At 58.1% G+C, this 57,135-nt stretch carries 54 protein-coding genes; 28 read left to right on the top strand and 26 right to left on the bottom strand.

Features of this window, described 5'->3' with window-relative positions:
- Positions 1–131 precede the first annotated feature (131 nt).
- Together ABJT94_RS19980 and ABJT94_RS19975 are read left to right on the top strand one after the other, a co-directional pair.
- A complete protein-coding gene (locus ABJT94_RS19980; protein WP_348474910.1) occupies positions 132–1,070 on the top strand; it encodes a DUF3179 domain-containing protein in 939 nt (312 codons plus the stop codon).
- A gap of 109 nt (positions 1,071–1,179) precedes the next feature.
- Positions 1,180–1,575 carry an MAPEG family protein gene (locus ABJT94_RS19975; RefSeq protein WP_348474911.1) on the top strand — a complete coding sequence of 132 codons (396 nt, stop codon included), beginning with the start codon at positions 1,180–1,182 and terminating at the stop codon, positions 1,573–1,575.
- A gap of 16 nt (positions 1,576–1,591) precedes the next feature.
- Here ABJT94_RS19975 and ABJT94_RS19970 read toward each other — a convergent pair whose 3' ends face one another.
- Positions 1,592–2,092 carry an N-acetyltransferase family protein gene (locus ABJT94_RS19970; RefSeq protein WP_348474912.1) on the bottom strand — a complete coding sequence of 167 codons (501 nt, stop codon included), beginning with the start codon at positions 2,090–2,092 and terminating at the stop codon, positions 1,592–1,594.
- A 103-nt stretch (positions 2,093–2,195) separates the two neighbouring features.
- Between ABJT94_RS19970 and ABJT94_RS19965 the strand changes: the two genes are divergently transcribed.
- Positions 2,196–2,774, top strand: a complete 579-nt coding sequence (locus ABJT94_RS19965) for a PhnA domain-containing protein (RefSeq protein ID WP_348474913.1) — start codon at positions 2,196–2,198, stop codon at positions 2,772–2,774.
- Between the two features lie 74 nt (positions 2,775–2,848).
- On the opposite strand, the gene ABJT94_RS19960 is transcribed toward ABJT94_RS19965, so the two are convergent.
- Positions 2,849–4,378, bottom strand: a complete 1,530-nt coding sequence (locus ABJT94_RS19960; RefSeq protein WP_348474914.1) for a Ppx/GppA phosphatase family protein — start codon at positions 4,376–4,378, stop codon at positions 2,849–2,851.
- A gap of 65 nt (positions 4,379–4,443) precedes the next feature.
- Here ABJT94_RS19960 and ABJT94_RS19955 point away from each other — a divergent pair, with 65 nt between their 5' ends.
- The 5 genes from ABJT94_RS19955 to ABJT94_RS19935 all read left to right on the top strand — a co-directional run bounded on the left by ABJT94_RS19955 (position 4,444) and on the right by ABJT94_RS19935 (position 8,463).
- Positions 4,444–4,995: a gamma carbonic anhydrase family protein gene (locus tag ABJT94_RS19955; RefSeq protein ID WP_348474915.1), complete on the top strand. Its 552-nt coding sequence runs from the start codon at positions 4,444–4,446 to the stop codon at positions 4,993–4,995.
- A 423-nt stretch (positions 4,996–5,418) separates the two neighbouring features.
- Entirely contained in the window at positions 5,419–5,679 is a 261-nt protein-coding gene (locus ABJT94_RS19950; RefSeq protein ID WP_348474916.1) for a hypothetical protein, read from the top strand.
- 168 nt (positions 5,680–5,847) lie between these two features.
- Positions 5,848–6,393, top strand: coding sequence for a YaeQ family protein (locus tag ABJT94_RS19945; RefSeq protein ID WP_348474917.1), 546 nt, complete (start codon positions 5,848–5,850; stop codon positions 6,391–6,393).
- A gap of 393 nt (positions 6,394–6,786) precedes the next feature.
- Entirely contained in the window at positions 6,787–8,178 is a 1,392-nt protein-coding gene (dbpA, locus tag ABJT94_RS19940; protein WP_348474918.1) for an ATP-dependent RNA helicase DbpA, read from the top strand.
- A 57-nt stretch (positions 8,179–8,235) separates the two neighbouring features.
- Complete coding sequence (locus ABJT94_RS19935; RefSeq protein ID WP_348474919.1) at positions 8,236–8,463, top strand: DUF2798 domain-containing protein; 228 nt, start codon at positions 8,236–8,238, stop codon at positions 8,461–8,463.
- Between the two features lie 28 nt (positions 8,464–8,491).
- On the opposite strand, the gene ABJT94_RS19930 is transcribed toward ABJT94_RS19935, so the two are convergent.
- From ABJT94_RS19930 to ABJT94_RS19910, 5 genes are all read right to left on the bottom strand, one after another.
- Positions 8,492–9,769, bottom strand: coding sequence for a hypothetical protein (locus ABJT94_RS19930; protein ID WP_348474920.1), 1,278 nt, complete (start codon positions 9,767–9,769; stop codon positions 8,492–8,494).
- 260 nt (positions 9,770–10,029) lie between these two features.
- Entirely contained in the window at positions 10,030–10,581 is a 552-nt protein-coding gene (locus ABJT94_RS19925) for a DUF3299 domain-containing protein (protein ID WP_348474921.1), read from the bottom strand.
- Between the two features lie 22 nt (positions 10,582–10,603).
- Complete coding sequence (locus tag ABJT94_RS19920; protein ID WP_348474922.1) at positions 10,604–11,863, bottom strand: ABC transporter permease; 1,260 nt, start codon at positions 11,861–11,863, stop codon at positions 10,604–10,606.
- Positions 11,860–12,567, bottom strand: coding sequence for an ABC transporter ATP-binding protein (locus ABJT94_RS19915; protein ID WP_348474923.1), 708 nt, complete (start codon positions 12,565–12,567; stop codon positions 11,860–11,862). The genes ABJT94_RS19920 and ABJT94_RS19915 overlap by 4 nt, the downstream gene beginning before the upstream one ends.
- Positions 12,568–12,641: 74 nt before the next feature.
- Positions 12,642–13,328, bottom strand: a complete 687-nt coding sequence (locus ABJT94_RS19910; protein ID WP_348474924.1) for a DUF2796 domain-containing protein — start codon at positions 13,326–13,328, stop codon at positions 12,642–12,644.
- A gap of 151 nt (positions 13,329–13,479) precedes the next feature.
- Here ABJT94_RS19910 and ABJT94_RS19905 point away from each other — a divergent pair, with 151 nt between their 5' ends.
- Positions 13,480–14,361, top strand: a complete 882-nt coding sequence (locus ABJT94_RS19905; RefSeq protein WP_348474925.1) for an AEC family transporter — start codon at positions 13,480–13,482, stop codon at positions 14,359–14,361.
- A gap of 204 nt (positions 14,362–14,565) precedes the next feature.
- On the opposite strand, the gene ABJT94_RS19900 is transcribed toward ABJT94_RS19905, so the two are convergent.
- A complete protein-coding gene (locus tag ABJT94_RS19900; RefSeq protein ID WP_348474926.1) occupies positions 14,566–15,564 on the bottom strand; it encodes a Gfo/Idh/MocA family oxidoreductase in 999 nt (332 codons plus the stop codon).
- 211 nt (positions 15,565–15,775) lie between these two features.
- Between ABJT94_RS19900 and ABJT94_RS19895 the strand changes: the two genes are divergently transcribed.
- Complete coding sequence (locus ABJT94_RS19895; RefSeq protein WP_348474927.1) at positions 15,776–16,084, top strand: hypothetical protein; 309 nt, start codon at positions 15,776–15,778, stop codon at positions 16,082–16,084.
- Here ABJT94_RS19895 and tatC read toward each other — a convergent pair whose 3' ends face one another.
- From tatC to ubiE, 7 genes are all read right to left on the bottom strand, one after another.
- A complete protein-coding gene (gene tatC / locus ABJT94_RS19890) occupies positions 16,085–16,843 on the bottom strand; it encodes a twin-arginine translocase subunit TatC (protein ID WP_348474928.1) in 759 nt (252 codons plus the stop codon).
- The gene (tatB, locus tag ABJT94_RS19885) at positions 16,824–17,312 is read right to left on the bottom strand and encodes a Sec-independent protein translocase protein TatB (protein WP_348474929.1); all 489 of its coding nucleotides are present in this window, start codon (positions 17,310–17,312) and stop codon (positions 16,824–16,826) included. The genes tatC and tatB overlap by 20 nt, the downstream gene beginning before the upstream one ends.
- Before the next feature lie 71 nt (positions 17,313–17,383).
- A complete protein-coding gene (gene tatA / locus ABJT94_RS19880; protein ID WP_127558922.1) occupies positions 17,384–17,656 on the bottom strand; it encodes a twin-arginine translocase TatA/TatE family subunit in 273 nt (90 codons plus the stop codon).
- Positions 17,657–17,803: 147 nt separating this feature from the next.
- On the bottom strand, positions 17,804–18,139 hold the full coding sequence (locus tag ABJT94_RS19875) for a phosphoribosyl-ATP diphosphatase (RefSeq protein ID WP_348474930.1): 336 nt from the start codon (positions 18,137–18,139) through the stop codon (positions 17,804–17,806).
- 183 nt (positions 18,140–18,322) lie between these two features.
- Complete coding sequence (ubiB, locus tag ABJT94_RS19870; RefSeq protein WP_348474947.1) at positions 18,323–19,951, bottom strand: ubiquinone biosynthesis regulatory protein kinase UbiB; 1,629 nt, start codon at positions 19,949–19,951, stop codon at positions 18,323–18,325.
- Complete coding sequence (locus ABJT94_RS19865) at positions 19,945–20,592, bottom strand: SCP2 sterol-binding domain-containing protein (RefSeq protein ID WP_348474931.1); 648 nt, start codon at positions 20,590–20,592, stop codon at positions 19,945–19,947. The genes ubiB and ABJT94_RS19865 overlap by 7 nt, the downstream gene beginning before the upstream one ends.
- Positions 20,589–21,371, bottom strand: coding sequence for a bifunctional demethylmenaquinone methyltransferase/2-methoxy-6-polyprenyl-1,4-benzoquinol methylase UbiE (gene ubiE, locus ABJT94_RS19860; RefSeq protein WP_348474932.1), 783 nt, complete (start codon positions 21,369–21,371; stop codon positions 20,589–20,591). Before ubiE ends, ABJT94_RS19865 begins: the two co-directional genes overlap by 4 nt.
- Before the next feature lie 381 nt (positions 21,372–21,752).
- On the opposite strand from ubiE, the gene hemB reads away from it, so the two are divergent.
- From hemB to ABJT94_RS19830, 6 genes are all read left to right on the top strand, one after another.
- Entirely contained in the window at positions 21,753–22,754 is a 1,002-nt protein-coding gene (hemB, locus tag ABJT94_RS19855; RefSeq protein WP_348474933.1) for a porphobilinogen synthase, read from the top strand.
- 201 nt (positions 22,755–22,955) lie between these two features.
- On the top strand, positions 22,956–23,282 hold the full coding sequence (trxA, locus tag ABJT94_RS19850; protein ID WP_127558934.1) for a thioredoxin TrxA: 327 nt from the start codon (positions 22,956–22,958) through the stop codon (positions 23,280–23,282).
- A gap of 177 nt (positions 23,283–23,459) precedes the next feature.
- Complete coding sequence (gene rho / locus ABJT94_RS19845; RefSeq protein WP_028670237.1) at positions 23,460–24,716, top strand: transcription termination factor Rho; 1,257 nt, start codon at positions 23,460–23,462, stop codon at positions 24,714–24,716.
- 551 nt (positions 24,717–25,267) lie between these two features.
- Positions 25,268–26,086, top strand: a complete 819-nt coding sequence (gene mutM / locus ABJT94_RS19840; protein WP_348474934.1) for a bifunctional DNA-formamidopyrimidine glycosylase/DNA-(apurinic or apyrimidinic site) lyase — start codon at positions 25,268–25,270, stop codon at positions 26,084–26,086.
- Between the two features lie 35 nt (positions 26,087–26,121).
- The gene (gene pdxH / locus ABJT94_RS19835; protein ID WP_348474935.1) at positions 26,122–26,760 is read left to right on the top strand and encodes a pyridoxamine 5'-phosphate oxidase; all 639 of its coding nucleotides are present in this window, start codon (positions 26,122–26,124) and stop codon (positions 26,758–26,760) included.
- 148 nt (positions 26,761–26,908) lie between these two features.
- Positions 26,909–27,700 carry a tryptophan 2,3-dioxygenase family protein gene (locus ABJT94_RS19830; protein WP_348474936.1) on the top strand — a complete coding sequence of 264 codons (792 nt, stop codon included), beginning with the start codon at positions 26,909–26,911 and terminating at the stop codon, positions 27,698–27,700.
- A 93-nt stretch (positions 27,701–27,793) separates the two neighbouring features.
- On the opposite strand, the gene ABJT94_RS19825 is transcribed toward ABJT94_RS19830, so the two are convergent.
- Positions 27,794–28,213, bottom strand: coding sequence for a DUF1294 domain-containing protein (locus ABJT94_RS19825; RefSeq protein WP_348474937.1), 420 nt, complete (start codon positions 28,211–28,213; stop codon positions 27,794–27,796).
- A gap of 239 nt (positions 28,214–28,452) precedes the next feature.
- Between ABJT94_RS19825 and ABJT94_RS19820 the strand changes: the two genes are divergently transcribed.
- Complete coding sequence (locus ABJT94_RS19820) at positions 28,453–29,643, top strand: GGDEF domain-containing protein (protein ID WP_348474938.1); 1,191 nt, start codon at positions 28,453–28,455, stop codon at positions 29,641–29,643.
- Here the strand turns inward: ABJT94_RS19820 and ABJT94_RS19815 are convergent.
- The 4 genes from ABJT94_RS19815 to ABJT94_RS19800 form a co-directional block, all read right to left on the bottom strand.
- Positions 29,640–29,993, bottom strand: a complete 354-nt coding sequence (locus ABJT94_RS19815) for a DUF1428 domain-containing protein (protein ID WP_348474939.1) — start codon at positions 29,991–29,993, stop codon at positions 29,640–29,642. The genes ABJT94_RS19820 and ABJT94_RS19815 overlap by 4 nt on opposite strands.
- An 11-nt stretch (positions 29,994–30,004) precedes the next feature.
- On the bottom strand, positions 30,005–30,364 hold the full coding sequence (locus ABJT94_RS19810) for a YciI family protein (protein WP_348474940.1): 360 nt from the start codon (positions 30,362–30,364) through the stop codon (positions 30,005–30,007).
- Positions 30,365–30,387: 23 nt separating this feature from the next.
- A complete protein-coding gene (locus ABJT94_RS19805; RefSeq protein ID WP_348474941.1) occupies positions 30,388–31,218 on the bottom strand; it encodes a YciI family protein in 831 nt (276 codons plus the stop codon).
- A gap of 181 nt (positions 31,219–31,399) precedes the next feature.
- On the bottom strand, positions 31,400–32,629 hold the full coding sequence (locus ABJT94_RS19800) for an RNA polymerase sigma factor (protein ID WP_348474942.1): 1,230 nt from the start codon (positions 32,627–32,629) through the stop codon (positions 31,400–31,402).
- Positions 32,630–32,802: 173 nt separating this feature from the next.
- On the opposite strand from ABJT94_RS19800, the gene ABJT94_RS19795 reads away from it, so the two are divergent.
- Together ABJT94_RS19795 and pbpC are read left to right on the top strand one after the other, a co-directional pair.
- Positions 32,803–37,674 carry an alpha-2-macroglobulin gene (locus tag ABJT94_RS19795; RefSeq protein ID WP_348474943.1) on the top strand — a complete coding sequence of 1,624 codons (4,872 nt, stop codon included), beginning with the start codon at positions 32,803–32,805 and terminating at the stop codon, positions 37,672–37,674.
- Positions 37,674–39,995: a penicillin-binding protein 1C gene (gene pbpC / locus ABJT94_RS19790; protein WP_348474944.1), complete on the top strand. Its 2,322-nt coding sequence runs from the start codon at positions 37,674–37,676 to the stop codon at positions 39,993–39,995. Before ABJT94_RS19795 ends, pbpC begins: the two co-directional genes overlap by 1 nt.
- Before the next feature lie 228 nt (positions 39,996–40,223).
- Here pbpC and selD read toward each other — a convergent pair whose 3' ends face one another.
- Both selD and mnmH read right to left on the bottom strand, forming a co-directional pair.
- A complete protein-coding gene (selD, locus tag ABJT94_RS19785) occupies positions 40,224–42,392 on the bottom strand; it encodes a selenide, water dikinase SelD (protein WP_348474945.1) in 2,169 nt (722 codons plus the stop codon).
- The gene (gene mnmH, locus ABJT94_RS19780; RefSeq protein WP_348474946.1) at positions 42,385–43,491 is read right to left on the bottom strand and encodes a tRNA 2-selenouridine(34) synthase MnmH; all 1,107 of its coding nucleotides are present in this window, start codon (positions 43,489–43,491) and stop codon (positions 42,385–42,387) included. The genes selD and mnmH overlap by 8 nt, the downstream gene beginning before the upstream one ends.
- Positions 43,492–44,173: 682 nt before the next feature.
- On the opposite strand from mnmH, the gene ABJT94_RS19775 reads away from it, so the two are divergent.
- The 3 genes from ABJT94_RS19775 (at position 44,174) to ABJT94_RS19765 (ending at position 48,523) form a co-directional block, all read left to right on the top strand.
- Positions 44,174–46,498 (top strand): Tex family protein, encoded by a 2,325-nt coding sequence (locus ABJT94_RS19775; protein ID WP_348475022.1) that lies wholly within the window; start codon positions 44,174–44,176, stop codon positions 46,496–46,498.
- Between the two features lie 111 nt (positions 46,499–46,609).
- Positions 46,610–48,160, top strand: coding sequence for a glutamate--cysteine ligase (gene gshA, locus ABJT94_RS19770; RefSeq protein WP_348475021.1), 1,551 nt, complete (start codon positions 46,610–46,612; stop codon positions 48,158–48,160).
- Positions 48,161–48,316: 156 nt separating this feature from the next.
- A complete protein-coding gene (locus ABJT94_RS19765) occupies positions 48,317–48,523 on the top strand; it encodes a ribosome modulation factor (protein WP_348475027.1) in 207 nt (68 codons plus the stop codon).
- A 71-nt stretch (positions 48,524–48,594) separates the two neighbouring features.
- Here ABJT94_RS19765 and ABJT94_RS19760 read toward each other — a convergent pair whose 3' ends face one another.
- Entirely contained in the window at positions 48,595–49,023 is a 429-nt protein-coding gene (locus tag ABJT94_RS19760) for a flagellar basal body-associated FliL family protein (RefSeq protein WP_348475020.1), read from the bottom strand.
- Between the two features lie 399 nt (positions 49,024–49,422).
- Between ABJT94_RS19760 and rsd the strand changes: the two genes are divergently transcribed.
- The 4 genes from rsd (at position 49,423) to ABJT94_RS19740 (ending at position 53,257) form a co-directional block, all read left to right on the top strand.
- Positions 49,423–49,899, top strand: coding sequence for a sigma D regulator (gene rsd, locus ABJT94_RS19755; protein WP_348475019.1), 477 nt, complete (start codon positions 49,423–49,425; stop codon positions 49,897–49,899).
- A 44-nt stretch (positions 49,900–49,943) separates the two neighbouring features.
- A complete protein-coding gene (locus ABJT94_RS19750) occupies positions 49,944–50,951 on the top strand; it encodes a hypothetical protein (protein WP_348475018.1) in 1,008 nt (335 codons plus the stop codon).
- A 168-nt stretch (positions 50,952–51,119) separates the two neighbouring features.
- Complete coding sequence (locus ABJT94_RS19745; protein ID WP_127558963.1) at positions 51,120–51,827, top strand: ParA family protein; 708 nt, start codon at positions 51,120–51,122, stop codon at positions 51,825–51,827.
- Between the two features lie 287 nt (positions 51,828–52,114).
- Positions 52,115–53,257, top strand: coding sequence for a hypothetical protein (locus ABJT94_RS19740; protein WP_348475017.1), 1,143 nt, complete (start codon positions 52,115–52,117; stop codon positions 53,255–53,257).
- Positions 53,258–53,329: 72 nt separating this feature from the next.
- Here the strand turns inward: ABJT94_RS19740 and ABJT94_RS19735 are convergent, their stop codons facing one another.
- Positions 53,330–53,806, bottom strand: coding sequence for a DUF2390 domain-containing protein (locus ABJT94_RS19735; protein WP_348475016.1), 477 nt, complete (start codon positions 53,804–53,806; stop codon positions 53,330–53,332).
- A 69-nt stretch (positions 53,807–53,875) separates the two neighbouring features.
- Between ABJT94_RS19735 and ABJT94_RS19730 the strand changes: the two genes are divergently transcribed.
- Both ABJT94_RS19730 and ABJT94_RS19725 read left to right on the top strand, forming a co-directional pair.
- Positions 53,876–55,777: an ATP-binding cassette domain-containing protein gene (locus ABJT94_RS19730; protein WP_348475015.1), complete on the top strand. Its 1,902-nt coding sequence runs from the start codon at positions 53,876–53,878 to the stop codon at positions 55,775–55,777.
- Between the two features lie 293 nt (positions 55,778–56,070).
- Positions 56,071–56,637, top strand: coding sequence for an ATP-dependent Clp protease proteolytic subunit (locus tag ABJT94_RS19725; RefSeq protein WP_348475014.1), 567 nt, complete (start codon positions 56,071–56,073; stop codon positions 56,635–56,637).
- A 70-nt stretch (positions 56,638–56,707) separates the two neighbouring features.
- Here the strand turns inward: ABJT94_RS19725 and rpmG are convergent, their stop codons facing one another.
- Positions 56,708–56,863: a 50S ribosomal protein L33 gene (gene rpmG, locus ABJT94_RS19720; RefSeq protein ID WP_127558971.1), complete on the bottom strand. Its 156-nt coding sequence runs from the start codon at positions 56,861–56,863 to the stop codon at positions 56,708–56,710.
- Positions 56,864–56,874: 11 nt separating this feature from the next.
- Complete coding sequence (gene rpmB, locus ABJT94_RS19715) at positions 56,875–57,111, bottom strand: 50S ribosomal protein L28 (protein WP_028670254.1); 237 nt, start codon at positions 57,109–57,111, stop codon at positions 56,875–56,877.
- Between the last annotated feature and the right edge of the window lie 24 nt (positions 57,112–57,135).

Raw genomic sequence — 57,135 nt, 5'->3', positions numbered from 1 at the left:
CAATAGCTGAAACTTCATTTGAGCGGATGCGTTCCTGGCCGCTTTGTTGGCCTGAGTAAGGATACGAATGTCGTAAGTTTTAGCCAGCCGAACCGACTATTACTCCAAACGCCCAACCCTGAGAGCCGGCTATGACCGTTAAAGCCTTAAGCAGTCTGCTTGTCTTCCTAATGTTTCTCACCCTGGTGCCAGCCCGGGCTGAAACCCTGAATGGGTTTGATGTCTCCGAGGCGTCGATTCCCGTAGCCAAAATTCGTCAGGGCGGCCCGCCGCGTGATGGAATACCCGCGATCGACAATCCAACGTTCGATGAGGCCGATGACGCCACCTGGCTGGAACCCACCAGCCGAGTGCTGGGATTTTCGCTTAACGGCGAGGCTAGGGCTTACCCAGTGGCCATTCTGAACTGGCACGAAATCGTCAACGATGTGGTGGCCGGGCAGCCGGTGGTGGTAACGTTTTGCCCGCTGTGCAACACCGGCATGGTGTTCGATGCCGAGATTAATGGGCAGACACGTTCCTTTGGGGTTTCCGGCTTGCTCTACGAGAGTGATGTGTTGCTGTACGACCGCGAAACCGAAAGCCTCTGGTCGCAAATACTCTCGACCGCCGTCTCCGGGCAAGAGATGGGGCAACAGCTAACGGCAATGCCGGTTAAACACACTACCTGGCAAGCCTGGCGGGAAGAACATCCCGGCACTCAAGTGCTCAGCCGGGATACCGGCTTCCGCCGCGACTATTTGCGCGACCCCTATGCAGGCTATGAGCAATCACCCACGACGCTGTTCCCAGTCTCCAACCAGGCGCCCGGGCCCTGGCATGCAAAAGAGTGGGTGATGGGTGTCAGTTTTAATGGCGAGCACAAGGCTTACCCTTACGAGGAATTGGCAAAAGCCGGGAACGACCATTTTGACGACGAAGTAGGGGGCCAGCCCTTTACCGTCATCTGGAACGCTACCCATCGCAGTGCCAGTATTGAGTGGGAAGGCAAGCCTTTACCCAGCCTGGTGGCGTTCTGGTTTGCCTGGTATACCTTTTACCCCGGTACGGAGGTGTTTAGCGTGCCCTGATGAGCCTGGCGGAATCGTGTACGGTGTTCATGAACTTGTTTGATGCCGCGACTCATCTTAAACACCGGACAAACCGTAACCCTGTCATCACTTCGTTCGGGAGTACGTTATGTCGTTGCCACTCTGGTGCCTGTTCATCGCAGCCTTGCTGGTCATTCTTTCAAAAGCACCGGCCATGCGAGCGATGGCTCGAATGCAGGGCGGCTACGATAATCAGCACCCACGGGCGCAGCAGGCATCATTGACCGGTGCCGGTGCCCGGGGGTTGGCGGCGCACCAGAACACCATTGAGGCGTTTCCGATGTTTGCGGCCGGGGTGATTGTGGCGGAGGTGTTTGCAGCCGGCTCAACGGTCGCCGGAGTGCTTGCGGTGCTGTTTATTGCCTCGCGCATCGCCTACATCGGCCTCTATGTAGCCAACATTGCCACGGTGCGCAGTCTGGTTTGGGCTGCCGGTTACCTTGCCAGCCTTGGTTTGATGCTAGCGCCACTCTATGGAAGCTAACCGCTCCGCAACTCATTTACAGCAATAACTGCCAGTAACCTACATCAATCCAGCGGTCGAATTTGAGACCGACCGCTTCGAAGTGCGCCACTTTCTTAAAACCAAATTTCTCATGCAGGGCAATGCTGGCCTCGTTGGGCAGCGCAATACCGCCCATGGCGCTGTGGATGCCTCGCTCTCTGAGCGCAGGCAGCAGGTCACTATAAAGCTGGGACCCGACCCCTTTACCCTGATACGCCAGGCTGACGTAAGCCGTTACTTCCACCGAAAACCGATACGCATGACGCGGCCGCCAGGCGGTTGCATAGGCGTAACCGGCCAGCTCACCCTGGTGCTCGGCCACTCGCCAGAATAACCCTGATTCGTCTACCGCCTGCATCCGTTGCAGAATGTCGTGGGCGGTAACCTCGGCTTCTTCAAAGGTGATGATGGTGTCTCGAATATAAGGGTTGTAGAGCTGCGCGATAGCAAGGGCATCGTCGGGTTGGGCGGACCGTATCAGGATGTCGTTTGGCATAGGGCATTCGCTGTTGGATCATTAAGCCCATTTAATCAGGGATTCTGCATTGCGCCAACGATGCGCTAAACTGCGCGCTCATTTTCTGCGGGCCTCTACGTCGATGTCGATTTTAACTCAGCTGGAAACACGCAGTGGCGTCCAGTGCGAGCTGTGCAAAGCCAGCGATTCGCTCTCGGTTTACGCCGTGCCACCCAACACACTGGAAAGCCTGGATACCACCCTGTTGGTGTGTGCCACTTGTCGGAACCAGATTGAACACCCGGACCAATTGGACGCCAACCACTGGCGCTGCCTGAACGACAGCATGTGGAGCCAGGAGCCGCCGGTTCAGGTGATGGCGTGGCGACTGTTGCACCGGCTGATCGCCGAGGGCTGGCCTAAAGATTTACTCGATATGCTGTATCTGGACGATGAAACCCTGGCCTGGGCGCAAGCCACCGGAGACCACCTCAGTGATGACGACAAAGTCATTCACCGGGACAGCAATGGCGTGGTGCTGAGTGCTGGCGATACGGTAACCCTAATCAAAGACCTCACCGTAAAAGGCGCAAACTTCACTGCCAAGCGCGGCACGGCCGTTCGGGGAATCTCACTGGTGGCAGACAACGCCGAGCACATCGAAGGCCGGGTCAACGGCCAGCAAATCGTCATTTTGACGCAGTTTGTTAAGAAGTCCTGAACTTAAGTTCATGCTGTGGCCGGTGATCACTATGACCACCGGACACTCACAGCTCACAGCTCACAGCTAACTTCCTATTCTGTCAACGACTGCTGCAACAACAACCCAAACCCCAACTTACTCAAATACTGAGCTTCCTGTTCCAGGTCCGCCTGGGTGAGGCCGTGGTTGTCCCACCAGTCGCTGCGTGCCGAAAGCAGTATCTGTTCACCGTCGATGCGCAACGTTACCCCCTCGGAAGTACTGCCGGTTCGAGCGCGATGCAGTACGGTTGCCAGTCGGAATATCACCAGCAGCATGGGTATCAGTGTCTGATCGTCTTCACCCAGTTCGGTGAGTTTGTTGAGGTCGGGTTTTTTGCGGTGGTGACGCACCAGAAAGGTGAGTCGCTGTTGCTCCTCGTGGCTGAACCCGGCCAAATCACAATTGGCGACGATGTAACCACTGTGCTTGTGAAACTGGTTGTGCGAGATGTCGAGCCCGACTTCTGAGACTTGCGCCGCCCAGCGCAAGTAATTCGACCAGGGCTCGGCCTGGGTTAGCCCCAGAGCCGCAAGGTTGTCGTTGAAAAAACGCAGCGCCGTATCAGCCACCCGCTTGGCTTGTTGGTCATCGGTGTGAAAGCGTTGTGCCAGGTGTTGCACGCCCCGGCTGCGCACGTCTTCATGGTCGTAGCGGCCAATCAGGTCATAAAGCAGGCCTTCGCGTAACGCCCAGGGCGAGGCCTCCATGGTTTCCAGCCCCAGCCCTTCGAACACGGCGCGCAACACAATCAACCCGCCCAGAAACACCGGTTTGCGATCAGACGTGAGACCATTGGGGTTAAAGTCGTCAACGTTTTTGCTCTGGCCAGCCTGATCACACAGGTCGTTCAAGAGCGTTCGGGTAATGACCGGGTTTCCGGTCATGGCTTCGGCCACTTTAGAGATGGACTTGATACTGCCCGAACAGCCAATGGCCCGTTGCCAGCCGATGCGCTGAAAACCATCGTGCACCGGTTCAATTTTCTGCAGGCAGAAGGTGATGGCTTTTTTAACCGACTTCTTGCTGAGCTGCCCGTCGTCAAAAAAGTCCCGCATGATGGCCACGCAACCCATGCCCAGGCTGTCGAGCAGCAGCGGCTGAAATTGTTCGCCAACAATCACTTCGGTACTGCCACCGCCAATGTCGACGACTAACCGACGGTCCAGCTCATCATCGAGCCCCTGGGCGACGCCCTGGTAAATCAAACGGGCTTCTTCAGCCCCGGACACTACATCAATAGAGTGGCCGAGCGCAGTTTCAGCCTTGGCCAGAAAAGGCCCGGCATTTGCCGCCTTACGCAGCGTTCGAGTGCCTACTGCGCGAACAGCATGAGGGGGCAGGTGACTGATGCGCTGACCGAAACGGGCCAGGCATTCCAGCGCGCGGCGTTGCGACAGGTCATCCAGTTTGCCATCGGCACTCAAGCCAAAGCCCAGCCGCACCGGCTCCTTGATGCGGTCGAGTACCTTCAGTTCTCCCTTTTCAAGGCGCGCAACAATCATGTGGAAGGAATTGGAGCCCAAATCGATGGCCGCCATTTCTTCCACCCGGTTCCGCCAGAAATCTGAGAGCTTGAGCATATCGATGCAACCTGAGTGAATTCTTGCCACAATGCTGACCAAAGAAACCCTCGGGAGCAAGCATTATGGCCATTCACAGTTTTCGCGGGCACACCCCGCACTTTGGACAACGCGTGTTTATCGACGTTCGGGCCATGGTTCTGGGTGATGTTGAACTCGGCGATGATGTCTCGGTTTGGCCTGGCGCCGTGGTGCGCGGCGACATGCACCGCATTCGTATTGGTGCGCGCACCTCGGTTCAGGATGGTGCGGTCCTGCACATTACCCACGCCAGCGATTTCAACCCGGATGGTTGGCCGCTGACCATTGGCAACGATGTCACCATTGGCCACCAAGCGTGCTTGCATGGCTGCACCATCGGCAATGAGGTATTAATTGGCATCGGCGCGACGGTGCTGGATGGTGCCGTGGTTGAAGACCAGGTGGTGATCGGTGCCGGTACGCTGGTACCGCCCGGCAAAACGCTGGCCTCAGGCTATGTGTATATGGGATCACCGGCGCGCCAGGTACGGCCATTAACCGACAAAGAGCAACGCTTCTTTAAATACAGCGCGGCCAATTACACCAAACTGAAAGACGATTACCTGGCTGATGGTCTGGGTGACGACAGCGCCTGATTGTTCGATGTTAAGTCATAAGACTTGTGAATTCTTTAGACCTTGAAAGTTTAGGGTTGAGCGAGGGTCACCGTTCGAGTAATCTTGCACCTAATGAAACGCAACGTTTCATTAGCAAACCCTTAATTCGAATCTGCCCACGCGGCAACAACCTACGGAGGCACGCCATGAAGACCATTCTAACTATGCGCCAACTGTGCACCTCCCGTACTGTGACCCCTGCGGTCACCGGTAATGTGCTGTTGCACCCGCGATTCGACTAAGGACACAAGCCTTGCGAGCCGTGGATGAAACCTGCGGCTCGTTGTATAACAAGGATTGTGTTTTTAATAACCCCTCCTAACACCAACACCCCGCACTTTCTGCCACAGCTCCCAGTGCTTGCATCTCAACAATGCGATCAAGAAAAACTGGAGAGTGACCATGATCACCAAACTGATGAACCGTATTAACCAGCGCCGTGAGTTGAACCGCTGGTTGCAGGAAAAACGCGCCGAGCGCTATATCGCCGAGCACCTGAATAGTCACTTGCAGAAAGACATCGGCCTGGGACAGCAGTCGTCCGAAGCACCGCTGACCTGGAGGGAGCCCAAGCAGGCTATCCGTCAGGAAAAGCAACAGCAAAGGCCGGAGCAACAGGCGCGAAGTCCAGGGGGGCAGAAAGCCGGGCCTCCTAGCGCCTAAGGTGGGGAGCGCTGATCAAGTCAGGCAGGCGGCCTGACACAGCGCTCTCCGGCAGTATCCCGGCAGCCATTGCGGCTGCCGGGCTTTGCATCCCTGGGATGCACCACTTTGTTCACCAACGCCGCTGCAGTACACTCCCACGCCTCACCCAATACGAGCACCACCACCATGGCACTCAAAGCCACCGTGCTGAAAGCGCGGCTAAACATTTCCGATATGGACCGGGGCTATTATCAGGAACATGCCTTCAGCCTGGCACAACACCCGTCCGAAACCCCGAACCGCATTATGGTGCGGCTGCTGGCGTTCATGCTCAACGCCTCCGAGACCCTGACGTTCTCAAAAGGCCTGAGTGATGAAGGCGAACCGGAACTGGCAGAGCGCGATTTAACCGGCGACATCACCCTCTGGGTGGCCTTTGGTCAGCCGGATGAGAAATGGCTGCGCAAAGCCAGCGCCCAGGCCAAAGCGGTAAAACTCTACACCTACGGCGGCCGCACCGTGCCCCTCTGGCTCGCCCAGAACAAAGCGGCCCTGGCGCGACTGCCTGAACTTGAAATCTGGGAATTCTCAGAAGAAGACCTGGATGCCCTGACCGGCTGGTTCGAGCGCTCGATGACGTTTCAGTGCAGCATTACCGAAGGCGTGCTCTACCTGAACAATGACGATGAGGCCCTGACAATTACACCGATTCGAATAAAAGACCGGAGTTGAGGGTAGCTTCGAGCTTACAGAGGATTGCAACACATGATTTGGTTGACACCAGCTCAAGTGACAGCTGCCGGGTAGGCCTTTCCGGGGTAGTCCGCAACAGGGACTAAAACGCCGGGAGCGTTTTAGCATGAGCGCAGCGAGCCCGAAGGGTGAATCCCATGGAGGGGATTCATATCATGCGGTCTAGGCCCCATGGATGGGTTGAGTGGGCGGCATCCCGCACGACCCCGGAAAGGCCTACCCGGTGGCTGGCACGAACTCCTGGCAACATGGCAACTCCTACCGAAATAACCTCCGGCTATCCAATACCACTTGGGCTCACTGATCACAAAGCGTACAATGCGCGCCCATTTGCCCCGGGCTACCCGAGGTAGCCGACCAAGAGACCCGATTGTGAGCCAAACTGACTTTTCATCCCTGCCGTTAAACCCCGATCTGCTGAGCACTCTGGCATCGCTCGAATACCATCAAATGACGCCGATCCAAGCCAGCAGCCTGCCCGATATTCTGGCCGGGAAGGATGTGATTGGACAGGGTAAAACCGGGTCTGGCAAGACGGCCGCTTTTGGTTTGGGCGTGTTGAACAAGCTGGATGTTAAACGTTTTCGCATTCAGACCCTGGTGCTGTGCCCGACCCGGGAACTGGCCGATCAGGTGGCGAAGGAATTGCGCACTCTGGCGCGGGGCATTCATAACATCAAGATACTCACGCTCTGCGGCGGCATGCCGTTTGGCCCGCAAATTGGGTCGCTTGAACACGGGGCGCACATCATTGTGGGCACACCCGGTCGTATTGAAGAGCATGTCCGCAAGGGCACCCTGGAACTAGAAAACGTGAACACTCTGGTGCTCGACGAAGCCGATCGGATGCTCGATATGGGGTTCCAGCCGGTGCTGGAGTCGATTCTGGAATCGGTTCCGACACAGCGGCAAACGCTGTTGTTCAGCGCGACCTTTCCCGATCAGATCAAGCAGCTGGCTGACCACATTATGGTCAAACCGGTGATGGTGAAAGTCGAAGCCCGGCACGACAGCACCAGCATTACCCAGAGTCTGTTTCGTGTTGGTAATGATGACGACCGGCTCGACGCTCTGCTGCGTCTGCTGGCGCATCACCAGCCGACCAGTGCGGTGGTGTTCTGTAATACCCGGGCGGAAACCCTGGACGTTGCCGATGCCCTGAGTGCCGCTGGCCACAGCGCCATCGCCCTGAACGGGGATTTGGATCAGCGCCAGCGCGATGAATCACTGGTGACTTTTGCCAACAAAAGTGTCTCGGTATTGGTAGCAACCGATGTTGCTGCACGCGGGCTCGATATCGATGCGCTCGATGCGGTGATCAATTTTCGCATGGCGCTGGACCCGGAAGTGCACGTGCACCGGATTGGCCGTACCGGTCGTGCGGGCAGCCAGGGCATTGCCTGCACCCTGTTCAGTGACCGGGAAGGCCACCGGCTGGCTGCACTCGAAGGGTACCTGAATACCACGCTCGAACCGGAAGCGCTGCCACCTGCCGTGCACGCGCATTTTCGGCCGCAGCCGGCACCGATGGTTACGCTGCAGATCGACGGTGGCAAAAAACAGAAAGTCCGCCCCGGTGACGTGCTGGGTGCGCTGACCGGCGAGCAGGGCATTGATGGCACCGAGGTTGGGAAGATTTCCGTTTACGACCAAAGCACCTACGTCGCCGTGGCGCGGGCCGCCAAAAAACGCGCGCTGGACAAGCTGGGCCGGGGGCGAATCAAAGGCCGGTCGTTTCGGGTACGGGTAATTAAAGCGGGTTAACCTTCACCTCCAACCCGGCTATAATATTAGGCACAACTAATACAAAGGTGGCAGGCCATGTTCTCAAAACGTTATCAGCCCATCGTGCAGGCATTTTTGATGTCGGTGCTTATGGTCACCATTATGACGGCGTTGATTACGGCATTGAACACCGGCATCGGCGATGGCTTTCTGGGCCGCTGGGCAGAGGCTTATGTGGTCGCCTGGCCCATCGCTTTTTGCGTCATTCTGATTGCCGGAAAGCGCGTTATGCGATTGTCAGTCGCGCTGTGTCAGCGCGACTGAGTCCGAACGGATTACCGCAGGAAACCCGTCAGGGGTTGATTACCCGAACCCGGCGAATGGTGTCCCGCGCTACCGGCATCACCATGGTGCCGCCAAAGACCGATTGCTTGAACTGCACTTCATCGTTGCTCAGGCTTTCAATTTCACCGCGAAACTCACGGCCATCGGCCAGGTTAATGACCATATCCGTATTCAGCCAGTCGGCCAGATCGGAGACCGGCACTTCAATGACCCGGGGGGATTGTTCAGTCTGTGCTGGCTCAGGGGCGGGCCGTTCAGGTTCAGCCTGAGGCGCTTCCGGTTGTGATTGGGCCGTGTCTGGCTCGGGCACGCGTTGCGGCAAGGCCAACGTTAACTGCAGCGGGCTAGGTTGACCGTCGTTGACGACAATTTGCGGTGCAATCAGATCCAGAATCGCCTGAGGGTCGGAGACCATCATCATTTGCATGGCGTTCAGCCGTGCAAAACTTTCTACTCGCAGGCTCTCGGGTTGTTCAATGTAGGTCGCGTACGCCTCGACCACGTTATCAGCCAATACCACACCCTGTTCCTGCCACAACTGTTCCCAGGCATTGACGTGCCGGGTCTTGTAGGTGTCGATGTCGAGGCCTGTCTCGCGAGCACAAAACGACATGACTTCGGGCACATAGCCCAAATCGTCTACCCGTATTTGCACCTGGTTCAGGGACGCCCCCATCAGCGCGGCGGGCCCCTGAGCATCAGCCAGCGCGACCTCGAGGCGGGTGCTCATCCGGTACATGGATTCTGTGGTGAATTCGCCTTCGACCTGCAGGTTATCGCGTTCGGGAGTGAGCCGGTACTCCAGAGTCATGTCGGAGCGGGTCTGGCGATAGCCCATGGTGTCGAGGTCGGTGAAATTGAAATAGGTGCGTTCATCGCCGCAGCCGGCGGCCAGCATATGTTGCTGGGCATTGTTATCGACCAGCGGCCGCATTGTATCCAGATCCAGTTCGATGCCGCTGAGTTTGAGCGCCAGCCGTTGGGGTATTTCATCGTTGCTAAGGGTCTGGCCCAGTTGCACCAGTTCGAGCAAATTCGCCGTTTCCAGCGAGGCGCGTTCGATGCGCACATCGCCGCCCTGACCGTGTGCCGAAAACGCCAGATTGTGAACCCGAATTTCACCCGTCGGTAACACCCAGATCTGGCCATAGGTAAGGCGGCCAACACCCTCGGCCATTAGGGCCGCCTCATCAAGCTGGCTTTGAACGGTGCGGGTAACGTGCCAGTGCGCAGCGCCATAGCCGCCAACCACGATGATCAGCAGCAGAAGTAGAATCCTTTTCATGAAATTCCTTATTGAGTTGAAAGATCAATGTCCTTTTACGGGTTCTTGTGCCGAATACTCCAGGCACAAGCTCGCCCTGCTGCTGGCAGCATAAAGCGGTCGCGTTCAGTATTCAAAGGGTAGATGCGCGGCACTTCTTGACAAGGGCTACGGCCATTGCGCTGCGAAGTGCGTAGGATTGGGCCGGCACTCCGGTGCCGCTCACTTGGGCAAAACGTTTTAGCTCGCGCAGAGCCCTGGGGGAGTGACTCAGAGGCTCCCTAGAGATACGGATCGATACGACCGGCATAGAGGGTATAACCGGAACTGCCCAGCTCTGACTGCTGGGCTTCGATCATCAGGGTACCGCTGACGTAGACCGGTTCATCCATAGGCCCCATCTCGTAACCGCCCTGGGTTTGCACGAAGACGATCTGGTTCGAAGGCGGCGGCGGGGTATGAATGCAGGCGCCGTAATAAGGCACCAGCAAAAAGCTGTAGACGGAGTCACCGTCCATTTCCAGCGGTACCACAAACCCGGCCAGCTTGATGTGGGCACCACCCAGCGCGTCAACCACTGGGGCATTGGCAAGCGCCTGAGTCATGTCGGAATAGAGCCGCTGCGCCTCGGGGTCATCGTCGCTGAGACTGCTCAGGTCGTATTGGCTGAAATCGATCTGCTCGCGCAGGGTTTTGTAGCTGAAATTAGCGGGCATCAGGTCGTCCCACTGGATTTCAGTGGCCTCACGCGCCTGAACCGTCACCGCGACACTGGCCAGTAGCAGCGTGCTGAAAGCCAGCCAAAGCGTGTTTTTCCATACCGTACTGGTCATCGTTACATCCAAAACGCGTGAGTTAGGTGGTGGCCGTCAGACCATCCGACAGCGATTGCCGGTAGGCCTTCCAGCCCGGCAACAGACCAACCAGAAACGCCAGACCAACAAAGCCTGCCAATACCACCAACAGGGTTGGCGAGGGCAGCGCCAGGGTCAATTGTATGCCGTAGGTGCCCTGAACCCAAATACTGGCGAGCGCGATAACGCCCCAGTGCAGCAACAGACCGGCCAGCAACCCGGCAACGCCATAAAGGCCGGATTCGAGCATCAACAGACCCAGTATATGACCGGGCCGGGCGCCCAGTGCCCGCAGTATGGCCATTTCCCGGCGGCGCTCGTTCAGTCCGGCCAGAATAACCGTCACCATACCCAGCAAGCCGGTCACTACCACCATGAACGACACCGCAATCAGTGCATTCTCGGCAATGCCGATCAGCTGCCACAGCTCCTGCAAGGTCGCGCCGGGGATGATCGCCGACAGTGGCTCTGCGCGGTACTGGTTGATCAGCCGCTGAAACGAAAACGTCTGCACCCGCGATTTCATGCCCACCAGTACAGCGGTGACGCTGTCGGGAGTCAGATCCATCTCACGGGCTTCGTCGGCGGAAATCTCAAAGCCCGGCAATTTAATACCTTGTTGCCAGTCGACGTGCATGGCGGTTATGCCTTCCAGCGGCACATGCACACTGCGATCTACCGGTGTGCCCGTCGCGTTCAGGATGCCGACGACGGTGAAGGGTTTGTCGTCGTGGTTTTCGAAACTGGTGGTGCCCAGGCCATGCGCGACCACCAGTTCGTCACCGAGCTGGTACTCCAGAACCTCGGCCACTTCGGCGCCTAGCACAACGTCATACACATCGTTGAATGGCTGGCCACTTTGAAAGCTCAGCGCCTGGCTGCGCCCATACTGATAGTGATCGAAATAGTCGGTGGTGGTGCCGATAACGCGATAACCCCGGTGCGAATCACCCAGCGACAGCGGCACTGTCCAGTCTACGGCCGAATTACGGCGCAGATCAGAGTAGCTTTCCCAGCTGATGTTGTTGGTGGCGTTACCGATGCGGAACACCGAATAGAGCAGCAGATTCAATGACCCGGTACGACCGCCGACAATCAGATCGGTGCCCGACAGGGTGTTGGAGAAGCTGGCGCGGGTGTCTTCACGCACCCGGTCGACGGTCAGCAGCAAAGACAGGCTGAGCGCCACCATGCCCAGCGTCAGCAGAGCGGTGGTACGACGGTTCCACAAGCTGGCCAGGGCCAGACGAATCCAGTTCATGCCATCGCCTCGCCCTGAGCATGAGCTTCCGGTGCCAGCTCCAACTCCTGATCGAACCAACGTGCCAGATGGCGGTCGTGACTGACAAACACCAGAGCACTGCCGAGCGCCTGGCACTGGCCGGTCAGCACGTCCATAAAGTTATCCACATTGTCCTGATCGAGCGCCGAGGTCGGTTCATCGGCAATCACCAGTTCGGGCAGGCCCATCAGCGCCCGGGCGGCAGCAACCCGCTGCTGCTGGCCGACGCTCAGGGCAGAAACGCGCTGATGCCAGAGAGTGTCGGGAATGTTCAACCGGGTCAGACGATCGGCCGCGGCATTGGTCAAACTGCTTGCTTCCGACAACGCCTTGTCGTGCCGACGACGCGACAGCCGGCAGGGCAGCATGACATTGTCGATCACCGACAAATAAGGCAATAAATTGAACTGCTGGAAGATGTAACCAGTGTGGTCTGCCCGGAAGCGGTCGCGCACCTTGCCAGGCTGCTGCGATAACGGTTGATCCAGCACCTGAATCAGCCCTTGTGTTGGCACCAGCACCCCAGCCAGCAGATTCAACAGCGTGCTTTTACCGCTGCCGCTCGGGCCCCGCACGAACAGACTCGACCCGGCAGGCAACTGCAGCCGGTCGATACTCAGGGTGTCGTATTGCTGGCCAGGCCAGCGAAAAGCCAGGGACTCAATGCTCAGAGCGTCCGCCATGGGGGCCTCTATTTGTTGAACGGTAAGCGGATTGCCAGGGCACCCGCAGGCGCCCCGCGTTCACACCGCGCAGATCAGTTTAGGGTAAGACGGGGGTTGGCCGGCGTCAGTTGAGCGCCACCTTGCCAATCGTTACCGATGTACTGTACCTGCAAGTCGGTCAGATTGGGAAAATGCTCGAAAGCCGATACAGTGACCGTGCTTAATGCACCGAGATTTTCGCAGCGATAGGTCCATTCGACAAGCACGTCGGAGTGAGCGCTGTCCTCGTGTTCATGTTCATGTTCATCATGATGGTCGCCTCCATGGGCATGGTCATCGTGATGCTCGTCGGCATGGTCATCATGATGTTCCTCTTCGTGCTCATCGTGATGGTCATCTTCATGATCATCATGGTGCTCTTCAGCATGATCATCGTGAGCCTCAATAGCCGACCAGGTGTCGGCATCAACAACCTGTTCGGTCAAAGCACACTGAGCCGCTACCGGCAAATCGAGCACGGCATCGGCCCGCGCCAGAATCGCCAGCGCTGAAGCAACCTGGTCACGCTGGGCGTCAGTGGCAGGGGCCTGCTCAAAACCCACCAGGTTATAGGCGGGCGTATCGAGACTGACGGCCAGGGTCTGATTCTCAGCTGCCAACGTTAACTGTGCTGCACCATGGGCGTGGGCACCGAGCTGGCGTTCGGTTTCGGCCTGGGCACTGGTGGCCAGTGCGACCAGGCTCAGAGCAAACAAGGCAGGTGTCGATTTAAAGCTCATATCGTGTTCTTCCTTAACAGGGTTCGGGTTCGCAGTTATCAGCGCGCATTAGGAGATGTTACAACGTATCAATTGAAAATGCCAAGTTCGAATCTGTTCGAACCGGCATCGCGCCCGATATACTAGCGGACCAGCCTGACCCGGTGCGCCTGTGCTACTCGCTTACGTAAATGCCCTGATTCCCGTGTTGTTCTGCGCCGCCCTGGGCTATGGCCTCGCGCGCAAAACCAGCCTGCTCAACTCGCCTTCGCTGGCCACCCTGGTCACTCACATCGGCCTGCCAACGCTGATACTGAGCGCCCTGCTGAACATGGACGCCGAATTGCTGAGCCTCTCTGGCACGCTATGGGCCATTATTGGCGTTCTGGTGATCAGTGCGCTGCTGAGTGCCTCTCTATTGCACTTCAGTGGCCTGGCAATACGCGGCTATTTGCCCATGCTGGTCAACCCCAACACCGGAAACCTTGGTATACCGCTGGTGTTTGCCCTGCTGGGCCCGGATGCCCTGATTCATGCCGTTGTCATTTCGACTGTGGTGCAGATCAGCCATTTCACGCTGGGCGTGGGACTGCTGTCGGGCAGCTTCAGTCTGAAGTCGATACTGCTCAATGGCTCGATTCTGGCTCTGATTGTCGGGGTACTCTGGCGACTGGTCGACGCGCCAAGGCCAGAGGCTGTGCTGTCAACGTTGTCGCTGCTGTCAGGAATGACGTTACCGATCATGCTGTTGCTACTGGGCAAATCACTGGCGGGCATCGATGTGCGTCAACTCGACCGAATAGGCCGTATCATCGGACTGTCGTTCGCCCGGGTCGCCATTGGCCTAACCGCTGCCCTGCTGGTCTGTCTTGCCCTGCCGTTATCACCACTGGTTCAACAAACCCTGCTACTGCAAGCCAGTATGCCGGTCGCGGTGATCAGCTACTTGCTTGCCAGCCACTACAATGGCCCTAAAGACGATATTGCGGCTGTTATTCTGGTTAGTTTGCCGATTTCGCTAATGGCCGTGTTTGGCATACAGCTGCTGTCCTGAGTTGGACAGTTAGGTTTCGCGGGAGCTAAGAGTAAGCGTCGGATGCCGGTGGTGCCTCTGCAGGGGAGTCCGCAGCAGGGATGCTGCGGTCTAGGCTCCATGGATGGATTCACGCCGACCCTGCAGAGGCACCACCGGTAGCCGTCGCGGACTATGACCACTCAAATCATCCCGCGAAACCTGACTGTCCAGCTCAGGACGCTCTTACTCAAACGGATACCGCAGGCCCCACTGCTCCCGCATGCGATCCATCAGCGCCATAATCGCCACCGTTTCCTGAAGCGGAATCACCGGGCTTTCCAGCTCCCCGGCACGCAGGCAGCGCACCACCTCGGCCACCTGATAGACGAAGCCGTTTTCAAACTGCTCGAGCTGCACGGCGGCAATGTCGTCGACCTCATTGGTGCCGCCATGATGGTGAATGGCGAACGCACTGCCGGCCTGAAAATCCGGGTATTCGATGTAACCGGTACTGCCGTATAGTATGGCCTCCTGCTTCATTTTCAGGTTGAAGCTGGTGACTATGGAGGCTGTCATGCCGCTGGCGAAGCGGAACTGATAAGTAGCGCGTTCGTCGACGCCGGTGTCGCTGAACTGGCACAGTGACTGAACCTCTACCGGCAGCTCGCCCGCCAGATAACAAACGAAACTGATCGGGTAGATGCCCATATCGAGCGTTACGCCGCCGGCCAGGGCCGGGTCGATCAGGCGCGGGCGGTATTTGTCGGGCGCAAAACCGCCAAACGTCAGGTTCATGTGCTGAACTTCGCCGATCGCCTTATTCTGCAGTCGCTGCTTCAGTTCAATCATGGTGGGCAAAAACCGGGTCCAGATGGCTTCCATCAGGAACAGCCCCTTTGATTGCGCCAGTTCGGCCAGTTTGCGGGCCTGGTCGGCATTGACGGTAAAGGGCTTTTCGATCAGTACCGACTTGCCTTGGTTTAACGCCAACACAGCGTTGTGGTAATGAAAGTTATGGGTGGTGGCGATGTAGACCACATCGATGTCTGGTCGTTCGACCAGGCTCTGGTAGCTGTCGTCGGCCGCGATGCCAACCGCGCTGGCGAAGGTTTCGGCCTTGCCCGGGGTGTTGGAGGCCACCGAGACCAGCTCGCTGTCCGGGTCCTGCGCGACCGCATCGGCGAGTTTGTAGGCGATGTTGCCGGCGCCAAGGATGCCCCAGCGAATACGTGAAGGTGCCATCTGTTTTCTCCCTGTTGCTCTTGTAATTGTGTCCGTCTGGGCGTGAATTCAGTGTCTTCAGGGCGTAAACTGCGGGCAAATTATGACCTTTGGCCCTGAAACCGGCGTTGTTTTGTGAAAGGCTAACCGCATTTACTAGACAGTACAGCTTGAGGCCACACGGAGGTCCGTCATGGCTCGATCAATACATACATCATTCAGGATAGATTCTATGTCACCGTTTGTGCGCATTCTCGCCGCCATCATTGGGCTCGCCCTGCTGGTGTTCTTTTTCTGGATCGGGCTCTTTCTGGTGCTGGCGCTGGCCGCCGTGGGCATTGGCCTTGCGATCATCAACGCCGTTAAGATGAAGATAACCGGCCGGCCCCTATTCGCCTCACGCTTTAAGAAGGCCTATGAAGAAGCCCAGCGCCGCCAGGAGCAGGCCACCGGGCGCCGCCCGGGTAACAGGGGGCACAGGGTTATCGAGGGTGAAGTCGTCGATGAAGACGACCCCAGCAAATCTGACCGGCCGAACTGATCAGTCAAGCTCGGCCGCTTCTTCTATTTTGGCCTTCGGAATCAGCCGGGCGAAGGCCAGCCCCAGCTCAAACAACAGCCACATCGGCACCGCCAGTATCGTCTGTGAAATGACATCTGGCGGTGTGAGCAGCATGCCAATCACAAAACAGCCCGCGAAGATGTAGGGGCGCTTCGACGACAACGAATCGACCGAGACGATGCCCGCCCGCACTAAAAGAAAGGTGGCGATCGGTATTTCAAAAGCGATGCCAAAGGCGAAGAACAACTTAAGACAAAAGTCGAGCACGTTGCCGATATCCGGCATCAGGTTGATGTTTTCCGGTCCAACCGAGGTAAAGAACCCAAACACCAGCGGCAGCACCACGAAATACACAAAGCTGACCCCGGCATAGAACAGCAGCACACTGGAGATAAACAGCGGAATCGCCACCCGGCGTTCATGCTTGTACAGAGCGGGCGCTATGAAGCCCCATATCTGGTGCAGCAAATAGGGTACCGAGATAAACACGGCCAGCACGATGGTCAGTTTCAGTGGCACGAAAAACGGCGAGGTCACACCGGTGGCGATCAGCTGACCACTTTCGGGCAACAGCACCTCCAGCGGTTTGACCAGAATCATGTAGAGGTCGCCAGCCAGGAAATACAGACCGATAAAGACGACAAACACAACAGCGATGGAGCGCATCATGCGGTCGCGCAGTTCTTTCAGGTGCGCGACCAGCGGCATGGTGGAATCTTCAGGGTTTTCGGACTTCATCGTCGGGCCTGGTGTCTGAGTGGTTGGGGGCGTCTGAGGTGCTGGAGGCTTCCGGAGTCCCGGCATCCTGGACACGAGCTCTGGCGGCTGCGTCGTTGCTCACCTTGCGTCTCAGTGCCGCTTCGGCCTGAATATCACCTTCCAGTTCAGCCTGGGCGGTTTCATCGAGCGCAGACTTGGGGGCAATGGACGGCACTTCGGCATCTTCGCTTTCATGTCGCGCCTCGGCGGACCCGGTGTCATCGTTATTCTTGAAGGTCTGGCCCTTGGTTTCGGCCATGATCTTTTTGTTCAGTTCATCCAGCCGCACTTCCTGTTCAAGCTGGTTCTGCAGCCCGGTCATAAAGCGCCGCGCCTTGCCGACGGTCCGCCCCAGTGTGCGGGCCACTCCCGGCAAGCGCTCGGGCCCGATGACCACCATGCCAATGACGGCCAGCAGCATCAATTCGGTAAAACCGATGTCGAACATAATGAGCTCTCAACAGATCAGTGGCGGCCGCCCAGCCGGCAGCCTGGCCATAAACAGATGCGCGACCGGTTTTAGTGGGCGCTGGTATCGGTTTTCTTGGTGGTTTCCTGCTCGGTTTCAGCAAACTGGGCGTCTTTCTTTTCCAGTGCTGCCTTTTTCTCTTCCTCAGATTTCTTCTCGGAGGCAGCGGTTTCCTCGTCGTTTTCGTTCACCGCTTTCTTGAAGCTCTTGATGGCGCTGCCCATGTCACCGCCCAGGCCCTTGAGCCTTTTGGTACCGAAAATCAGCAGTACAATGGCCAGTACAATCAACAGTTGCCAGATAGAAATGCCGCCAAAACCCATGTTGCTACCCTCTTAGGATGGTGTCAGTCTTCGCCTGTCGAAAACCAACCGGTGTTTATTCGGACGCCTGTTAGAACCTTCAGGTTCTCAATGCCTCCAAAAAAAGATGCTCTATTTGCGCCCAGATCAGGGGGTCAGGTCAAGTGCTCAATCGGTAGAGCGCGATGCCTTTTCTTCCAAACCCGACAAACCAAAGCGTCGTGCCAACTCATCGGCGACCTGCTGCGGCGACAAATCCAACGCTGCCAGCATCACCAAAGTGTGAAACCAGAGATCCGCCGTCTCAGAGATGACTTTATCCTTCTGGGAGGGATCGGCGGCCGCGTTTTTAGCCGCCAGTATGGTCTCTACCGACTCTTCCCCGACCTTTTCCAGTATCTTATCCAACCCCTTGGCATACAGGGAGGCAACATAGGAATCATCGGCACTGGCACCCTTACGGGCCTCCAGAGTGTCGGCCAATTGCTGTAGAACGTCCATCATATGACACAACCTTTAACGTTTTGTTGCAGCGATTATTTAATCAGTTTTCGGCGTTTGCACAATGCGAGCGGCGGGTGCCGGTGGTGTCTCTGCGGGGGAGTCCGCAACAAGGATGTTGCGGTCTAGGCCCCATGGATGGGTTCATGCCGACCCCGCAGAGGCACCACCGGTGGCCGACGCGGACTAAGGCCACAGTAGCAAAACAGCCCCAACAGCCAACCCAACCCACTGGCCGGTCGACAGGCTCTGCAACCAAACGGCAGGCGAGGGGATCAGAACCACGCCGACCAGCAGAATCGCCGCGCCAAGACGACGGGCGAAGCGTCGCTGACCCTGCTTGCGCTCCTTGCGACCGGCTTCGAGCTGAGCATTGATGCGTTGCTCGACACCCCCGATCTTGCGCAGATTCATCAGGGTATCGTGCACCAGGTCCGGCATTTGCGGCGCTTTTGCCAGCCAGCTCGGGCCGTGCTGCTGCAGTGTTTTGATAAAGCGTTTGGGACCAACCTGTTCGCGCACCCAGTTTTCAAGAAACGGCTTGGCGGTCGCCCACAGGTCCAGCTCTGGATAAAGCTGTCGGCCCAGGCCTTCTATGTTCAGCAGCGTTTTCTGCAGCAGCACCAGTTGTGGCTGCACCGTCATGTCGAAGCGTTGCGCCGTCTGGAACAAGCGCACCAGCAGCAGGCCAAAGGAGATTTCGGCCAGTGGCTTTTCAAAAATGGGCTCACAGACGCTGCGAATCGCCGATTCGAACTCGTTGACCCGTGTGTGCGCCGGTACCCAGCCGGATTCGACGTGCAGCTCGGCTACGCGGTAATAATCCCGGTTGAAGAAGGCCAGCAGGTTTTGGGCAAGGTAACTTTGGTCTTCCCGCGAGAGCGAGCCGACGATGCCGCAGTCGATGCCGATGTATTGCGGTGACTCGGGGTGCTCGCGGCTGACAAAAATGTTGCCCGGATGCATGTCGGCGTGAAAAAACGAATCCCGGAACACCTGGGTGAAGAAGATTTCGACGCCGCGCTCAGCCAGCACCTTCATGTTGATACCGGCGGCGTTAAGCGACTCGGTATCCGAAACCGGGATGCCGCTGATGCGCTCCATGACCAGCACGTTCTTGCGGGTGTAATCCCAATGCACCCAGGGAATGTATAACGAGTCCGAGCCTTCAAAATTGCGGCGCAGGGCGGCCATGTTGGCGGCTTCGCGCAGCAGATCGAGCTCATCGAGAATGGTGCGGCGGAAATCTTCGACCACCTCCACCGGGCGCAGGCGGCGGCCATCGGGAATGGTCATCACCAGACGGGCCATCAGGTCCAGCAGGCGCAAATCTTTGCTGATAACGTTGCGGATACCGGGGCGAATCACCTTGATCACGACCGATTTGCCATCCGGCAAAGTGGCTGCATGAACCTGGGCGATGGAGGCGGAAGCCATGGGCTCCTCGGAGAACTCGGCAAAGAGGGTGTCGACGCTCTCGCCCAGGGCCTCTTCGATCAGACGCTTGGCCTGACGGCCGGGAAAGGATGGTACTCTGTCTTGCAGGTAGGCAAGTTCGGTGGCCATGTCGGCAGGCAGCAAATCGCGCCGCGTTGAGAGTATCTGCCCGAACTTCACAAACACCGGCCCGAGGTTTTCCAGTGCCAGACGCAACCGACGGCCTTCACTGCCTTTGGCGGGAATGATCCAGCGGGGCGGGAAGAAATACTGGCCAAAGCGCAGCAGCCAGGGCACTTGCTGATGCTGAAGCAGGGTATCGAGGCGGTAGCGGCTGAGTATCCAGGCGATGCGTATCAGTCGAATCAGCGTCACGATGTGCCCCGGTTGTTGTCCTGAGCATCCATTTGCTGGCGCAGACGAGCTATACGAGCCCCCAGGCGGTCAGCGCTCAGCCGGGTCTGGTGCACGGCCTGAGCATGTTCGCGCCACAGCGACGATGGTACCAGCCACTGGCTTTCTTCTCGCAGGAAGTTACGAACCGTGCGGTCAAACGACTGACCCTGGGCTTTGGCCATACCGCCCATAAAACGCAAGCCATCGGCCAATGCATGAGCGGGCAAGTCGCCAAGCCGGTCGCCAAGGGCCATTTCCCAGTCGATATCGAGCGTCGACATCACTTCCTGCAGGGTGAAGAAGGTGCGGGTGTCACCCTGAATGTCGATCTGGTGCACCATCATCGCCTGCGCCCGGTCTTCGGCGCGCAACACGCTGAACAGATCGCGGGCCTTGCCACTGACCCGGGCATCGGCGTTGGCGGGGGCATCCGTTGCCAGCGTGATCTGTGCCGTCTCTGGTTCGCTGCCAGCATCAATGTACAACACCAGTGAAATATCCGGCTCGCGCATGGCCAGCACAATGCTGTGCCCGGCCAACCGGGCCAGTTTGCGCTGAGCCTGGGCATCGAAATACAGGGCATCGTTAATAAGCCGCTGCAGCGGCCAGAGCCACAGACTCATGCCTTAACACCCCGGTGCAACGCGACTATACCGCCAGTCAGGTTGTGGTAACGCACCTGCACCAGGCCGGCGTCTTCCATCATCGATTTCAGCGTGTCCTGATCCGGGTGCATGCGAATCGATTCAGCGAGGTACTGGTAACTGTCCGGATCGCCGGTAACGGCCCGGCCGATCAGTGGCAGCGCTTTGAATGAGTAGACGTCGTAGGCTTTGCTGAGCACGTCGTTCCTTGGCTTGGAAAACTCCAGCACCAACACCCGACCGCCCGGTTTCAGCACCCGGTTAAACTCGGCCAGCGCCTTCTCTTTATGGGTAACGTTGCGCAAGCCAAACGCCATGGTTATGACATCGAAATGGTTATCCGGAAACGGCAGGTACTCCGCATTGGCCTGTACGGTTTCCAGATTTCCGGCGATGCCCCGGTCCGCCAGTCGATCGCGACCGACTTTCAACATGGAGTCGTTGATGTCAGCCAGCACCACCAGGCCATCGGGCCCGACTTTGCGGGCAAAATCGTAACTCAGGTCACCAGTACCACCGGCAATATCCAGCACCCGGTTACCCCGACGCACCCCGGAAAGCTCGATGGTGTATTTCTTCCACAAGCGATGCACACCGAACGACATCAGATCGTTCATCAGGTCATATTTAGCCGCAACGGAATGAAAAACGTCGGCCACGCGCTTCTGCTTTTCGCCGGTGGCGACCGTCTGATAACCGAAATGCGTGGTGTCTTCGGGCGTGCCGTTGCCGGATGAGGCTGTGTCTTTCTCTGACATGGAATCTCCGCGGGCCGGTCTGACAATTAAATGTCGGCCAGACCACCGTAAAATGGGTCGTCCCTGAAAACTCAAGTCTCAGAGTGTTGCCTTTGGTCCGTGTCAGCCACCCGGTGTGCCTATCCGGGGTCGGCGTAAACCCATCCATGGGGCCTAGGCCGCAACATCCATGTTGCGGACTACCCCGGATAGGCACACCGGGCAGCTAACACTCGGCTGGGTGCAAACTCCGAAAAATCATCAAGGCCGTGTTAATAAGACAGTGCCGCTATTGTAGCGAGTTAGACCGGCCGGGGCGACTGGTACTCCTGTCGCGGTTCCTGTTAGCGGGCGACCTTTGCTAGACTCAGCCTCCCTTATCGATGTTCCCGGAGCCCGACTGTGCGTCAATTCCCCCAGACCCGCCTGCGCCGCCTGCGTGCGCACGACTTCTCGCGCCGCCTGGTGCGTGAGCACCGCCTCAGTGTCGATGACCTGATTTATCCGGTGTTTGTGCTTGAAGGTGAGCAGCAGCGTGAAGCCGTGCCTTCCATGCCCGGGGTGGAGCGGTTGTCGGTCGATCTGCTGGTGGAAGCGGCGGCCGACTGGGTGGCACTGGGTATTCCGATGCTGGCGCTGTTTCCGGTTGTGCCTGCCAACAAGAAATCGTTGCTGGCAGAAGAGGCGTTCAACGCCGACGGCCTGGCACAGCGGGCAACCCGGGCGCTCAAGGCGGCCTACCCGGAGCTTGGCATCATGTGCGACGTCGCACTGGACCCATTCACGACTCATGGGCAGGACGGGATCATTGATGACAGCGGTTATGTCCTGAATGACATTACCGTAAAAACCCTGGTGCTGCAGGCTGTGTCCCAGGCGGAAGCTGGTGCCGATGTGGTCGCCCCGAGTGACATGATGGATGGCCGAATAGGTGCCATTCGCCAGGCACTGGAAGGCGCCGGGCAGGTAAACACCCAGATTATGGCCTACTCGGCCAAATACGCCTCCAGCTACTACGGCCCGTTCCGGGACGCGGTCGGTTCGGCGGGCAACCTGGGTAAGAGCAACAAGGCAAGCTACCAGATGGACCCTGGCAACAGTGATGAGGCGTTGCACGAAGTGGCACTCGATCTTCAGGAGGGGGCTGATATGGTGATGGTCAAGCCCGGTATGCCCTACCTCGACATCGTGCACCGGGTGAAAACCGAGCTGCAGGTGCCCACCTTTGCCTATCAGGTCAGTGGTGAATACGCCATGCACCAGGCAGCCGCCCAGAATGGCTGGCTGGACCTGCATGCGGTGATGATGGAAAGCCTCATGGCCTTTAAACGGGCCGGGGCCGATGGCATTTTGACCTACTTTGCCGTTGCTGCGGCCCAAAAACTGTCCAAAAACGGCCGATAACGTCGATTAGACCTTAAAATCAGTGATTGGGCCTTGAAATGTGAGCAGGCCGCAGTCATTTTGTGCGGAAACGGACTGTACCAGCCACCTTTGACCACAGTCCAATAGACATCAGCCGGATTCCTGAGTTAGGCTGCCTGTCGATTTGCGATTTCGCATTTACCCAATTCCTAATCAGCCAAGAGAACGGTACAGAACCTAATGAGCGAACACATTAAAAACGTCTCTGATGACAGCTTCGAAACCGACGTACTGGGCAACGACAAGCCCGTACTGGTCGACTACTGGGCCGAATGGTGTGGCCCCTGCAAGATGATCGCTCCGGTTCTGGAAGAAGTGGCCACCGAGTACGCCGATAACATGGTCGTGGCCAAGCTGAACATTGATGAAAACCCGAACACGCCACCAAAGTACGGCATTCGTGGCATCCCGACGCTGATGATGTTTCGCGGCGGTGAAGTGGTGGCGACCAAGGTCGGCGCCCTGTCCAAGACCCAATTGATCGAGTTTATCCAGGGCAACCTGTGATAGAGTGTTCGGGCCGGTTACCCCGGCCCTGAATACCACCGGGGTGTGCTGAAACTTTTCTGGACACCCCTGCCGACTCGGCCTATAGTGCCTTAAACCTGTTTATCTACGCTTCCAACCACGTCTCCGGGCGGCCTGCCCGATCATCTTCCCAAGACTAATAAAACCGCAAACCCTATGAACCTGAGTGACTTAAAAACCAAACCAGTGCCCGAGCTCTTGGAAATTGCCAAGGGAATGGGACTCGATAACCTGAACCGGTCTCGTAAACAAGATCTGATTTTCACCGTTCTCAAACGTCACGCTAAAAGCGGCGAAGACATCTGGGGCGATGGTGTGTTGGAGATATTACAGGACGGATTCGGCTTCCTGCGTTCGGCCACGGCATCTTACCTGGCCGGCCCGGATGACATTTATGTGTCTCCCAGCCAGATTCGACGTTTCAATCTGCGCACCGGCGACACCGTTTCGGGCAAAATCCGGCCACCAAAAGAGGGCGAACGATATTTTGCCCTGCTCAAAGTCGACAAGATCAACTATGAGCCGCTGGAAAGCACCCGAAACAAGATTCTGTTCGAGAACCTGACTCCGCTGTTTCCGGAAGAGCGCCTGATTCTCGAATCCGGCAATGGCTCGACCGAAGATCTGGCGAACCGCATTCTCGATCTGGTGTCGCCCATCGGTAAAGGTCAGCGTGGCCTGATTGTCTCGCCACCGAAGGCCGGTAAAACCCTGATGCTGCAGCACGTGGCCCAGGCGATTACCCGCAATAATCCGGAAACACACCTGATCGTTCTGCTGATTGATGAACGCCCGGAAGAAGTGACCGACATGCAGCGCTCGGTGCGCGGCGAAGTGATCGCGTCGACTTTCGACGAGCCACCGGCCCGTCACGTTCAGGTTGCGGAAATGGTGATCGAAAAGGCCAAGCGCCTGGTCGAGCACAAGCAGGATGTCGTTATTCTGCTCGACTCTATTACTCGTCTGGCCCGCGCCTACAACACCATTGTACCCAGCTCCGGCAAGGTACTGACCGGTGGTGTCGACGCCCACGCCCTGGAACGCCCGAAGCGTTTCTTCGGTGCCGCGCGTAACGTCGAGGAAGGCGGTTCACTGACCATCATGGCCACGGCCCTGGTCGATACCGGCTCGAAGATGGACGAAGTGATCTACGAAGAGTTCAAGGGCACCGGTAACATGGAAGTGCACCTGGACCGCAAGATCGCGGAAAAGCGCATCTTCCCTGCGATCAACGTGCGCCGTTCCGGCACCCGTCGCGAAGAGCTGCTGACCAGCCCTGAAGAGCTGCAGCGTATGTGGATTCTGCGCAAGTTGCTCGCCGAGATGGAAGACGTCGCCGCGATCGACTTCCTGACCAGCAAACTGAAACAAACCAAGACCAACGACGAGTTCTTCAAATCCATGAAGGGCTAATCGTCTGTATGTGGCAGGAGTCCGTATCAGTCACCGGTTATCCCTCTCCGGGGGCGTGCGGGATGCCGCCCACTCAACCCGTCCATGGGGCCTAGATCGCAACTTCCATGTTGCGAACTACCCCGGAGAGGGATAACCGGCACCTGATACTTAGCCTGTTGCAAACACAGAAGCTTGAGTTTAAAAAAAACCGGAGCCGGTCATCGCCTCCGGTTTTTTGTGTCTGTTGATAACTAATCTAACCTGCTAAACGATGTATGATTGCTAAAGCTCAGGAGCTCGCCTTAGAGACTAGCATCGGGTGCCGGGTATGCCTCTGTGGGGAAGTCCGCAGCAGGGACTAAAACGCCTGGAGCGTTTTAGCATGAGCGTAGCGAGCCCGAAGGGTGACTCCCATGGATGGGAGTCATATCCTGCGGCCTAGGCTCCATGGATGGATATACGCCGACCCCACAGAGGCATACCCGGTATCCGATGCGGACAAATGCCACCTAACTGAACCGAGCTCCGTGACTTGAGTTATGAGCCTTCGCCCATGCCATAGGAACCCCATGCCTGAATTACCTGAGGTCGAAACCACCCGGCGCGGCATTGAACCGCACATTCTGAACCGCCGCATCAGTCGGGTGACGGTGCGCGATGCGCGCCTGCGCTGGCCGGTACCTCCGGAACTGCCAGAACAGGTTCAGGATCAGTGCATTATCGCCACTCATCGGCGATCCAAATACCTGCTGATCGAGCTGGAGCGGGGCATGCTGATTGTGCATCTGGGTATGTCGGGCAGTGTGCGGGTGTTGCTTGATGACCCGACGCCGGGCAAGCACGATCACATTGACGTTGAGCTCGATAATGGCGTGCGCCTGCGTTACAACGACCCGCGTCGCTTTGGTGCCTGGCTTTATACCGAGGCGCCGATCGACGAGCATGAACTGATTGCTCACCTGGGCCCCGAGCCATTAACGGATGCCTTTACCGCCGACTATCTGTTCAGAAAAAGTCGCAAACGCACGACACGGATCAAAACCTTTATTATGGACGCGCGTATTGTGGTGGGTGTGGGGAACATCTATGCCAATGAGGCGCTGTTTCTAAGCGGCATTTACCCGCACAAACCAACTGGGCGTATCACCCGTAAAGAGTGCGAGCAGTTGGTCAGTAACATCAAGCAGGTGCTGGCGCTGGCAATCAGTCAGGGCGGTACTACGCTACGCGACTTTGTCGGTGGCGATGGCAAAGCGGGTTATTTCGCCCAGTCGCTCAACGTCTATGGACGCACCGGATTGCCTTGCCACCGTTGCGAGACGCTTGTTCGCGAATTGCGCACCAGCAACCGCGGTACCTTTTTCTGCCCGCAGTGCCAGACCCGCTAAGCCGGTGTTAACCAGTGTTTTTTTTGGAGAACAGGATGAAACTTGAAGACATTCGACGCGATTATTTGCGCGGCGGTTTGAACCAGGAAGATCTCGACGCCAACCCCCTGGCGCAGTTCGAGCACTGGATGAGTCAGGCCGTAGAGGCCGACCTGAACTCAGACCCGACCGCCATGGTGCTGGCCACCGTAGATGCCAGCGGTCAGCCGAGCCAGCGTGTCGTTCTGTTAAAAGGGTTAACCGAAGAGGGATTCGTCTTTTACACCAATTACGACAGCCACAAGGGCCGCGATCTGGCTGCGAACCCCAAGGCCAGCCTGCATTTCCCATGGTTACCGCTCGAACGCCAGGTGATTGTGTATGGGGTAGCCGAAAAGCTCAGCGAGTCCGAATCGGCAGCCTATTTCCACTCCCGCCCGCGGGCCAGCCAGATCGGTGCCTGGACCAGCCACCAGAGCCAGAGCATCTCATCCCGCGAAGCACTCGATAACGCCTATCAGGAAATGACAGATCGCTTTGGTCAGGATGAAATCCCGCTTCCCTCATTCTGGGGTGGCTACCGGGTCGTGCCGCAGCGCATCGAGTTCTGGCAGGGCCGTAGCGGAAGGCTGCATGATCGCTTTATGTATCAGCGCGAGGGTCATGTCTGGACCGTGCAGCGTTTGCAGCCCTAAGGCTTTGAGCATTGGCCCTGGGGTCGGTAACACTTTCGTACAACCTGCCTTCCACAGGGTAACACTCTGCTTAACCGGGTCTCGCCGTGCGCCCGGTCACTATTCCAGTTAGCATCCCGGAAACAACTATCCAATTTGAAGAATCCGTATGCTGACCTATGCCGACTACCTCGAAGTCGATGACCTGATCGACCTGCAACACCCCAAGTCCGAGCCTGAAGAACACGATGAAATGCTGTTCATCATCATTCACCAAACCTACGAGCTCTGGTTCAAACAGGTACGTCATGAACTTGGGTTTTTAACAGAAAGGCTGGATGAGGGTGCTTTGCCCCGGGCCAGTCATACGCTGAAGCGCATTCTGAAAATCTTCAAAACTCTGGTGTCACAAATCGATATCCTGGAAACCATGACGCCGCTTGAGTTCGAAAGCTTTCGCAGCCGGCTCGATACCGCCAGCGGCTTCCAGAGCTATCAGTTCCGGGCCATCGAGTTTGCCCTGGGCCACAAACGGCCACAGCCACTGACGTTTCAGCCGGAAGGCAGTGTCGGCCGCCAGATGCTTGAAGCCGCCTACCGTGACCGTTCGCTGTGGCAGGTATTTATGCAATTGCTGGCCCGCCGGGGCTATTCGATTCCGGACGCTGTTACCCAACCGGAACCGACTGCCGCGACTGAAGCCAATGCCGAGGTGCAGGAAGCCTTGCTGACGATTTACCAGACCGATCACGAGCTGGCATCGCTGTGCGAACTGCTGGTGGACCTGGATGAAGGCCTGCAGGAGTGGCGCTACCGGCACGTTAAAATGGTGCAACGCACCATTGGTGCCAAGATAGGCAGCGGCGGTTCAAGCGGTGCCGAGTATTTGATGAATACGCTATTCAAACCCGTCTTCCCGGACCTGTGGGAAATACGCGCCCGGATCGGGGCGCCCGCTTAAGCGGGCGTCACTCAAGTTTCAGAGTTCGGGCTGAATAGGTGCCTCGGCAACCCGTAGTCACCCGAACGAACTCCCAAACCTGAGTGAGTAAACTCAGGGCAGCGCCCGATAGAGCTCGGTCAGAAAGCCATTCAGGGCAGAGGACCCGTCGGGTGTCATTAGCCAGGCGAGTGCCGCCAGATTCAACACAACCGTTACCCAGAACAGGCGGCGAAAGGCCGCTTTTTGCGTCTTGTGCCGAAACCGGTGCTGGGCGATGCGGGCACCTGGCCAGCCTCCAAACAAAGCCAGCAGGTGCAGGCTGTTTTCGGCGATCCGCCAGCGACCGTTTTGGGCCGCCGCTTTGTCCAGCGCATAGGCGGCATAGCACAGCAGGCTCATGACCAGATAGAGCGACACCAGTGTTCGGGGCACCATGCCATTCGAGTAAGCAATCGCCAGCGCCACCATGAAGGCGGCAGCGCCGTATACGGTCAGGGGTGTCGTGCGCCGATGTGTTGACGTGTCCGTCATGGTTTGCATTGTCCGGTCAGTTTTTTGGCGGTTTTATTTGTCAAAACTTAAGCCTACTGTAAAGGTCTAAGCCTATTAAGAAACCGCATTTGAGGGCCGATTGCCTAAGTATACCGGTTTTGCGGCCGACTCGTGCATCGGGTGGACGACCGGTTAAACCCCCGCGGCTCATTGACTTGTGTGAATTTCGATACCCCCTGGGCTATTCTATCCCGCCAATCGTCGCCAAGAGGCAACCGGTGCACCTGCCGACTCTGATTGTCATCACTCTGATTTTAAATGCTCTGCTCGGATTGCTGCTGGTGGTCATTTACGATCTGAGTAAGCGCAAACCGTGCTTTTTGCACTGGGCATTATCGTGCCTGGTATTTTCGCTCGGTATTGCACTGGCCAGTGCACGGTCGACCATCGACCTGCCGGTGGTGACCTATGGACTGGCTAACCTGATGTTGCTGGCAGCCCCCATTCTCGCCATTGTTGGAATCCGGGATTTTATCGGTGTGGATGTTCCTCTACGAGTGACTCGGTCCAGATCGCTCATGCTGTTCATTTTCGCCAGCATCCTACTCATCGCAAGCTACCCCGACAAAGCTCAGTTCAGCGCAATGACAGCGCTGTTAATGGCTGGGTGCTTTGCCATCGGTGCTGTGTGGATTCGTCAGCTTTCGTTGCGCAGCCCTGCACCCCGGCTGCTGTTACTATCCCTCTATGGAGCACATGCCGTGGTCATGCTGGTGTTGGCCGCTCTGTCGTTGGGTCCGATGCCAGGGGCAACCGGAAACAATATAGGCTGGGCTTATGAACTGGTACTCGCCAGCCACATTTTGCTGACCACTGGCACCGCCATGCTGTTCCCTCTATTGGTTTATGTGGCTACCGAGCAGCGCCTAAAACGACTGGCCAATCAGGATGAACTGACCGAACTGCTCAATCGCCGTGCCTTCTTTAATATTTCCGATGGCCTGTTCACCGAGTCAGTGCGCCTGGGGTCCCCTTTCACGGTGCTGATGGTCGATCTCGATTACTTCAAGCAAGTTAATGATCAGTGGGGACATGCGGTTGGTGACCAGTGCCTGCAACTGACCGCCCGAACCCTGCAAACGCAATTGCGCGAGCAGGACATTCTCGCCCGCCTGGGCGGTGAGGAATTTGCCGTCTCACTGCCCGGTATCGATGCACAGGAAGCCGAAGACATCGCCCAGCGCGTGTGCCGGTGCCTGGCAAAGAAACCGCTGATGATTGACGGCCAGGCCATTGCAATCACCGCCAGTGTAGGCGGTGTACAACGGCACAAAAACCACACCACTGTTCAGGACATGCTGTTACAGGCCGATCACGCCCTCTACAGCGCCAAGTCGAAAGGGCGTAACCAGGTGATCTTTCACCACCTGGTTCAGGCGGACGGACCCAACCAGGGGGCTCCGGCTTAACGGTCCACCACGCGCTCGAACCCGCCATAAATCAGTCGTTTACCATCAAAGGGCATGGGGTTCGTATCGGGGCCGAGACGAGGGTCGGCCATCACCTGGGCAATCCGTTCATTTCGTACCGATTTCGAGGGCCAGACAATCCAGGAAAACACCACGGTCTCATCCGGCTTGCACTGCACCGCCATCGGAAATGACGTCACGTCGCCCTCTGGTACATCATCGCCCCAGCATTCAATCACATTCAGGGCGCCATGCTCCTTGAACACTTCCGCCGCCTCGTTGGCATGTTTGATGTAACGCTCTTTATTGGCCGTGGGCACGGCCGCTACGAATCCATCGATATAACTCATAACATGTCTCCTCAATCTTTCGGCGGCAACTCGCGCACCGGCCTGACTTCAATGCTGCCAAGCTTCGCCGGCGGAATCCGGCTGGCCAGTTGCAGTGCTTCGTTCAGGTCAACCGCATCGAGCAGGTAAAAACCCGCGAGTTGCTCCTTGGTTTCCGCAAAGGGGCCATCCGACATCAATACCTCGCCATCCCGGACCCGCACCGTGGTGGCGGTTTCAACCGGATGCAGCGCCTGGCCGGCCAGAAACTTGCCCTGATCACTGAGCCGTTCCACACACCCGATGCATTCCTGATTCAGGTCATGCCACTCCTGTTCGGTCATGGCGTTGATCGTGCTTTCCGGGTAGTACACTAATGCGACGTATTTCATCTAATGCTCCTTGAACGAATTGATTATTCCGGCTTGTCAGTGCAGTTGATCATCCAGCCGATGCCGAATCGGTCGGTCACCATGCCAAATCGATAAGCCCAGAAGGTTTGATCGAACGGCATGATTACATTACCGCCGTCGGCCAGTTCTTCAAAAATGTCGCCCGCCAGCGCCGGATCCAGATAATCGAGCTGAATCATAGCGCCTTGCGGGCGGCTGTAGGCGCTTTCGGGCATATCGGCACCCATCAACCGCCGGCCACCGAGATTCACCGATCCATTTAGAATTTTATCGTTCCAACTGGCAGGAAACGGACTTTTATCCGGGCTTTCGCCGTGGGTAAAGAATGGCTCAAGGTCACCACCAAAAACTTCAGCGTAGAAGGTTAAGGCCTCACGGCAATTGCCCTGAAACGACAGGTGAATGTTCAGCCCACTGGGCAGCCGAGCCATTTTCTCAGTCAGCTTCACATGAGTATCCAGCCCCGCTCCGGGTTCGAAATCGGCCATTTCATAGACACGACGTAATTCCAGGCACAGACCTTTACCGGCATCTTCAGGCGGCCGTTGCCGGGCCCATTCAATGGCCTCCTCTTTCGAGCGAACGTTCAGCATGGTATAGCCCGCGATAAGCTCTTTGCTTTCTGCAAAGGGGCCGTCGGTAACCATCGTTTCTCCGTCTTTAAATTCAACGCGACACCCTTCACGGCTTGGTGTCAGCCCTTGCCCGCTTTCAAGCACGCCAGCCTGCTGCAACCGTTCGTTGTATTCACCCATGGCTTGCAGCAAAGACTGCGACGGCATAACACCGTTTTCAGTGTCGGTATCGGCCTTGCGAATCAGCATGTATTTCATAATGGCAGCTCCCTTTGTAATGAGTTCATTTCCAAGTCGTGGAAGCAAAGAACAAATCGACAGGTTCGCCAACTTTTTTCGTCAATTCGGAATTCTGGTTAGCCACAGATCAAGTGCAGGCTACCGGGTACGCCTATACACCCCCTCGGCAACCCACCCAACCCAAACTCCGAATTGCTTTTTACTCGGGGCGGATCAGCTGACTCAGCCTACGATTCAAAAAGCGTTGCTCGGGCCCTTGCTGGGTTAACGCCAGTGCGCGTTGATAGGCACTTATTGCCTCTTTGTGATTACCCAGGCGCCGGTGCAGGTCGGCACGGGCTGCGTGATAGAGGTAGTAGGCCTGAATGGCTTTCTGGCTTTCCAGTTGGTCGAGCAATGCCAGACCTGTTGCCGGACCATCGCGCATGGCTATCGCGACGGCCCGATTTAATGCAATAACAGGTGAGGGTATTTGTTGGTAGAGCGCTTCGTAGAGTGCGACGATCTGTTGCCAGTCGGTAAGATCGGCATCGCCCGATTCGGCATGGGCTGCGGCGATGGCGGCTTGCAGGGTATAGGGGCCTGCGGGGCTGGCTGCTGCAGCACGGTTTAACCACTGGCGGCCGATGGCAATTTGGTCGGCATCCCAGAGCGAGCGGTCCTGATCTTCCAGGGTGATCAGGTCGCCGTGGTCATCCTGGCGGGCTGCTTTGCGGGCATCGTGGAATAGCATCAGTGCCAGCAAGCCACAGACTTCGGCCTCGGGCAGCAGGTCGGCCAGTTGGCCGGCGAGGCGAATGGCTTCTTCGGCCAGGTCGATCTTGAACACCTGTTCGCCATCGCTGCCGGAATACCCCTCGTTGAACATCAGATAGACCACTTTCAGAACACTGCCGAGCCGCTTAGGCAGTTCTTTGCGCTCCGGCACTTCGTAGGGAATGCCCGATGCGCGAATCTTGCTCTTGGCACGAACGATGCGCTGCGCCACGGTCGTGGGTTTTTGCAGCAGAGCGCTGGCGACTTGCTCCGTGGTCAGGCCACACATTTCTCTCAGTGTCAGTGCGAGCTGCGCCTGCTGGGTCAGGCTCGGGTGACAGCAGGTGAAAATCAGCCGCAGCATATCATCGCTGATGGCGTCGTTATCCTGTTCCGGGTCGAAAGCTTCCTCGGTGTCGGCCAGATACTGGTATTTGCGAGCGGTCTGGCGCTTGCGAATCTGGTCGATGCCGCGGCGCTGTCCGGTTCGAATCAGCCAGGCGGTGGGGTTGTCCGGCAGACCTTCTTCCGGCCATTGGTGCAGCGCGGCGAAGAAGGCTTCCTGCATGGCTTCTTCGGCCAGTTCGAAATCACCGAGCAAACGAATCAAAGTGGCCTGAACCTTACGGGACTCGTTCTGGTATAGGGTGTCGAGTTGCTGTTGCAGCGTCATTGGGTGTCATCGGTTGCATGGCCAGGCGTCAGTCTAGCAGTCGCTGATCAACTGCGTTTGTGATCGATGTCTTAGTGCCCGGTTACCCGTGGGCATGGCTTCGTCATATGGCATTTTTTCTTCAACACTTTGGGTATACTCCGCAGTCCAACTCACACTCAAGGATTGTTGAGATGAAAGGATCTGTTGTGTCGCGCTGGCCAGGCGCGGCGTTGTTGTGGTTGCTGGCGCTGGCGTTTTCCCAGCCAGCACTGGCTGAATTCTATGTCTCGACGGTGTTTGAATCCCAATACGAGGGTGCGCCGGCGCTCACGCTGAGGTTCACCGATGCACTGGATCCGCAGACGGATCTGGAAACATTCGTCACTGTACAGCCGGCCCCAGCCGATGGCAGTTACTGGATCAGCAATGACGGCGGCGTCAGCTGGACGCTGCCCTTTGTCGAGCCCAGCACCACCTACCAGATCCGCATCACCGGCAAACCGCGTTCGGTCAGCGACGAACGCCTGACCACCCAGTCGGTAGTCGCCAGCGCGGCGGTCAATGGCCAATCAAATCAGTGGCAGATCACCACCCGGCCCATGGTCGCCTCTGCCAGCTTTGCCAGCCAGGGTGAGTTTCTGGTTGGGGATATTCAGAACGGTTTGCCGGTTACGGTGGTGAACCAGAGCGAAGTCGAGCTGGATGTGTTCCGCGTTCGCGACGACCGGCTCGAAGCCTTTCTGGCCTATACGTTTTACTCTGGTCGCACTTATTACTCGACGCTCAATGAACTCGGCGATTACGCCGACCTGGAGCACACCGCTCGCTACCCGGTAGACCCGCGCAGCAACACCCGCACCAGCGTTAACCTGAACCTCGACCCGGTGCTCAACGAACATGACAGCGGCTTCTTTGTCGCAGTGTTGCGCCAGCCCGGCGACTACGATTACCAGTTTGATACCCGCTTTTTTACGCTGTCGGACATCGGCCTGCATGCCCGTGTCTATGGCCGTGAAATTCAGGTGCAACTGAACGCCATAGGCAGCGGTGAGCCGCTTGAAGACGTTGAGCTTACCTATTACTGGCACGAGCAGAACCGCTCCGGCTACACTCAGGTGGCCCGCACCGATGACCTGGGCCAGCACCGTCTGGAAACCAATGACCGGCCCCGGCTGATTGTCGCCCGCCAGGGCAATCAAACCAGCTATGTCCGCCTCGATCGGGCGGCGCTGGATTTATCAGCCTACAGCAACGTCACCGAGCGCCATCGCGAACAGCAAAGCTTTCTCTACGGCCCGCGGGATCTTTACCGGCCAGGTGAAACGGTGAATATCAACATGCTGCGCCGCGACTACGACGGTCAGCCCATCGCCAACCCGTCACTGGAGGCGCATCTCTACGACGCCCGTGGCCGCAAGATCGAAGAGACGGTCTGGCGCGCTGGCCCCTCTGGTCTGTATCAACACAGCGTAACGCTCCCGGACGATGCCGCCACCGGCACCTGGCAGTGGATCGTCGAGCCCGACCGTGCCGTGCAGCGCGAAATATACAGCTTTCAGGTCGAGACCTTTTTGCCGGAACGAATGACCCTGTCGTTTTTCCCCGGTAACACCGAACGTATGCCGCGCCTGACTGAATTACCCGCAGGCATCCCCGTTCAGGGTGACTATCTTTACGGTGCTCCGGCGGCGGGCAACGAGGTAGACGCCCTGGCCACAGTGCGGCCAACCACTCAAGTGTTCGAAGCCTGGCCCGACCTCACCGTCGGCGATGCCCGCCAGAGACTCGACAACGATACCCTGAGCCTGACGGCCATTACGCTGGACGAAACCGGCGCCGGGTTGCTTACCCTGCCCGATGCCTGGGGCAACGTAGACGTACCCCTGGCGTTCAATATCGCCGGTAGCCTGTATGAAAGCGGTGGCCGACCCGTCACCCGCAATCAACAACTGATTCTGATGCCGCCGTTGGAGACGTTGGTAGGTATTGAACCGCTGTTCCGGGACCGGCCCGCCGCAAATGCCGATGTCGGCTTCAAAGTCTTCGCCCTGTCAAAAGACGGCGAGGCCATCGATGGCGAAGTGAAGGTTCAACTGTTTCGGGATCATCGCGAATATTACTGGTGGTTCGACGACGATAGCGGCTGGAGCTGGCGTTACGATGCCAACCGTTACGTCACCGAGTCGCGCACCATTACCGTCACCGACGAAGGGGCCGAGGTGCAGTTGCCGGTGCAGTGGGGCGACTATGAATTGCACGTGACCCATGCCGATGGCGCCCGGTCGGTGCATTATTTCCGCACCCAATACAGTGGCTACAGCGATGCCGACTCCTCCGTCGTGCGGCCCGACCAGATTCCGCTGACGCTGGATCAGGATGCCTATCAACCAGGCGAAACCGCCACACTGCGTTTAGTCGCCCCGGCTTCTGGTCGTGCGCTGATTAACGTCGAGAGCCAGGCCGGCGTGCTGTATTCAACGCATCAGGACGTCGAGGCCGGTGAATCTGAAATCACACTGCCGACTGAGACTCACTGGAACCGGCACGATCTCTATGTCTCGGTCATGATTCTGACCCCGGCTGATCAGGTGACCGATGTCGCCCCGAAACGCACTCTGGGGCTGGTGCACCTGCCGATGCAACGGCTGGATGGTGAGTTTGAGGTAGCGGTTAACGCACCGGACCGGGTTGAACCGAACCGGCCAATCACCGCCCGATTGAGCATTGATGATGCCGACGCTTTTTCCGACCAGCGCCTCTACGCCACCGTCGCCCTGGTCGATATGGGCGTGCTGAACATTACCCGGTACAAACGCCCCCAGCCGGAGCAGTTTTTCTTCTCACCGCGCCGGTTCGAAGCCCAGTATCAGGATGTGTACCACCGCATCATCAACAATTTAGGGCTCGACATGGTGCGCCAGCGCTTTGGTGGCGGTTTTGCCGAGAGTGACGATGCGCTGTCGCGCGGCGGTGAAGAACCGAAAAGCGATGTGCGTATTCTGTCTTACTTGTCGGAACCCGTTGAATTCGTCGACGGCGAAGCCGAAGTCAGTTTCGACTTGCCGGACTTCAATGGTCGGGTGAAGTGGATGGTGGTCGCCTGGGGCGAACGCAGTTTTGGCAGCACCGAGGCCGAAACCGAGGTCGCTGACCGGCTGGTGGTTGAAGCCGCATTGCCACGTTTTATGGCCTTTGGCGACAAGAGCACGCTGGCCCTGGATGTGCACAATCTTTCCGGTGCCGACCAGACCCTGGCGCTGGATGTTGCCATCGGCGGCGCGATCAGCGCCACCGAGCCCGGTGACAGCCTGACGTTAAAAGACGGCGAGAAAACCACGCTGCGCATTCCGCTGGAAGCCGGGTACGACAGCGGCAACGGCGACATTGCCGTACGCCTGAGCAATGGTGATGACCTCGACATCAACCGCCGCTGGTCACTCGGTGTACGCAGTGCCCACCCCTGGCAGACCCGCTACGAGCGCACTCGCATCGAGCCTAACACCCTGTGGCAGCCAGCTCCGCGCACCGACGACCTGATCGCTTCGACCGTTCAAGCCCAGTTGACGCTGTCGAACCGGCCCGCCATCGATTTCGCCGAACACTTGCGCTCGCTGTTGCATTACCCCTACGGCTGCCTGGAGCAAACAATCAGCTCGACCTACCCCTGGCTGCTGATTGACCCTCAACTGGCACAGGATCTGGGGCTGGTGCAGGCACTGGAGAGCCGGTTCGATGAACCCTATACCGAGGCCTTCCGTCGCACTCAGATTGAAACCGGTCTGGCCCGCACCCTGGCCAAGCAGAAGGAATCCGGCCTCTTTGGTTACTGGGACTCGGGGTCTGTGGAATCTCACTGGGGCACCGTTTATGCAGCAGACCTGTTGGTCGATGCCCGTCGTTTGGGCGTGCCGGTGGATGACAACCGGCTGGAACGCACACTGACCACACTGCAGGGTCTGTTGCGTGGTTCGCTGGGGGTGACCGGCTGGAGCGATGACCCGGCGTATCAGCAGTTCGCTGTCCGCGCCTATGCTGCCGAGGTACTGGCGAAGGCCGGGCAGGGCTCGCTGAGTGACGTGCGCCGGCTCTATGACCAGGCACTGGAGCGCGATTACGATCAGTCCGGCCTGGGCTGGATGCAGCTGGCCGCCGCCCTGCAAACGGAAGGAGATACCCAGCGGGCTGAAATTGCGGCTGAAAAAGGCATAACCGTTGAGCGCGGCCGCCATCGCTATTACAGCGACTACGGCAGCCCGCTGCGCGACGCTGCCCTGTCGCTCGCGTTGGCGCTTGAACACGGCTTCGACGCCGGTGATCTTTGGCAACAGGTACCCGACCTTCTTCGAGAAAAGCAGTGGTTCAGCACCCAGGAGCGCATTGCCCTGGCCAAGCTGGCGTTGCAGTTCTCTGCCAGCCCGGAACCCTGGCAAGCCACCCTGCAGCTCGATGCCCTGGATCAGCGGCTCGACCGGAAAGGGGCCTTCAACACCCTGATCGACGCCGACCAACTGGCCAGCCTGCGCGGCATTGAAGCCGGCGACGAGGCAATCTTCGCCAATCTGGTCTACAACGGTGCACCGCTCGAAGCGCCCGAACCCTATGCTCAAACCGTGAGAGTAGAGCGCGACACCTATGATATTCAGGGTGAGCCGCTCGACATCACCGAGCCACTGACCACCGGGGATCTGGTGATCGTGCGGCTATCGGTGACCAGCGAGGCCCGGGTGCCGGAAGCCTTGCTGGTCGATCTGCTGCCGGCGGGGCTGGAGATTGAAAATCAGAATCTGGCCAATGCCAGCGTCAATCTCGATGATATTCGCATCGAAGGGGATTCGGTCGGCGAGTATTTCCGCAACCGCATCGCCTATGAAGAGGTTCGTGATGACCGCTATGTCGCGGCGCTCGATGTGAACGAATGGCAGGGCCAGGTGCTGTATTACCTGGCACGGGCGGTGACACCGGGCGAGTACGCCATTCCAGGGGCCTACGTCGAAGACATGTACCGGCCGGATATCCAGAGCCTGGGTCGCTCGCCCGGCCGTCTGGTTGTTCTGCCCCGCTGATGCTCGGGTTGGCCCGGTTCCGGCAGCGCCGTTGGGTTATCGCACTGGCGATACCCGGCGTGCTTGTCGGGCTGACCCTGCTCATCCTGGTGGTGATTGACCGCCTGGCCCCGGTGGACCTGACACCCCGGCCAGGCAGCCAGGTTGTGACCACCAACCACGACCAGTTGCTGCGGGCTTTTGCCGATGCGGAAGGCGTCTGGCGTTACCCGGTCACACTGGCGGAGGTGTCGCCCCACTATCTGGAAGCCCTGATCGGCTATGAAGACCGCTTCTTCTACCGTCACCCCGGCGTCAACCCGTTCGCGTTGATCCGCGCTGCGGGTCAGGCGCTCTGGTATGGCGAGGTGGTTTCCGGCGGCTCAACGCTGACCATGCAAGTCGCCCGGTTGCGTTACCCGGAACCGCGAACGCTCACCGGCAAGCTCAAAGAAATGGTGCGCGCGCTGCAGCTCGACTGGCATTACAGCAAGGCAGAGATCCTCACCTATTACCTGAACCATGCGCCATTCGGTGGCACGCTTGAGGGCGTTCAGGCGGCATCCCTGTCGTATCTGGGGTATTCGGCACAGGATCTAACCCGGGCCCAGGCTGCGTTGCTCGCGGTGCTGCCACAAGCGCCCAGCCGATACCGGCCCGACCGACACCCGGAACGTGCGGAGGCGGCCCGAAACAAACTGATGCAACGCCTGGCGGACCAGGGCATCTGGCCGACGGAGGTTGTGGCCGATGCCCGGGAAGAGCGCGTGATTGCCGTGCCGATTCAGCGTTACCAGACTGCGCCTTTGCTGGCGCGGCGTCTGGTCGATGCTGCCGCAACAAGCACCACACCAAAACTGACCCATCGAACCGCCCTGAACCTCGACTGGCAACGCCAGGTCGAAGCGCTGGTGCCGGCCTATGTGCAGGCGATTGATCGCCACGTCTCGGCTGCGGTGATGATTATGGACAACCGCACCGGCCTGGTTCGAACCTACGTCGGCTCGGCTGATTTTACCGACCCGGCCCGGGCCGCCCACGTCGATATGGTGTCGGCGATCCGCTCACCCGGCTCGACACTGAAACCCTTTATTTACGGGCAGGCACTGGACCTGGGCCTGGTGCACAGCGCCAGTTTGTTGCTCGATGTGCCGCTGCGCTTTGGCGATTACCGGCCGGTGAACTTTACCGGCGGTTTCAGTGGCCCGGTGTCACTGGCCAGCGCTTTGCAACAAAGCCTGAATCTGCCGGCGGTTCAGGTGCTGGAGCAGATTGGCCCGGCGCGGTTTTATCTGGCCTTGCAGCAAGCCGGTGGTGAACTCCAGTTGCCGGCCAACGCACGCCCCAGTCTTGCGGTTGCTCTGGGCGGCGTCGGCACCTCACTGGAAAGTCTGGTGCGGTTGTATTCTGCGCTGGGCCGCGAAGGCCAGACGATCAAACCGCGCCTGTCATCGGATGACCCCCGCATTCAGAGCCCTCTGATGTCAGCCGGGGCGGCCTGGATCATCCGTCGTACCCTGCTCGATGCCGACAATGCCTTGCCCGGGCTCGCCGTCAAAACCGGCACCAGCTACGGCAATAGGGACAGCTGGGCGCTGGCTGTCAGCCAACATCACACCCTGGGCGTCTGGGTCGGGCAGCCGGATGGCTCGGCGCTGCCCAGTCACTTTGGTCGCCAGACCGCCGTGCCGTTATTGACCCGGGTCGCAGCCATGGTCGGCGATAGCCCGGCGATGCCCGCCCAACCCGCCAGCGTAACTCGCGAAACCATCTGCTGGCCCAGTGGTCGACCAGAAACCAGCGCTTTGTGTGACCAGCCCCAGGAAGCCTGGGTGCTGGATGGCACGTTTCCCGGCACCTGGATGCACAGCCGCAATGCCAGCCTGAGCTTCAACCGGCCCGTTACCCCCCTGAACCTCAACCCCGAATCCGGCTTGCAGGTGCCGCTGGGCTGCAATCTGCCAGCCACCCAGACGCAAGTCGCACTTTGGCCGGCGCCCGTGCAAGGCTGGCTACAGCCAAACTGGCGCAGCCGCGAACGACTGCCCGGTTTCGACCCGCGCTGCCCGCCACAACTGGTCCCGGTGGCCCAGCAACCCCTGGCGCTGAAAGGCGCATCCGATGGCACCCGCCTGATGGTCGAGCCGGGCCAGGACATCGATCTGTCACTTTGGGCTGAGGGCGGCCAAGCCCCGTTTCACTGGTATCTGAACGGCGAACAACTCACCACTGAAGAGCCCGAACTGGATCTGGCCCTGGCACCGCTACACCGCTATCAGATCGTGCTGGTTGACCAAAGCGGCCAGAGCGACCGGATTCAGATACAGACTCGGGTGCGGTAGAGAGCCCGGGGGCTCCTGAGTTAGAAATTCGCAGATTAATGCGTTTAGGCATCGACACTTACTTAGGTGCCAATCGGAGCACCGGGCACGCCTACTGAAGGCACGCCGTGAACCCCTCCCTGGGGGCTCGGAGACCGCATCCATGCGGTCTAACGGCCGTCAGTAGGCGCACCCGGTGCTCCTTGGATAACAAGTGGCTGAATTATCGCGAATTTCTAACTCAAGAGGTTAGCCCACGACAACTTTACGGTCGGAAGTACGCCTCGCGATCTGACCAATAGCTCGGGCATCCGGTAGTTGGCCGAGAAAGATTTCCGCCTGATCCGGGTCGAGAGCAACCAGCAGTCCGCCCGACGTCTGCGGATCAATCAGCAAAGCGATATCAACCTCACTTACAGACTCAAGCCCGCTGCATTCCAGCGTGTAGGGCAGTAACTGAGGGTGCAAACTGGAGCGAAACCCCTGCTCTAACAGGTCGCGAGCACCGGGCAAGGCGGGAATCGCGTTCAAATTAAGGTGGGCTTCAATGTCGTCGCCCGTAACCATCTCCAGCAAATGGCCCAGCAGGCCGAAACCGGTGACGTCAGTAACGGCGTGCGGCTCCAGTCTTTGCAGTGCTTCCCAGGCGGGTTTCTGGCTGACCAGCATGCTCTCCCAGGCCGCGGTAACGGCTCCGGCCGGGGCCTGCGCGGCGGCATCTGACGCCCAGATCACGCCGGTACCGAGCGCTTTGGTCAGAACCAAAACATCACCGGGACGGGCCCCGGTTTTACGCCAGAGGCGGGCCGGGTCGACTTCTCCGTTAGCAACCACGGCCACATGGGTTTCCGCGCCTTCGGTGCTGTGACCACCGGCCAGCGCTACGCTCTGATCACTCAGCGCCTGGTGAATACCACGCATCAGTCGCTGGAAGTCGGCCTTGTGCAAACGGGGGTGGGCGTGAGCCAGGTTGATCCAGACCTGAGCCGAGACCGGCTGCGCGCCCATGGCATACAGGTCGCTCAGGGCGTGGTTCACGCAGACCTGGCCGAAGCGATACAAGTCATCACTGAAGCTGCGAAAACCATCGAGGCTTTGCACCTGGCTCAGGCCCGGTGTTGGTTGCCAGACGCTGCCGTCTTCGGCGGCCTCCAGGGCCGGGGTCAGCCCGGGTTTATTCATGCGCGGCAGGGTGCTCAGGGTATCGTGCAATATCGCCGGGCCCAGTTTGCTGCCGCAACCGGCGCAGTGCATGTCAGCCTCTGTTCCGGTGGGCATTGGCGCCATCATCTTCGGCGCACCCAGCGCCTGGAACTTTTCCATAAAGGCGCGGTCTATCCGGTCTTTCCAGCGCCAGACCCAGGCACCGCTGGCGACGAACAAGCCCCGGTGACCAACCGCCTGGCGGTCGCCCAGCGACAACAGTGACAGAAACTGTCGTTGCAGCCGCGCCGGTTGCATGGGCTGGCTGGCGAACGCGAGTTTCAGGTTTTCATACAGAATCGGCGCCTGGCGTACGGCATACACTCCGGCCTTGGGCCGGGGGTCGAACACCATGTCGGCAACATCGCCAGCGGCGAAGACGTCCGGATGTGAAGTGCTTTGCAGGTAGCGATTGACGGCGATAAAGCCGGCAGATGTCACGTCCAGACCGCTCTGGCTGAGAAACTCCGGACCGGCCGCCCGGGTGCACCAGACGGTCTGGTCGAGCGACAAGGCATTGCCATTGGCCGCCACCAGCCCGTTTTTCTTCACCGCGCTGACGTTAAAGTTAGAGTGGCAGACGACGCCGTGCCGTTGCAATGCACACTCAGCCGCGCGGATTGAACGGCGCGGGTAGCCGCTTAGTATGTGATCTCCGGGGTAAACCAGATGCAGCTGAACGCGTCGATCCGCACCCAGCCGGTGTGCCATGGCCAGCACCAGTTCAACCCCTCCGGCACCGGCGCCGACGACGCCCCAGTGCTGGGTTTCGGTGCCGCGCTCCCGGTCATGACGGTCGAGCAATTGCTGCCATTTGGCGTAGAACCGGCTGACGGGCTTCACCCCGACCGCAAAGCTGCGCGCGCCGGGCAAACTCAGGTCGGGCGTTGAGCCGGTGTCGAAGGAGACCTTGTCGTAGGTTAGTGACGGCTGATCCTGTACCGACAGGGTTTTGGCCTGCGCATTCACACCCGTCACCCGACCCTGAATAAAACGGATACCGGCCCAGCGGCACAACCGATTCAGGTCGATGTGCACCTCGTCAGCCCGGTAGTGCCCGGCGACCAGGCCTGGCAACATCCCGGAGTAGGGCGTCAGCGTCGATTCCGACACCAGTGTCACCCGAACCCCCGGTATCGGCTTCATCGCCAGAGTGCGAATCATCAGAGCATGAGTGTGGCCGCCACCGACCAGTACCAGATCGCGTTCAAACATGGCGCTGGTGTTCCAGCCAGTCGAGCACGGCTTCGGCGTTGCCCCGGAACACGACCTGGTCCGCACGGCCACTGAGTTGATACTGATACATGGGGTCGTAATAGTCCGTCAGCAGGGTTTCGATAATGCGGTTAAAGCCACCGGGGTCCCGTTGCCGGGCCATGGCATCCACCGCATCTGGCACGGCTTGTTGCAGTTGCTCATGGCGCACCCCGCCCAGGCGTTTACGAATGCGGTGCAAATTCTGGCTCACGTAGTCGCCGAGCAGTGGCCAGGGGTTGTCCGGCTCTTGCTGGCTGAAGTGCTGCAGCGCGTGGTTCACATAGTCATCGAGCAAGCGGTCAACTCGTTCCTGCATCGGCGCTTCCAGAGCGATCACCGGAGCTTTCTGCATTTTATGATGCAATTCGGGTATCAAATGGATACGGCCGATCAGGTGCGCTTCGTCTTCGACCAGCACAGGCGCATCACCATGGACATCCAAACGCGCCCAATCCAGCGAAATCTGGTTTTCCCAGTCAATCTGCGCCGGCTGCGGCGCAAAGGTCGCACCAAAGGCACTGCCCCGGTGCCCAGCCCGGCCTTCCAGATCCAGACTGACCCGCCAGGCATGAATCACTTCGGTTTTGCCACTGCCCGTTGGCCCCGCCAGTACTTGCAAGTTGCGAGTTGCCAGGCGCTCCTCAAACGCATCAATAAGAACGCGGCGCAGCGCCTTGTACCCACCGCGCACAAGCGGGAAGTGAATGCCCGCTTCGCGCAGCCAGGCCTGGGTGGTATTGGAACGCAGACCACCCCGAAAACAATAGAGATAGCCATTCGGATGCTGCCGGGCAAAGCTCGCCCAGGCATCAAGACGCTCGGCACGAATGTCGGGCGTCGCCAATTCCAGACCCAGTTCAATGGCCGCGTCCTGCCCCGCCTCTTTATAACGGGTACCAATGGCAGCCCGCTGATCATCATCCAGAATCGGCACGTTAACCGCGCCGGGAATGGCACCGTGTTCAAATTCAATCGGGGCACGCACATCCATAAACGGCGTCTGGTCGAGCAGCAGATCCAGGCTGGCGTCAATGTCGTCGCGGTGGGGGTCGCGCACGGCGGACCTCTAGGCAAGAATGGCAGGGGGCGATTATGCGGTTCGGTATGCTCCCAGGCAACCTGTGGTTTGGTGGCTTGGTTGTCTTTTGTGGCTCGAGTCCGTGCTGGCCACCGGGTGGGCCTCTCCGGGGTCGGCGTAAACCCGTCCATGGGGCCTAGGCTTCGGCATCCATGCCTCAGACTTCCCCGGAGAGGCCCACCCGGTGGCCAGCACTCGGTTATTTGCCATTATTAAATCCCTGTAAATGACCATTAAAACATTCTGAAGGCTTACTCCGGAGTTATAGGTCTGGATTTAAGACTATTTGTTTTTCGAGGGGGGCAAACTGGCCACTGAATAAGTCAGCTAACCCAATTCATTCCAGTGCTGCTTTAAGTAAGGGACAGGCAATATGCCAAGTACCGGTGGCCGGGTAGGCCTGGCCGGGGAAGTCCGTAGCATGGATGCTACGGTCTAGGCCCCATGGATGGGTCTACGCCGGCCCCGGCCAGGCCTACCCGGCTGCCGGTACGAATTTGTGGCACTACAGCCAGAGCAACTGTTAACCACTAGAGCAAGCCATCCCACCTTTGTTTTATTTATAAATCAAGATGTTAGCGAGTTGTAACGGCCCTTGAAATGGACGCGGCTTTGGCTAATGATGCGTGTCTCCCGTTACGCTTCACCGAGTCATCGTCTTATGATCAGCATCGAACATCGTATTGCCCAGGAACTTCAAGTCGCCGACGCCCAGGTTAAGGCGGCTGTGGCCCTTTTGGATGAAGGCGCTACTGTGCCTTTTATCAGTCGTTACCGTAAAGAAGTGACCGGTGGGCTGGACGACACCCAACTGCGAAATCTTGAAGACCGGTTGCGCTACCTGCGCGAGCTGGAAGACCGGCGCGCAGCCATCCTTACCAGCATCGAAGAGCAGGGCAAGCTGACCGATAGCCTGAGTCGCGATATTAAAGCCGCCGCGACCAAGACTGAGCTTGAAGATCTGTACCTGCCCTACAAACAGAAGCGCCGTACGAAAGGTCAGATTGCTATTGAAGCCGGACTGGAGCCTCTGGCTGATGCCCTGTTCAGTGATCCGACGCTGGACCCGGTGAGCGAAGCAGAATCTTACTTGAATGCCGATGCGGGCTTTGCCGACACCAAGGCCGTGCTCGATGGCGCGCGCTATATTCTGATGGAGCGCTTCGCCGAAGACGCGGGGTTGATCGGCAAATTGCGTGAATACCTCTGGCAGCATGGCGAGATGCAGGCGCGGGTCATCGACGGCAAGCAGAACGAAGCCGCCAAGTTTCAGGATTACTTCGAGCACAACGAAGCCATCAAGAAAGTGCCCAGCCACCGGGCGCTGGCCATGTTTCGGGGTCGCAACGAAGGCTTTTTGCAGCTCTCACTGGTGTTGGCGGGCGAAGAGCCGCGCAGTACCAGCCAGGGTGAAATCATTGTCGCCGAGCATTTCAACATCAAAGACAGCGGCCGCGCGGCCGATGCCTGGCTGGGCGAAGTGGTTCGCTGGACCTGGCGGGTGAAGTTGCTAACCCATATTGAAACCGACCTGTTTAACCGGGTACGTGAATCTGCCGAGAAAGCGGCGATTGATGTGTTCGCCAAGAATCTGAAAGACCTGCTGCTCGCTGCACCGGCTGGGCCCAAAGCGACCATTGGTCTGGACCCGGGCCTGCGTACCGGTGTGAAAGTCGCGGTGGTTGATGCCACCGGTAAGGTGCTCGATCACGGCGCCATGTTCCCGACACCGCCGCAGAACAAAATCCGCGAAGCCGAGCACATGCTGGTGTCGCTGTGCAAAAAACACAACGTTGAACTGATCGCCATCGGTAACGGCACCGCCAGCCGAGAGACCGAGCGCTTTGTGAAAGCCGTGCTGAAATCGCACCCGGACATCAACGCCCAGGCGTTGTTGGTGAATGAATCCGGCGCATCCATTTACTCGGCCTCTGAATTTGCCGCACGCGAATTCCCGGATCTGGACGTGACCATTCGCGGCGCGATCTCCATTGCCCGGCGCCTGCAGGACCCGCTGGCAGAACTGGTGAAAATTGAACCCAAGTCGATCGGTGTTGGCCAGTACCAGCACGACGTTTCCCAACTGGCGCTCGCGCGTCAGCTGGATGCCGTCGTGGAAGACTGTGTGAACGGCGTCGGTGTCGACCTGAATACCGCATCAGCCCCCTTGCTGAGCCGGGTCTCGGGTTTGAACAGCACCATTGCCAATAACATCGTCGCGCATCGTGATGCCGCAGGCGCGTTTAAGAATCGCAAGCAGTTGAAAGACGTCAGTCGATTGGGCCCGAAAGCGTTCGAACAGGCGGCGGGGTTTTTGAAAGTCATGAACGGCGACAACCCGCTCGATGGCTCAGCGGTGCACCCGGAATCCTACTCGGTGGTGGAGCGCATCGTCGCCGATACCGGCCGCGATGTAACCGCCCTGATTGGCGACAGCCGCTTCATCCGGGCACTCAAGGCCGAGCAGTACGTCGACGAGACCTTTGGCTTGCCGACCATCACCGACATTCTGCAGGAACTGGAAAAACCCGGTCGCGACCCGCGCCCTGAGTTCAAAACTGCCGAATTCCAGGACGGCGTCGAAACCATCAAGGACCTGCGCCAGAACATGGTGCTGGAAGGTGTAGTGACCAACGTGACCCACTTCGGTGCCTTTGTTGACGTCGGTGTGCATCAGGATGGTCTGGTCCACATCTCGGCGATGAGCCATCAGTTTATCGACGACCCGTCGAAGCTGGTTAAAGCGGGTGACATCGTTAAAGTCAAAGTCATGGATGTCGATGTGGCCCGCAACCGGATCGCCATGTCCATGCGGCTGGACGATGAAGCCCAACCGGCAGACCGCGACCAGAACACCGGCAGCAACAACCGCCGCAACTCGGCGCCGCGCCGGGATAAAAACCCGGGTTCAGCAGCACCGGCCGGGCAAACCGCCATGGCATCGCTGCTGCAGGAGGCGATGAAGAAAAAAGGCGGTCGATTGTAATCGATCTCGCAGCCTGGCCTGCTAAAGTGTTGCTTGAACTTTATCCGTCTGCCCCAACTCAGGGTGCCTTGGGTGCTTGCGCCACCGTGACTGTTTTTTGAGGATGTTTCTTTGCCAACGCTGACTCGCCTGGGCCATCTGGCCGATCTGAACCCCGACTGGTTGCGCTTTAATCGCGGGATCGAACGGGAAACCCTGCGCGTCGACGGTGAAGGGCACCTGGCGCAGACGCCGCACCCGAAAGGCCTGGGGTCTGCACTGACGCATCCGTCGATCACCACCGATTACTCTGAATCGCTGCTCGAGTTTATTACCTCAGTTCATAACCGGCCCGAAGCCGCTCTGGATGAACTGGCCCGTCTGCACCGGTTCACCTACACCCAATTACCGAACGAGCAGCTCTGGCCTTCAAGCATGCCCTCAGCGTTGCCGGCTGAAACCGAAATCCCGATTGCCCAGTATGGCAGCAGCCACGTTGGCCGCTTGAAAACCGTCTATCGCCATGGCCTGTGGCACCGTTATGGCCGGGTCATGCAGACCATCGCCGGGGTGCACTACAACTGGTCGATGCCCACCGAATTCTGGCAGGACTGGGCGCAACGGTCTGGCTGGGAAGGCGACCTGCAACGCTTTATCAACGAAGAATATTTTGGCCTGATTCGCGGCTTTCGGCGCCACTCCTGGTTGCTGCTCTATCTGTTCGGGGCCTCACCGGCCATCGACCGCAGCTTTGGTCACAAGGGGCATACCGAATTGCTGCCACTGGGCGACGACACCCTGTACTCGCCGTACGCCACGACGCTGCGCATGAGCGACATGGGCTACTCCAATAACGCCCAAAGCAGCTTGTACGTGTGCTTCAACAGCCTGCAAACCTATTCCGAAACCCTCACCGACGCCATTCACACGCCCTATCCGGCGTATCAGGCGCTGGGTACCAGGGTCGGGGACGATTACCGGCAAATCAGCGCCAATGTGCTGCAAATCGAAAACGAATATTACAGCGACCTGCGCCCCAAGCGAGTGGCGCGCAGCGGTGAAAAACCCATTCGCGCGCTGAACGAGCGCGGCGTGGAATACATTGAAGTGCGGTGCCTCGATATTGACCCTTTCACCCCCCTGGGTGTCGATACCGACCGCATGGTGTTTGTCGACCTCTTTCTGTTTTGGTGCCTGGTCCAGGACAACGGCCTGGTTCCCAAGGAAGAGTGCTTCAAGCTGCGCGAGAACAACCTCAATGTCGCGGCTTTTGGTCGCGACCCCGAGTTGAAGCTGGACATTCAGGGCGAATCAGTACCGCTGCAGGAGCAGGGGCACAAGGTATTGCGCTCTCTGTCTGAGCTTGCGGCAGAAATGGATGCCTTGCTGGGCGGTGATCGTTATCAGCAAGCCGTGGCGAAGCAACTGGCTAAGATAGACGATGTATCACTGACGCCTTCGGCCCGGTTTCTGGAGCAGATCAAACAACAGGGGTCATTCCGCCAGACCGCACTGGCACTGGCAGAGCAACATCGCCAGCACCTCGCCCCCGAGGCCCTGGCGGCAGACGATCAGCAAGCCCTTGCCAGCGCAGCGCGACACAGCCTGGACGAACAAAGCCAGATAGAAGCAGCGGATCAGGGCAGTTTCGACGAGTTCCTGGCGTCGTATTTACGGCAGTAGTTCAAGCTCTTAATGTTAACCAATCGACCCATGTAGTGTGACTTGGTTCACGTTTTTAATCTTTATTGCTGAAAGTGTGAACCAACTTCCGGTTAAGATAACGGATCATCGTATGATGTTCGGATCGATCACAGGGAGACAGGGTCTTTGGAAACCATGCACTGGACGCTGGAAACACTGAACAAAGCCTATCAACAAGGCTACATGACGGGCCTGACGGGCCAGGGGGCAGATTCACCCCCCTATGAAAACGATGTTCTGATCGCAGCCTGGGAAGCCGGTTGGGATGATGGGTTTCAGCGCCATAAAGGCGTAAAGCCCAGTGCCGATGCCAGCTTTCTGTCTTCCAACAAACGCGCCTGACCGGCCTCAGACGCGCCTGCCTGTGCCTGCACGGCATCACGGTATTCCCGCTTTTTCCAACGCGACTCCCGCTAGCCCTGAATCACAAACGCCGTAAACAAAACCTGGTCAACCTGAGGGGCGCCGGTTTCCTGCTCCATGTAACCCTGAATCTGCTCGAGCAACTCGATTTGCAGCTCCGAACGGCCCGTGGTTGAGGTCAGTGTTTCCCGGTCCTGGGCGCTGATCAGCATAATGATTTCATGCCGGATTGCATCGGAGTGAGTACTCACTTCCAACGCGGCCGTACCATCGGGTACCAGTAAACTGATACTGGCCTGCAAATAACGCAACCGCGACCCTTCGCCGTAATTAATGGTAAAGCTCGGCTCCAGCTCAACGTAGGTAGGCCCCGTGGCGATGGCGTCTTCCGCGCTGGCCGGCAAAGACAAACAAAACGACAGCGTGACCGCCAACGACAGCAGGTGGAACGGTTTAACAATGTAGCTCAATGGCAACAAACAGCACCCCTTCTGAATTCAGATAACCGGTCAGCCAGGAACAGTAGCAACTCAGTATAGCTACCCCAGTCGACATAATGCTATCTAGCCGGAGGTAACCTGTGTTTTATCAATCTAATACTGTCACTATCGACCGCACAGCCGGAACATTAAGGCCAGTATAAAACACTGAGCCCTGTCAGCCAGACACTCAGGAGTCCGCCGTGTTAACGGAAATGCCCAGCCCACCACGGGTGGGTGTGTCTGGGAGCTTTACTCAGGCTGTTGTTGTCCCGAATCCACCGCTGGCCTATAGTTTGTGGTCTGACATAGGTGGCCAGATGTCGGGGGCCCCGGCACCCGACATTCGTTTATCAGAGCCAATTGATGAGCTGTTGCCGCTAAACATCTTAAGGTTGAATGGAGTTACCCATGCTCGAGAATTGCAAAACAGCCCGGGAGCGGTGGGGGGGAACCCACCAAATGATCGACCGCTGGCTCGGCCAGCGCCAGGAAACCCTGGTTCGCTATTTCGATATTTCCTCGGATACCGCAGCCGATCAGCAAAGCACCCTGTTGCAGTCATTCTGTGAATCGCTGATGGACTACGTCTCGGCCGGTCACTTCGAGATCTACGAGCAACTGGTACGCGAAGCCAGGGAATTCGACGACGGCGGCATCGAACTGGCCCGCACGCTTTACCCCCGAGTAGAGGCGACGACCCAGGTCATTGTCGATTTCAACGACAAATACGACACCCGCGATCACACCAATCAGCATGTCAGCGACCTGCCGGCCGACCTGTCCAAGCTGGGTGAAGCCATGACCGAGCGCTTTGAAATGGAAGATCAGATGATCGAGCGGCTGCACAACATTCACAAAGAGCAGGTCGCCTGAGTGATTGCCCCACGACCCAACCGCCACTGAGCCGGGCGACCGCCATGGCTGCGTCTGCCCTGCGAACCCAAGGCTGGCATCGACCCTTACGGACGTTGTCATCCGCCTCACTACGAAGGCTGACAATAACGGCACTGTTGGCTCTGGCGCTCGGCGGCTGCTTTCCGCAAAACCCTGAGGATCAATTTGAACTGGCGACCCGGGGTGCCTACCACGGCACCCTGACACCCAATGCCAATGGTGCAGTCGTCGGTTCCATTCATCACGGTGGCAGTTTCTGGTCGTTGCACCCGCCCGCTCGTCAGTTCAACTGGAACCACGATCCCAACGGTTACACCGAAGTGCTGTACACCGATGTCTCCGCCGATGGCCAGCGTGCCCTGACCGCCGACTACAACAACCTGGCGCTGTGGAATACTCGCACGGGTGAACCGGTGTGGTATTGGACCGCTCCGGCCCGCATCCAGGCGGTCGACCTGTCGGCCGACGGCAGCCTCGCACTGCTGGGGCTGAGTAACAATCAGGCGGTGTTGTTTGATGCCATCAATGGTGGGGTGTTGCGCAACTTCGATCACGAAGGGCCGGTCATCAGCGTCTCGTTATCGGATGATGCCCGCATCGCGCTGACCGGCTCGGAAGACCTGACCGCCCGGTTGTGGAGCGTGACCGATAACCGCCGCTTGCAAACCTTCACCCTGCCGAATCAGGTCAAACTGGTCAAACTGACCGGCGATGCCCGCCTGGCATTGCTGGCCCCGGCCGATGAAACCGCCCAGCTCTGGAACCTGGTAACCGGTGAACAGATCACTGAACTGGCCACCGGCGACGTTCGCGTATACAGCGCCCGCTTTGAGTCGGCCGGTCGGTTACTGATCGGCACCACCCAGCGGCGCATACTGCAGTTTAATGTTGAAACCGGTGAGCGAACGGGCCTGTGGCAAATCGGCAGCTTCTGGAGTAGCACCTACCAAAGTGCCACGGTACTTGATATGAGATGGCGTAATGAACGACTATGGGCACTGGGATCAGACGGCTACCTCTACGCATTCTGAACCCAGCCGGTTGCATGGCGGTGGCCTGCTACTGAATTCAAACCCCGAACAACACCGGGTGAGTTGTTAGCTTTTCTCCCGAAATCAATGACTTGAACCTCATTGATATGGCCGCGGCCACTCAAACACCAGAGCATGGTTTAATCAGCAGTAGGGTAGCGTAACAGGATGTCGTTTTATCCCTCGGATGAAAACAAAAATACAGCGCGGGTTATTTCAGCCCCTCAGCCAACTCGCCTGTTAATCGCCAATGCCAAAGGCGGCAGTGGCAAAACCACTATTGCGACCAATCTGTCGAGCCTTTTTGCCAACCGCAATGAAACCGCCGTGCTGATCGATTACGACCCACAAGGCTCCGCTACGCAATGGCTGCAGTCGCGCCAGCCCGACCGAGCCCGCATTCACGGTGTCGCGGCCTACCGCAACGCCAACGCCCAGGTCACACGCTCATTTCACTTGCGCAACATCCCGCCGGATACCTCCAAGGTCATCATCGATACCCCCTCAGGCCTGACCGGCTCACTGCTCAATGAACTGGTGCGTGAATGCGACATCATAATTATTCCGGTCACACCTTCACCCATCGACATTCGGGCGACGACTCTGTTCATCAAAGACCTGTTGCTGTGTCCGGTCTTCCGAACCTCGCCCAAGCGGGTTGCCGTGGTCGCCAACCGGGCGCGCAAGAACACCCTGGTGTATTCGAAGCTGGAACTGTTTCTGCGCAGCCTCAAAATACCCTTCATCACCACCTTCCGCGACACCCAATTTTATGTGCGCGCATCCGAGTACGGCCTGGGCCTTTTCGACCTGGATAACGCCCAGAATAATGACTTGCTCGACTGGCAGGCCTTGATCGACTGGATCGACAGCTAATCCGGTTTGTCACCCAATCGTTGCCTGCAAGCAGCCGGTTAAACCCCGAATCCTTCGTTATCTTCCTTTTTATCGTGTTTTTTTCGCGAAAACCCGATATTTAATGACTTCAACGCTTGAATTTTCAATCGTGGCTGACAATAGTACAGTGCAGAAAATAATGACGGATGCGCGCCTGTTTCAGGTGTTCGTTTCCAGTCAACATTGAAGCGAATTGTCGGTTATTAATACCGACCTCGTTTCTGCCAGAAATCGGGAACACTGAGAACAACTGAGGGGATAGACTCATGGCCGCCGCCAAGAAAAAAGCGACACCAAAGACACGCACCGCCAAAAAAACTGCCGCACGCAAAACACCCGCGCGTAAAACTCCGGCGACGCGCAAAACCGCTGCAAAACGCACGGCCTCGTCTGCCGCAATGACCTCACCGGTTGATGTCCTGAAGACAGAGATCGGCAAACTCCAGATTGAACTCGAAAAGATGCGCGACAAAACGGTCGCAGACAGCGCCAAAACCCGTGACCAGCTCAAGAAAAAATTCGATGCCGCGCGCAAGAAAGTTGCCACCGCCCAGGCCAAACAGCAGGCAGCGGCTCTGCGCGCCAAAAGCAGCGCTACCCAGGCAGCGAAAAGCCAGTTGGCCAAGACCAAGGCAACCTACCAGGCTGCCAAATCAGCCGCTGACGACCTGAAACAGGAATTCGACGCCGCCAAGGATGCCTACGTTGCAGCCGCCAATGAGAAAAAAGCGGCTGATGCTTTGAACAAAGCGCTGGATAAAGTCCGCAAGGCAGAAGAAAAGAAAGCGGCCATCGCTGCCAAGAAAGCCGCCGTCAAGGCTGCCAAAGCCGCCAAAGCCAAGGCCAAAAAAGCCAAAGCCAAACCCAAGAAAGCGGCGGCTAAGAAAACGACTGCCAAGAAAGCAGCGGCCGGTGCAGCTCCCAAAAAGACAGCGGTGAAGAAAGCCGCCGCCAAAAAGGCAACCACTCGCAAAGCCGCTCCTAAAAAGGCCGCACCGAAGAAAGCCGCTGCCAAGAAAACCGTAGCCAAGAAAGCTCCGGCGAAGAAAGCAGCACCCAAGAAAGCCGCCGCCAAAAAGGCCGCTTCCCCGAAAGTGACCGCAAAGAAAGCGGCACCGAAAAAAGCCACAGCCAAGAAGGCCGCTACCAAGAAGCCAGCGGCCGCCAAGAAAGCCCCGGCGAAAAAAGCAGCTGCAAAAAAACCAGCCCCGGCTAAAGCGCCTGCACCCAACGCACCGGCAGCACCGCAAGCGGCACCCTCAGCCGCGCCGTCCGCGCCCAGTGCACCGGCCGTAAGCAGCCCGGCCAACAACGCACCGGAAAAACCGGCAGCACCCAAGCAGCCGCTGGTGAACACTGTGCCGTCTGATGAAGGTCGTAGCCTGTTCGATCCGAAAAAAGACGCCTGATGCAAAGTCGGACACAGAGAGGGCACTTTTGCTGTCCACTCTGTGTCCGGTCATCCAGCATGCCAGGCCTGGTTAAACCCTCTGCCCACTAAACTGTAATCTGCCCAACAACGCTTCCACAGCATCGACGGACAAATCACAGCGCTCACTCAACCGAGTGACGATACGTCGATAATCAGTTAGATCTGACTGCTCACCACCCAGGCACCTTGCCAGCAGCGACAGATCCCATCGCTCCAGTGTCAGCTCCCATTCCAGCAATCGGGCCCGTTTCGGGTCAGACCGCTCCATAGCCAGTCGATATCGACGCACCCGATGCAATACCTGTCGCGGACGACCTTCCTGTACGGCTTGCCAGCAGCTTGCGTCTAACGCCAACTGGTTGGTAACGGCGTAAGCAGCCACCAGAGCATCGTTGATGTGCAAGCGGGCATTCTGTTGCAGCGACAGCAAATGGTCCTGTTCAATGGCATAACAGCGTAATGCGAAGGACCAGAGGTCGGCCGATCGATCGTTGTCGGACTTGGTGTTGTCGGGTGTTTGATTCATGATGCTGAATATCTGGAACGGCAGCGGTAATCAGAGACAGTATCACAGCGCATTGGTAAACTGCGCGCCATGATTACCTTATCCAATGTCCAACTGCAGCGCGGTGGCAAGCCGTTGCTGGAAAACGCCTCCGCCACCCTGTACCCCGGCGAACGCATTGCCGTGATCGGTGCCAATGGCAGCGGTAAGTCCACCTTGTTCCAGGTGCTTCAGGGCGACCAGAGCCTCGATGGCGGCACCGCCCGGGTACCCGCCAACTGGCGCGTCGCCCACATGGCTCAGGAAGTCGATGCCGTCGACCGTCAGGCACTCGATTTTGTATTGGACGGTGATGGCCACCTGCGTGAACTGGAAGCAGAACTGGCAGCTGCCCAGCTCGCCGGCGATGACGACCGAGTTGCCCATGCTCTCGGCGCGCTCGATACCTATAAGGCCTTCGAAAAACAATCGCAAGCCGAACAATTGCTGATGGGGCTGGGCTTTGTCGTCACCGACTTCTCCAGGCCTGTCTCCGATTTCTCGGGCGGCTGGCGAGTTCGGCTGAACCTTGCCCGGGCACTAATGTCACCGGCCGATCTATTACTGCTCGACGAGCCCACCAACCACCTCGACCTGCACACCTGTTACTGGCTCGAACGCTGGCTACAACGCTACCCGGGAACGCTGCTGCTGATTTCCCACGACCGCGACTTCATGGACGGTGTGGCTACCCAGGTGCTCAGCCTTGAACAACAGCAACTGACACTCTATCGCGGCAACTACAGTCAGTTCGAACACCAGCGCAGTGAACGTCTGCGGTTACAACAGGCGCAGTATGAGAAACAGCAGGCACGGGTTGCAGAAATTCAATCCTTTGTCGACCGGTTCAAAGCCAAGGCTACCAAGGCCAAGCAGGCGCAGAGCCGGGTAAAAATGCTGGAAAAAATGACACTCACGGCGCCGGCACATGTCGACAATGGGTACGACCTGTCCATTCCCTGCTACGACAAAGTCTCCGACCCGCTGCTCAGCCTCAGTGAAGTCAGCCTCGGTTATAGCGACCGCACCGTCATCAGCCAGGTTGAACTGACCCTGCACCCGGGCATGCGGGTCGGTCTGCTTGGGTTGAACGGCGCCGGCAAGTCTACGCTGGTCAAGGCGCTTGCGGGCACCTTGCAGCCACAGAGCGGCGAGATGGTGCGCGGCCAGCATTTGCGCATTGGTTATTTTGCCCAGCATCAGTTGGAGTCCCTCGACAGCCAGGCCAGCCCCATGGAGCATTTGCGCCGGCTCGATCCGACGGTGCGCGAGCAGACCTTCCGCAATTTTATCGGCCGCTTTGGTTTCGCCGGCGAGCGCGCCGATGAACCGGTCGGCCAGTTTTCCGGCGGTGAAAAAGCCCGGGTTGCCCTGGCACTGATCGCCTGGCAAAAACCGAACGTACTGTTGCTCGACGAACCGACCAACCACCTCGATCTGGAAGTGCGAGATTCGCTGAACTTTGCACTCCAGCAATACGATGGTGCCGTGGTGCTGGTATCGCACGACCGCTATTTGCTGAACAACACGGCCGATACGTTCTGGTGGGTCAACGGTGGCCGGGTTACGGAGTACAGTGGTGATCTTGAGGACTACTTCCAGACCCTGCTGAAACAACCCGATAAACTTCAGGGGCATTCAACGGCCAGCGACAAGGAATCATCAGCGGCCGATAAAAAGGTCCTGCGTCAGCAAAAAGCGGCCGAGCGAGAACGCCTGAAACCGCTGCTGCGACAGCTGAAGAAGGTCGAAGGCGATCTCGAAACCGCTCAGGCCAACCTGGCAGAGCTTGAAGCCCGGCTCGCCGACACCACCTTGTATCAGGAAGAACAGAAAGCCACCTTGCAGAAAACCCTTCAGGCACAGGCCGATGGCCGCCAGAAGGTCGATGACCTGGAACAGCAATGGTTAACCCTGTCGGAGCAGATTGAAGCGGCTGAACTGTCCACATAATCTGTGGATAAGTCTCTGGACAAGCCTTGGGCAGACGCCGCCAAGCCCCGGCCAGTGGCCACTTTCGGCTCAGGGTGAAAAATGAATCAACGCCTTAAACGCTATTAAAATCAAGGCATTAGGGTTTGACAACCGGCCAGAATGCCGACGTTGCCCGGGCAGCTCCGCTGAGTGGCCAAATGTGAATAAAACTGAGTATCGACCGGGGTTAGAATTCGAATTCAGCGCTACCCGATGCTTTTTGATGACCCGGACAGGCCGTGCAATACGGACACACCTTTTAGGAGAACACCATGAAAAAAGATGAAGAACGCAGTTTCGACCCGGTCGCTGACCGATTGATCAAATCCCGCAAGCTGGTTATTTGCGAAGAGATCAACCAGTCCATGGCCAAGCGCATTATTGGTCAGCTTCTGGCCATGGCCGATGAGTCAGACGAGGACATCCACTTGTTCATCAACAGCCAGGGTGGCCATGTTGAAGCCGGCGACACCATTCACGACATGATTCAGTACGTCGATGCCCGGGTCAAAGTGATCGGCACCGGCTATGTCGCCAGCGCTGGCACCCACATCTTTCTGGCAGCCGATAAAGAAGACCGCTACTGCCTGCCCAACACCCGCTTTCTGATTCATCAGCCGTCAGGCGGCGTGGGTGGCCAGGCCAGCGACATCGCGATTCAGGCCGAACAGATCATCCGCATGCGCGAGCGTCTGGCGCAAATCATCGCCAACGCTACCGGCCAACCCATTGAACGCGTGCGCTCCGACATCGAACGCGATCGCTGGCTGACCACGTCTGAAGCCATTGAGTACGGTATTGTCAGCCAGGTCGTTCGCTCGTCGAAAGAAATTAGCTGACACTGTCTTGTAGCCACAAAAAAGCCCGGCCAGTGCCGGGCTTTTTTCGTTCAATCTCGCCAGTCTAGTCTTACTTGATCTTGGCTTCTTTGAACATGACGTGCTTGCGAACCACCGGATCAAACTTTTTGAATTCCAGTTTGTCGGGTGTATTACGCTTGTTCTTGTCTGTGGTGTAGAAGTAGCCAGTGCCAGCGCTGGATACCAACTTGATCTTGTCACGCATGGTTCGGCTCCTTAAATCTTGTCGCCACGGGCACGAACGTCAGCCAGTACGGCCTCGATACCCTTCTTGTCGATGATGCGCATGCCCTTTGATGAGACACGCAGTTTGACAAAACGCTTTTCACCCTCAACCCAAAAACGGTGAGTGTGCAGGTTCGGCAGGAACCGACGCTTGGTTTTGACATGTGAGTGGGAAACATTATTCCCGGTTACAGGACGCTTTCCCGTAACTTGGCAAACTCTGGACATTATTAATCGCCTCCGATTCTTCGG

The organism is Saccharospirillum sp. (genome assembly GCF_039982735.1).
Taxonomy (GTDB): Bacteria; Pseudomonadota; Gammaproteobacteria; order Pseudomonadales; family Natronospirillaceae; genus Saccharospirillum.
Note: the sequence above shows the minus strand (reverse complement) of the source record. Positions and strands in the feature narration are given on the sequence as shown.

Bases quoted from the DNA above. Each gene is read 5' to 3' on its own strand.
- ABJT94_RS19930 (WP_348474920.1), bottom strand. From the start codon at position 9,769: ATGAAAAGGATTCTACTTCTGCTGCTGATCATCGTGGTTGGCGGCTAT.
- ABJT94_RS19825 (WP_348474937.1), bottom strand. From the start codon at position 28,213: ATGACGGACACGTCAACACATCGGCGCACGACACCCCTGACCGTATAC.
- ABJT94_RS19765 (WP_348475027.1), top strand. From the start codon at position 48,317: ATGCACTGGACGCTGGAAACACTGAACAAAGCCTATCAACAAGGCTAC.
- ABJT94_RS19735 (WP_348475016.1), bottom strand. From the start codon at position 53,806: ATGAATCAAACACCCGACAACACCAAGTCCGACAACGATCGATCGGCC.
- ABJT94_RS19915 (WP_348474923.1), bottom strand. From the start codon at position 12,567: ATGGCGGACGCTCTGAGCATTGAGTCCCTGGCTTTTCGCTGGCCTGGC.
- trxA (WP_127558934.1), top strand. From the start codon at position 22,956: ATGAGCGAACACATTAAAAACGTCTCTGATGACAGCTTCGAAACCGAC.
- ABJT94_RS19865 (WP_348474931.1), bottom strand. From the start codon at position 20,592: ATGAGTCTGTGGCTCTGGCCGCTGCAGCGGCTTATTAACGATGCCCTG.
- pbpC (WP_348474944.1), top strand. From the start codon at position 37,674: ATGCTCGGGTTGGCCCGGTTCCGGCAGCGCCGTTGGGTTATCGCACTG.
- ABJT94_RS19960 (WP_348474914.1), bottom strand. From the start codon at position 4,378: ATGCTCAAGCTCTCAGATTTCTGGCGGAACCGGGTGGAAGAAATGGCG.
- ABJT94_RS19925 (WP_348474921.1), bottom strand. From the start codon at position 10,581: ATGACCAGTACGGTATGGAAAAACACGCTTTGGCTGGCTTTCAGCACG.
- ABJT94_RS19945 (WP_348474917.1), top strand. From the start codon at position 5,848: ATGGCACTCAAAGCCACCGTGCTGAAAGCGCGGCTAAACATTTCCGAT.
- ABJT94_RS19910 (WP_348474924.1), bottom strand. From the start codon at position 13,328: ATGAGCTTTAAATCGACACCTGCCTTGTTTGCTCTGAGCCTGGTCGCA.
- rpmG (WP_127558971.1), bottom strand. From the start codon at position 56,863: ATGCGTGACAAGATCAAGTTGGTATCCAGCGCTGGCACTGGCTACTTC.
- mutM (WP_348474934.1), top strand. From the start codon at position 25,268: ATGCCTGAATTACCTGAGGTCGAAACCACCCGGCGCGGCATTGAACCG.
- ABJT94_RS19730 (WP_348475015.1), top strand. From the start codon at position 53,876: ATGATTACCTTATCCAATGTCCAACTGCAGCGCGGTGGCAAGCCGTTG.
- ABJT94_RS19980 (WP_348474910.1), top strand. From the start codon at position 132: ATGACCGTTAAAGCCTTAAGCAGTCTGCTTGTCTTCCTAATGTTTCTC.
- ABJT94_RS19900 (WP_348474926.1), bottom strand. From the start codon at position 15,564: ATGGCACCTTCACGTATTCGCTGGGGCATCCTTGGCGCCGGCAACATC.
- ABJT94_RS19725 (WP_348475014.1), top strand. From the start codon at position 56,071: ATGAAAAAAGATGAAGAACGCAGTTTCGACCCGGTCGCTGACCGATTG.
- ABJT94_RS19750 (WP_348475018.1), top strand. From the start codon at position 49,944: ATGGCTGCGTCTGCCCTGCGAACCCAAGGCTGGCATCGACCCTTACGG.
- rsd (WP_348475019.1), top strand. From the start codon at position 49,423: ATGGAGTTACCCATGCTCGAGAATTGCAAAACAGCCCGGGAGCGGTGG.
- tatC (WP_348474928.1), bottom strand. From the start codon at position 16,843: ATGAAGTCCGAAAACCCTGAAGATTCCACCATGCCGCTGGTCGCGCAC.
- ABJT94_RS19775 (WP_348475022.1), top strand. From the start codon at position 44,174: ATGATCAGCATCGAACATCGTATTGCCCAGGAACTTCAAGTCGCCGAC.
- ABJT94_RS19795 (WP_348474943.1), top strand. From the start codon at position 32,803: ATGAAAGGATCTGTTGTGTCGCGCTGGCCAGGCGCGGCGTTGTTGTGG.
- selD (WP_348474945.1), bottom strand. From the start codon at position 42,392: ATGTTTGAACGCGATCTGGTACTGGTCGGTGGCGGCCACACTCATGCT.
- ABJT94_RS19950 (WP_348474916.1), top strand. From the start codon at position 5,419: ATGATCACCAAACTGATGAACCGTATTAACCAGCGCCGTGAGTTGAAC.
- tatB (WP_348474929.1), bottom strand. From the start codon at position 17,312: ATGTTCGACATCGGTTTTACCGAATTGATGCTGCTGGCCGTCATTGGC.
- ABJT94_RS19800 (WP_348474942.1), bottom strand. From the start codon at position 32,629: ATGACGCTGCAACAGCAACTCGACACCCTATACCAGAACGAGTCCCGT.
- ABJT94_RS19895 (WP_348474927.1), top strand. From the start codon at position 15,776: ATGTCACCGTTTGTGCGCATTCTCGCCGCCATCATTGGGCTCGCCCTG.
- ABJT94_RS19920 (WP_348474922.1), bottom strand. From the start codon at position 11,863: ATGAACTGGATTCGTCTGGCCCTGGCCAGCTTGTGGAACCGTCGTACC.
- ABJT94_RS19810 (WP_348474940.1), bottom strand. From the start codon at position 30,364: ATGAAATACGTCGCATTAGTGTACTACCCGGAAAGCACGATCAACGCC.
- ABJT94_RS19955 (WP_348474915.1), top strand. From the start codon at position 4,444: ATGGCCATTCACAGTTTTCGCGGGCACACCCCGCACTTTGGACAACGC.
- ABJT94_RS19830 (WP_348474936.1), top strand. From the start codon at position 26,909: ATGCTGACCTATGCCGACTACCTCGAAGTCGATGACCTGATCGACCTG.
- ABJT94_RS19745 (WP_127558963.1), top strand. From the start codon at position 51,120: ATGTCGTTTTATCCCTCGGATGAAAACAAAAATACAGCGCGGGTTATT.
- ABJT94_RS19975 (WP_348474911.1), top strand. From the start codon at position 1,180: ATGTCGTTGCCACTCTGGTGCCTGTTCATCGCAGCCTTGCTGGTCATT.
- tatA (WP_127558922.1), bottom strand. From the start codon at position 17,656: ATGGGTTTTGGCGGCATTTCTATCTGGCAACTGTTGATTGTACTGGCC.
- pdxH (WP_348474935.1), top strand. From the start codon at position 26,122: ATGAAACTTGAAGACATTCGACGCGATTATTTGCGCGGCGGTTTGAAC.
- ABJT94_RS19740 (WP_348475017.1), top strand. From the start codon at position 52,115: ATGGCCGCCGCCAAGAAAAAAGCGACACCAAAGACACGCACCGCCAAA.
- ABJT94_RS19875 (WP_348474930.1), bottom strand. From the start codon at position 18,139: ATGATGGACGTTCTACAGCAATTGGCCGACACTCTGGAGGCCCGTAAG.
- ubiE (WP_348474932.1), bottom strand. From the start codon at position 21,371: ATGTCAGAGAAAGACACAGCCTCATCCGGCAACGGCACGCCCGAAGAC.
- ABJT94_RS19965 (WP_348474913.1), top strand. From the start codon at position 2,196: ATGTCGATTTTAACTCAGCTGGAAACACGCAGTGGCGTCCAGTGCGAG.
- rho (WP_028670237.1), top strand. From the start codon at position 23,460: ATGAACCTGAGTGACTTAAAAACCAAACCAGTGCCCGAGCTCTTGGAA.
- ABJT94_RS19815 (WP_348474939.1), bottom strand. From the start codon at position 29,993: ATGAGTTATATCGATGGATTCGTAGCGGCCGTGCCCACGGCCAATAAA.
- ABJT94_RS19935 (WP_348474919.1), top strand. From the start codon at position 8,236: ATGTTCTCAAAACGTTATCAGCCCATCGTGCAGGCATTTTTGATGTCG.
- rpmB (WP_028670254.1), bottom strand. From the start codon at position 57,111: ATGTCCAGAGTTTGCCAAGTTACGGGAAAGCGTCCTGTAACCGGGAAT.
- ABJT94_RS19970 (WP_348474912.1), bottom strand. From the start codon at position 2,092: ATGCCAAACGACATCCTGATACGGTCCGCCCAACCCGACGATGCCCTT.
- ABJT94_RS19805 (WP_348474941.1), bottom strand. From the start codon at position 31,218: ATGAAATACATGCTGATTCGCAAGGCCGATACCGACACTGAAAACGGT.